Genomic DNA, 56,859 nt, shown 5'->3' on the forward strand with positions numbered 1-56,859 from the left:
ACTATACCGTCCAGTTCAGAATTGTAGAAGCCTTGTCTTTCCGTCGCGTTTGATGACCAACGTCACGTTGTAACCGACGCGGCCGATGCTGCGTCGGATGAAACCCCGATGCGTTGATCCGTACCCGGCCGAATTGACGGTGGCGATGTAAACGGGACCCAACCCGAATCACCTTATTCCGTCCTGCAGCAAGGTATTTCTGTGCGGTAGGCCTACAATTTCATTTTCCCAACTGAGCAACACGCACCGCTCCGTCATGAAACCGCAGAAACCAGCAGCCAAGACCGTGAAAAACAAATCCAAACCAGCCGATACGCAGACTGTTTCGCCAGTGGGCTTCTCGCTGGAGCCGGTGTACACGGCCTTGCGCAAGCGCTACCCGTCGGCCGGGCAGGCCGAGGCAGTGGCTTTTGCCGCCGACTTCTACAAGCGCATGGAGGCGGACGAGTTCCCGCACCACAGCGCCGAGGAGTGGGCTGCACTGGCAGCGGACACGCTGGAATTTGCGCGCGTGCGCAAGTCCGGCAAGGCCAACGTCCGCGTGTTCAACCCGACGCTGAAGAGCAACGGGTGGGAGTCGCCGCACACGGTGCTGCAGATCGTCAACGACGATATGCCGTTCCTGGTCGACACCGTCACGATGTCGCTGGCCGAGCATGGCGTCGGCGTGCACGTGCTGGGTCACCCGGTGATCCGTTTCGCGCGTGACAAGGCCGGCAAGCTGACCGGTGTCAGCGACGGCACCGCCGAATCGGTGATGCTGCTGGAGATCGACCGCCAGCCGGCCGAGGCGATGGCCGACGTCGAGAAGGCGATCATCAAGGCGCTGGATGAGGTGCGTGCCATCGTCCGCGATTGGGACGCGATGCGTGCCAAGGCGCAGAGCCTGGCCGACGACCTCGGCAGCCGCCAGCTGCCCGTCGATGCCGCCTCGCGCGCTGAAGCGCAGGAGTTCCTGCGCTGGGCCGCCGACAACCACTTCACCTTCTTCGGTTACCGCGAATACCGCGTCGAGAAGCAGGGCAAGGAAGACGTGCTGGCGCCGTTGAACGACACCGGCCTGGGCCTGATGCGCGGGCAGGACAAGTCCGCTGCACGTCCGGTCAAGACCCTCGCCGCGCAGGGCCTCAATGCCACCACCGGGTTGAAGGACGCGCTGATCCTGACCAAGACCAATGCCCGCTCGCGCGTGCATCGCGCCGGTTACATGGATTACATCGGCGTGCTCGAGTTCGACGCCAAGGGCAAGATCATCGGCGAGCAGCGCTTCCTGGGTCTGTTCACCTCCAGCGCGTACAACCGCCGCCCGTGGGAGATCCCGCTGGTGCGCCAGCGCCACGAATACGTGATGAGCAAGTCCGGCCTGGCACCGAGCAGCCACAGCGGCAAGGCCCTGCGCCACATCCTGGAAACCCTGCCGCGCGAAGAGCTGTTCCAGTCCAGCGAGGACGAACTGTTCCGCACCGCCATGGGCGTGCTGGGCCTGCAGGAGCGCGTGCGCAGCCGTCTGTTCCTGCGCCGTGACAAGTACAGCCGTTTCATCTCCGCGCTGGTGTACCTGCCGCGCGAACGCTTCAACACCGATGTGCGCCTGCGCATCGAAGCCATGCTCAAGGACGCCCTGCAGGGCGAGTACGTGGACAGCTCGGTCGTGCTCGGTGAGTCGCCGCTGGCCCAGGTGCACCTGATCGTGCGCCCGAAGGCTGGCCAGACCCTGGAAGTGGATACCAGCGCACTGGAGCAGAAGCTTGCCCAGGTGCTGCGCAATTGGCAGGACGATCTGCGCGAAGCGCTGGTGGCCCGTCACGGTGAGGGCGAAGGCCTGCGCATCGCGGCGCGTATCGGCAAGGCGTTGCCGGCCGGCTACATCGAAGACTCCAGCACCGAGATCGCCGCCAATGACGTCAGCCAGCTGGATGCGCTGACCGGCCCGGACGATCTGCGCCTGAGCCTGCAGGCCGTGCAGCGCGAAGGCGGCGATGGCCTGCGCCTGAAGCTGTATCGCCAGTTGGACGATATTCCGCTGTCCGATGCGCTGCCGATGATGGAAAACATGGGCCTGCGTGTCATCGCCGAGCGTCCGTACCGTCTGACGGTCGATAACGCCCCGGTGTATGTGCAGGACTTCGAAGTGGAATCGGTGGCCGGTGCGATCGATGCGCCGAGCGTTGATGCCGCCTTCGGTGAAACCTTCGCCCGCGTGTGGCACGGCGATGCCGAGAACGACGGCTTCAACCGCCTCGTGCTCGCCGCCGGCCTGCACTGGCGCCAGGTGGCGATGCTGCGTGGCTACTGCAAGTACCTGCTGCAGACCGGCGTGCCGTTCTCGCAGGCCTATGTGGAAGGCACCTTCACCCGTTACCCGCTGCTAGCCCGTCTGCTGGTCGAACTGTTCGAAGCCCGCTTCGATCCGGCCACCGGCCACGAAAGCAAGGACGCGATCGCCGAGGGCCAGGCCCAGCTGCGCGCGCACCTGACCGTGCTCGCCGGCGGTGACGAAGCCACCCTGAAAGTGCTCAAGACCGTGGTCGATGCGCGCAAGGGCGACCGCACCGTGCAGATGGACGCCGCGCGCGATGCGCTGCTCAAGCTGATGGACCGCGTCTCCAGCCTCGATGAAGACCGCATCCTGCGCAGCTTCATGGGCGTGATCGATGCGACCCTGCGCACCAGCTACTACCAGACCGATGCCGAGGGCCGCCCGGGCCACGTCATCAGCTTCAAGTTCGATTCGGCGCTGGTGCCGGACCTGCCCAAGCCGCGCCCGTACCGCGAAATCTTCGTGTACGGCCCGCGCGTGGAAGGTACCCACCTGCGTTTCGGTGCCGTTGCCCGTGGCGGCCTGCGCTGGTCGGACCGTCGCGAAGATTTCCGTACCGAGGTGCTGGGCCTGGTCAAGGCACAGATGGTCAAGAACACCGTGATCGTGCCGGTCGGCGCGAAGGGCGGCTTCTTCGCCAAGATGCCGCCGGTCAACGGTGACCGTGATGCGGTGTTCGCCAACGGCGTGGCCTGCTACAAGCTGTTCATCCAGGGCCTGCTGGACATCACCGACAACATCGTCAACAACAAGATCGTGCCGCCGGTGGACGTGGTCCGCCACGACATGGACGACCCGTACCTGGTGGTGGCCGCCGACAAGGGCACCGCGACCTTCTCCGACATCGCCAACGGCCTGGCCGTGGCGCACGGCTTCTGGATGGGCGATGCGTTCGCCTCCGGTGGCTCGGTCGGTTACGACCACAAGGGCATGGGCATCACCGCACGTGGCGCGTGGGAGTCGGTCAAGCGCCACTTCCGTGCGCTGGGCCGTGACAGCCAGAGCCAGGACTTCACCGCGGTCGGCGTGGGCGACATGTCCGGCGACGTGTTCGGCAACGGAATGCTGTTGTCGCGCCACATCCGCCTGGTGGCTGCATTCGATCACCGCCACATCTTCCTGGACCCGAACCCGGATGCGGCCACGACCTTCGTCGAGCGCGAGCGTCTGTTCACCGTGCCGCGCTCCAGCTGGGCCGATTACGATGCCAAGCTGATCAGCAAGGGCGGCGGCGTGTACCCGCGTACGCTGAAGTCGATCGAGATCACCCCGCAGGTGCGTGAGGTGCTCGGCCTGGACGAGGGCATCAAGTCGATGACCCCGAACGATCTGATGAGCGCGATCCTCAAGGCGCCGGTCGATCTGTTGTGGAACGGCGGCATCGGTACCTACGTCAAGGCGGCCAGCGAGCAGCACAGCGATGTCGGCGACCGCGCCAACAACGCGCTGCGCGTCAATGGCGGCGAGCTGCGCTGCAAGGTGGTGGGCGAGGGCGGCAACCTGGGCATGACCCAGCTGGGCCGTATCGAAGCCGCCCAGGCCGGCGTGCTGCTCAACACCGACTTCATCGACAACTCGGCCGGTGTGGACACCTCCGATCACGAAGTCAACATCAAGATCCTGCTCAACGATGTGGTGCGTGCCAAAAAGTTGACCGTCGAACAGCGCAACAAGCTGCTGGCCTCGATGACCGACGAAGTGGCCGCGCTGGTGCTGATGGACAACTACCGTCAGAACCAGGCGCTGAGCCTGATGGAACGCATGGCGGTCAAGCGCCTGGGTTCCAAGCAGCACTTCATCCGCACCCTGGAACAGCAGGGCCTGCTGGATCGCCAGATCGAGTACCTGCCCTCGGATGCGGAACTGTCCGCACGCAAGGCGCGTGGCCAGGGCCTGACCCGTCCGGAACTGTCGGTGCTGTTGTCCTACTCCAAGCTGGTGGCCTTCCAGCAGCTGCTGGAGTCGGACATTCCGGAAGATCCGTACCTGTCCAAGGAGCTGCAGCGCTACTTCCCGACGCCGCTGCAGAAGAAGTACGCCGATGCGATGGAGCGTCACCGCCTGAAGCGCGAAATCATCGCCACGGCCGTGACCAACCAGACCATCAACCGCATGGGCGCCACCTTCCTGATGCGCATGCAGGAAGACACCGGCCGCACCGTGGCCGAGGTCGCCAAGGCGTACACGATCAGCCGTGAAACGCTGGATGCACGCGCCCTGTGGGCACAGATCGACGCCCTCGACGGCACGTTGCCGGAGTCGGTGCAGATCGACGCGCTGGAAGTGATCTGGAAGCTGCAGCGTTCGTTCGTGCGCTGGCTGCTCTCGCGCCCGGGCGCCATGCCGGGCATCACCGAAGCGGTCAACCGCTACCAGGCTGCCTTCAACGACATCCGCGATGCCTCGGGCGTGCTGCCCGATTCGCAGCGCCCGGCCTACGAGGCCAGCGTGCAGGAGTGGAAGGACAAGGGCCTGCCGCCGGCGTTGTCGCAGCAGCTCTCGGAACTGCAGTTCCTGGAGCCGGCGTTCGACATCATCGAGCTGGCCCGCACCCGCAAGCTCAAGCCGGTGGACGTCTCCAAGGTCCACTTCCGCCTGGGCGACGCCCTGCAGCTGCCGTGGCTGTTCGAACAGATCGACGCGCTGGAGGTCAACGGCCGCTGGCACGCCGTGGCCCGTGGCGTGCTGCGCGACGAGCTGGCCGCCCACCATCGCAACCTGGCTGCCCAGGTCCTGTCGATGAAGGGCAGCAGCGCCGAAGCCAAGGTCGCCGCCTGGATGGGGCGCGATGACAGCAGCCTGCGCTTCACCCTGGCGATGCTGGCCGAGCTGGCCGAGCAGAAGACCTTGGACTACCCGACCGTGTCGGTCGCGGTGCAGCGCCTGGGTCAGCTGGCCTCGCATGGTGCATAAGCGCATTCGCGCTGACGCCCCACGGTTTGCTTTGCAAACCGTGGGGCCCATGCAAACGATGCTTCCAGACCCCCGCGCCTTCGGCGCGCCCCCCTGACTCAGGGGGGGCTCTGCTCCAGAGGGATGGGCGGGGGCCGGTAACGGCATTGCATGAGAAACACACGGCTCCGCTTCGGCGGGGCCGTTTTCGTTTCCGTTCGTGCCGGCCCGCGACCGGCACGAACGGTTATGCTCTTGCCGGCATACCCCACCCGGATTCACCGATGAGCGACACCCCCCGTATCGCCTTCCTGGCCAGCTCCACCGAAGCGGCGCAGCTCGCCCTGGCGCAGATGCGGGCCCGCTACGGCGACTACGCGCCCGAGCAGGCCGAGGTGCTGTGCCCGTTGGGCGGTGATGGCTTCCTGCTGCAGACCCTGCATCGCTACGGCGCGCTGGATCGGCCCGTGTTCGGCATGAAGCTGGGCAAGGTCGGGTTCCTGATGAACCAGTTCCGCGATGACGACCTGCCGGCGCGCCTGGCGGCCGCCGAGCCGGCCAACCTGCGGCCGCTGGAGATGCTGGCCCTGACCGAGTCCGGCACCACCACCGGCTCGCTGGCCTACAACGACGTCTCGCTGCTCCGCCAGACCCGCCAGGCCGCGCATATCGGCATCGACCTCAATGGCCAGGAACGCGTGGCCGAGCTGATCGGCGACGGGGTGCTGGTCGCCACGCCTGCCGGCAGCACGGCGTACAACTATTCCGCGCATGGCCCGATCCTTCCGCTGGGCTCGCACACGATCGCGCTGACCCCGTTGGCGCCGTACCGTCCGCGCCGCTGGCGCGGGGCGATCCTCAAGGCCGACACCGAAGTGCGGTTCCGCGTTCTCGACCCCTACAAGCGCCCGGTCAGCGTCACCGCCGATTCGCATGAAACCCGCGATGTGGTGGAAGTGACCATCCGTGAATCGCGCGAACGCCGCGTCACCATGCTGTTCGACCCGGAGCACAATCTGGAAGACCGGATCCTGAGCGAGCAGTTCATGTTCTGACGGCGCACGGCCGTGGCGGCCATGCTCTGTGGGAGAATGGCTGGCCGGCCGCTGCGGCCGCATTGGATTGCTGATTGCCATGGGCGACAACACCCCCCGTTTGCTGACCGTTGCCGTGACGTCGCGGGCCCTGTTCGATCTGGAAGAGGGGCACGCGCTGTTCGAGGCCGAAGGCGTCGATGCCTACGCCGAGTACCAGCGCAAGCACGAAGATGATGTGCTGCGCCCCGGCGTGGCCTTCCCGGTGGTGCGCAAGCTGCTCGCGCTCAACCAGGGCCAGTCGCCGGAACAGCCGCGGGTGGAAGTGATCCTGCTGTCGCGCAACTCGGCCGATACCGGCCTGCGCATCTTCAATTCGATCCAGCACTACGACCTTGGCATCATCCGCGCGACCTTCACCGCGGGCGAGCCGACCTGGCCGTATGTGAAGCCGTTCGGCACCGATCTGTTCCTGTCGGCCAACCCCGAATCGGTGCGGCGCGCGCTGCTGCACGGGATCGCTGCCGCGACCATCCTGCCCAAGCCGCCGGGCGAGACCATCGCCGCGGCCGAACAGGTCGATCTGGGCCGTCCGCTGGGCCAGCTGCGCATCGCCTTCGATGGTGATGCGGTGATCTTTGGCGATGAGAGCGAACGCATCTCGCGCGAGCAGGGCGTGGAAGCCTTCGGCCGCCATGAGCGTGAGAACGCCCGTGAGCCGCTCAGCGGTGGCCCGTTCCGCAACTTCCTCTCGGCGCTGCATACGCTGCAGGCCGTGTTCCCCTCGGGCGAAGATGCGCCGATCCGCACTGCACTGGTGACGGCGCGCTCGGCGCCGGCGCACGAGCGGGTGATCCGCACGCTGCGCGAGTGGGGCGTGCGTCTGGACGAAGCGCTGTTCCTCGGCGGGCGCCACAAGGGCCCGTTCCTGGAAGCCTTCGGCGCGGACATCTTCTTCGACGATTCGCAGCACAACATCGACAGCGCGCTGCAGCACCAGAGCGTGGCCGCCGGGCACGTGCCGCACGGGGTCGCCAACGACGGTTGATGCAGCGCCGGGCCCATGTACCCACCAAGGGTGCGTACCTACGGGATCGGCAGGACCGACGGCGCGGTGGTGTCAGGATTCAACGGTAGACGGATGTCGACCAGCCGCCAGCGCAGGCCCGAGCGCTGCAGGATGAACACCACCGGCGCGCCCTGCGGCGTGTAGGTGGTGGCGGTGAACCGCGACAGCGACTCGAAATGGTGGGTGGCGCCCTTCAGGGGCCGCGCCGGCCGCGGCGCCGCATAGGCGTCATTGCTGGGGCTGTCCAGATCGTTGCTGGCGCGCTTCCACAGGGTGTGGCCCTCCAGCAGCGCACCGATGCCGGTGGGGGTGACCAGCGCGTCCACGGCGGTCGCGCTGAGCCGGTCGCCGGCCGAGAGCAACAACGCGCCGAACAGGCTGGACTGCAGGTCCGGACCCGCGCGGCGGACCACGTAATCGCTCAGCTGGGCGCGCAGGTTGGCGCGCAGCATCGGGAAATCCACGTAACGGTCGAGTTTGGCGGTATCGCGCTGTTCGATCGCGCGGCTGAGGCCATGCACGGTCACGTAGGGGCCGCTGAACACGATGCCGGCCAGCACCAGCAGCACGCTGACCAGCAACCAGAGCAGCTTCTTCATCGGGTCTGCCTTGTCGTCATGGTGCCCAGCTTGACCCAGCGGGCGTCAGTGCACGTGAAGCTCAGAACTCCAGGTCCAGCGCCGCGCACAGGTAATCCACGAAGGGGGCGAGCGTGACCAGGTCGGCCGCGATGGTCTGGCGCAGCCGCGGGCCGGTCATCGTGGCGTCGTCCAGCGAGCGCCAGAACACCCAGTTGCGGTGCTTGAGATCGTCGATGAACTCGAACTCCGGCTCGAACCCGCGCGGGGCGCGGACCAGCTTCTCGCTTTCCTCGAAATCGAATTTCTTGCGCAGCACCGGCGAATGCGCGGCGGCCTTCCAGCTGCCGGGGTTGTCGACGATGAAGTGCCGCACCTTGCGCTGCGTGGCCGGTTCGGGATGCCACAGCCCCGCACCGACGAAGCTCTCGCCCGGCTGCAGGTGGATATAGAACGATGGGGCCGGCACCTGCTTGCGGCACTCATGGAACAGGCGCGCGCCCTGCCAGCTCTTGTAGGGCGACTTGTCGTTGGAGAAGCGCGCATCGCGGTAGATGCGGAACAGCGAGCCACCCACGGTGCGCGGGTCGGCGCGGAAGTGCTCGCTGACCGCGGCCAGGTCCGGCTGCAGATCGGTGATCAGGCGCAGGAACGGCTGGCGGACATGCTCTTCGTACTTCGGCTTGTGCTCGTTGAACCAGGTCTTGTCGTTGTTGCGGGCCAGACCACGCAGGAAGGTGAAGGTGGCCGGGCTGAAATACGTGCTCATAGGCTGCTCTGCAGGTGGGTGCCCCAGTCGCGCAGCTGCTGCAGCAGGGCGAGCTTGCCGGCATCGTTGGCATGCTCTGCGGCCAGTGCATCCAGCTGCGCGGTGAACTGCGGCAGGGTCTGTTCGCCCAGCGATGCATCGCCGAGCAGGCGCTGGCGACGATAGTCGTTCCAGCGTGAGCGCTCGGTGGTGTCCAGGGTGTCCGGGTAGTTGCGGGCGCGGTACCGGAACAGCAGCTCGGGCATGCGCGGATCGCGCAGGCGCTCGGCGAAGCTGGCCAGTTCGGCCGGTGGGCTGGTGCGGATGCGCGACATCAGGGATTTGTCGCCGTCGGCGAGGAAACCGTCGTACAACGAGGCGTCCACATCGCTTGGCGCCAGGGTGCGCTCGCCGGAGTACACCTGGCGGACCTTCTCGGCCAGTGCGGGACCGATCTGGCGCAGCCGCTCGGCCTTGGCTTCGATTGCGGCCGGGTCGATGCCCAGGCGCGCATGGTCGGCCGGGCGCAGATGGTTCCAGGCGACCAGCGCCGGGACCTTGTTGAGGTGCACTTCCTTGAGCGGCACGCGCTGCTCACCCTCGGCCATGTCGGCGGCGCGGGTGTACAGGCGGGCGGCGATGGTTTCCGGCGGCAGATCGAGCAGCGGCTCGATATCGCCGTCCAGATCGAGCGCGATGATGCGGTTGTTGATGAAGGGATGGCGCGCCACTGGCAGTACCGGTGCGGCGCACATGCGTTGGGCGGGGTAGCGCATCGAGATGTGCAGCACCGGCTGCATTGCATCCACATCCAGCAGGCTACCCACGAAGCGCTTGTCGCGCAGCTTCAGCGCGTAGTCCCACAGCCGTGGCTGGGCCTGCTTGAACAGCTTCGCCAGGCCGATTGTCGCGTACACATCGGACAGCGCTTCATGCGCATCGCCCTGACGGACGTTGTTGGCCGTGGCCAGGTGCTCGAGCTTGAACGAGGTGGCGCCGTCTTCGCGCTGCGGCCAGACAATCCCGTCCGGGCGCAGCGCATGCAGCAGCCGCATCATGTCCAGCAGATCCCAGCGCGAATTGCCGTTGCGCCACTCGCGCTCGTAGGGGTCGTAGAAGTTGCGGAACAGCCCGTGGCGGACGAATTCATCGTCGAAGCGCAGCGTGTTGTAACCCAGCGAGCAGGTGCCTGGCTGCGCCATCAGGTCGTTGATCCGCGCGAACGCCTCGGCCTCGGTGACGCCGGCGCTGAGTGCGTGCTGCGGGGTGATGCCGGTGATCAGGGTCGCGATCGGCGAGGGCAGCAGATCATCGGCCGGTTTGACGTAGAAGCTGACGGGTTCTTCGAGGATGTTCAGATCGGCATCGGTGCGGATACCGGCGAACTGCGCGATGCGCGTGCGGCGCGGGTCCTGACCGAAGGTTTCCAGGTCATAGAACAGGAAGCTGTCGGCCATCAGTGCGCACCCTCCAGGACGGGCAGTTGCTCGTGGACCAGCCGCTCCAGTGCGGCCCAGTCGATATGCGCCAGGCTGTCGTGCCCGGCAGTAGCTTGCTCCAGCATGCGCCGCTGCAGCTCGGTGCGCGCCAGCGCAACGGCGTACGGGGTCCGCAGGAAGGTGACCATCGTGTAATGCGGCACGAAGCGGGTCGGCCAGCGCGCCTGCAGCGCCTGTTCCAGTTCGCGCTGCAGCAGGAACTGCGGATCGGCCACGCGGTCGCGCATCTCCAGGTAGTTCTCCAGCGCCATCTGCTGGATCGCCTCGGCGTTCGGCTTGCGGTCCACTTCGAATGCAGCGAAGGCCTTGCCCAGCGAATCCTGCTCCAGCAGATGCCCGGCCAGGGCGATGCAATCCTCGAAGGCGCAGTTCATGCCTTGGCCGTGGAACGGGACCATCGCGTGGGCGGCATCGCCGATCAGTACCGCGCGGCCCTTCATGTGCCAGTGCTTGAGGTGCAGCGTGCCCAGCAGGCCCGGCGGATGCTGCTCCCAGTCGCGGCGCAGGTTCGGGATCAGCGGCAGCGCATCGGGGAAGTCGCGCGCGAACAGCGCCTCGGCCTCGGCCCCGCTGTTGGTGGTGGCAAAGCTCGGATCGCCCTCGTTGGGCAGGAACAGTGTGACCGTGAACGTGCCTTCGTCGTTCGGCAACGCGATGCACATGTAGTGCCCGCGCGGCCAGATATGCAGCGCATTGGCCTCGATCCGGAACCCGCCATCGTCGGTCGGCGGGATTTCCAGCTCCTTGTAGGAGTGATCCAGGAAGTCGATGCGCTCGTCCAGCGGCTGCTTCCGGTTCATCGCCGCGCGCAGTGCCGAGCCGGCACCATCGGCACCGATCAGCGTGTCGAAGCGGATGTCGTGCGGCTGGTCGTCGCGGTCATCGATGAAGCGCGCGTAGCCGGCATCGAAATCCACCGTGTGCAGGCGGCGGTGGAAGTGCACGGTGGCACCGGCATCCTCGGCCAGCTGTAGAAGGGTGGTGTTGAGGTCCTTGCGGTGGATCGACCAGATCACTTCGCTGTCGTCGCGCCCATAGCGTTGCAGCTGCGGTTCGCCCTCGCGCGGGTGAATCATGCGCCCACGCATCATCACCGCCTTGGCCATGACCGCGTCTTCGACCCCGGCCTGGCGCAGCGCGTGCCGGCCACGTTCAGCGAGTGCCAGGTTGATCGAGCGACCGGACTCGTAATCGCTCACGCGCGGATCGCCGCGGCGCTCATACAAGGTGATCTGCCAGCCCTGGCGGGACAGCAGGATGGCCAGCAAGGAACCGGCCAGGCCAGCGCCGATGATGCTCAGCGAGCGGGAGGGGGTAGCGATCAAGGCGATGTCCGTGGGGGCGGGGAGGGCGGTCGGGTCAAAGACCGGCCCAGGCTTCCACTTCCTCGACGAAGTGGTGCAGGTCGAGATAGCGGTTGTACAGCGGTGTCGGCGAGATGCGGATCACGTCGGGCTCGCGCCAGTCGCCGAGCACGCCCACGGTCTGCAGGTACTCGAACAGGCTGCGGCCGCGCTCGCGGCCACCGGCCACGCGCAGCGAGAGCTGGCAGCCGCGGCGATCCGGCTCCGAAGGCGTCAGTACTTCCAGCACGCCGGACAGGCGCGCACGCACCAGCGCATCCAGCATGCCGGTCAGGCGCAGCGATTTGGTCCGCAGCGCGTCGATGCCACCGGCCTTGTCGACGACATCGAGGGCAGCGCGCAGCGGGGCCAGACCCAGCACCGGCGGATTGCTGAGCTGCCAGCCTTCGGCACCGACCGCGGGCACGAACTGCGGCGCCATCTTGAAGCGGGTGGCTTCTTCATGGCCCCACCAGCCGGCGAAGCGCGGCAGCGTGGCATCGCGGTGATGGCGTTCGTGCACGAAGCAGCCGGCCACGGCGCCCGGGCCGGCGTTGAGGTACTTGTAATGGCACCACACGGCGAAATCCGGCGCGATGTCGTGCAGCTGCAGCGGCACATTGCCGACCGAATGGGCCAGATCGAAACCGACGCGGGCGCCCTGCAGGCGCGCCATGCGGGTGATGGCGTCCAGATCGAACACCTGGCCACTGCGGTACTGCACGCCGGGCCACAGCACCAGCGCCAGGCGCGGGCCATGTTCGGTGATGGCGCGTTCGATCGCCTGCAGCGAGATCGTGCCGTTGGGTTCGTCGGGCTGCACCTCGATCAGATCGGTATCGGGGTTGAAGCCATGGAAGCGGATCTGCGATTCCACTGCATGCCGATCCGTCGGGAAGGCGCCGGCCTCCATGAGGATGACGGGGCGCTCGGCGGTGGGCCGGTAGAAGCTGACCATCATCAGGTGCAGGTTGACGCTGAGGGTGTTCATCGCCACGACTTCGCTGGGCAGGGCGCCCACCACGCGAGCGAGCTGTTCGCTCACCAGGCGGTGGTAGTGCAGCCACTGGGTGTCGCCGGTGAAGTGGCCTTCGACCGCCAGCGAGGCCCATTTATCCATGACTTCCTGGACGGCGGCACGTGCGCCGCGCGGCTGCAGACCCAGCGAGTTGCCGACGAAGTAGGTCTGGTCGCGGTGGTTGTGCTGGGGGAAGACGAATTCGTTGCGCAGGGCGCGCAGCGGGTCGGCGGCGTCCAGGGCAACGGCATGGGTGCGGCTGAGGAGTTCGGACATGGTGCAACCGGCGGTGTCAGTGAGCCGACAGTTTATCCGGGTGGTGGGGGTGTGGGCTGAATCTGGCTTGCGGTGCTGTTTTGGCGTGGGCTGGTGGTTGGCGCTCTAGCTGGAGGCCGGAGCCAACGCCAACGCAAAGCCAAAGCCAAAGCCAAAGCCAATGCGTACGGGGTGACGTTCCAGTGTACGGGCCGGTGTGGGTGGGTCTGCTGGACCCGCCGCAAGTACGTCCGTGTAGGCTCGTAGTGCGGCATCCATGCCGCACACGGTCCTGCAGACCCACCCACACCGACCCGCTGACAATTGGTCGGTGCGTACGGGAAAAGGCGGGCGCCTGCGCCTTGGACTGTTCACTGGTGCAGTTTGAGCGCGGAGGCCGGGTGAGCCAACAGCGGTGGACGATGCATCCACTTGCCGACGCTTGGCACTGTCCGCCGTGATCGGACACAACGGTATTGCTCGCTCACCCAATTTGCCGGTCTTCGCTCAACTTTCGGAGCTGGTCCAGACTTAATCGCAGTCGCAGTCGCAGTCGCAGTCGCAGTCGCAGTCGTTCATGCCTGCGCCGAGGTTGGCGGCGCTGGGACCAGCGCAGCTTGGTTTTGCTTGTGAGGCTGCGGCGCAGTATCAGCAGAAGCAGTCACGGCAGCAGAAGCAGCAGAAGCAGCAGAAGCAGCAGAAGCAGCAGAAGCAGCAGAAGCAGCAGAAGCAGCAGAAGCAGCAGAGGCCGCGCTAGCTCCAGCGTTGCTCTTTTCCATGCGCACCGCGAAGTGTGGATGGGTCGGTGGGGGTGGGTTTCCGGGACCGTGTGCGGCATGGATGCCGCACTACGAGCCTACATGGACGTACTTGCGGCGGGTCCAGGAAACCCGCCCCCGCCGGCCCACTCCCAGTCCACTCAACGGCTGGCTTTCAAGCTTTCAAGCTTTCAAGCTTCCAAGCTTCCAAGCTTCCAAGCCATCACCCCTCAACAGCGACCTTCGCAGGCAACGGATCCACGTGTCCGCACGCATCGCACGTGCGCAACTCCAGCGAAGAGTGATAGCGATCGAACACCTTCGGCAGATCCGTCTCGATGTTTTCCAGTGCGAAAAACTCCTCGTACAACTTGTGATTGCACCGCTCGCAGAACCACATCAGCCCATCGCGCTCATGCGCCAGCCGCTTGCGCTCCACCACCAGGCCCACACCGCCCGGCGGGCGGCGCGGCGAATGTGGCACACCGCCCGGCAACAGGAAGATCTCGCCCGCGCGGATCGGAATGTCGCGCACCGCGCCATCCTCCTGCACCTTCAGCGTCATCTCCCCTTCAAGCTGATAGAACCACTCCGGGCCCTCGTCGTAATGGAAATCCGTGCGGCTGTTCGGGCCGCCGACCACCATCACGATGAAATCGCCGTTCTCGATCATCTTGTTGCCGACCGGCGGCTTCAACAGATGCCGGTGTTCTTCGATCCAGCCGAGCAGATTGATGGGCGAGGCAAGCATGGGCGATGTCCGTAAAAGGAAGAATCAGTCGCGCCGACCGTGGCGCGGCACGTAGGACAGCGCCTTCTCGTAGGCTGGCTGCAGGTCTTCCGGTGCGCCCACGTCGATGCCCATCTCGCGCACCCGGCCATCCTTCAGGCTGTATACCCAGCCGTGCACCATCAGCTTCTGGCCGCGTGCCCACGCGTCCTGCACGATCGTCGAGCGGCAGGCGTTGACCACCTGCTCGATCACGTTCAACTCGCACAGGCGCGCATGCTTCAGCGCAGGATCCTCGATCGCGTCCATGATGGCCGAGTGTTTCTGCGCCACATCGCCGACATGGCGCAGCCAGTTGTCGGCCAGGCCCACGCGCGTGTTGTTCAAGCTGGCGTGCACGCCGCCGCAGCCGTAATGGCCCACGATCAGGATGTGCTTCACCTTCAGCTGATCCACGGCGTACTGGATCACGCTCAGGCAGTTCAGATCCGTATGCACCACCACGTTGGCCACGTTGCGGTGCACGAAGACTTCGCCCGGTGCCATGCCGATGATCTGGTTGGCCGGCACGCGCGAATCGGAACAGCCGATCCACAGGTATTCCGGGTGCTGCTGCTTGGCCAGCTGGTGGAAGAACTCCGGGTCTTCTTTTTCGATCCGGTCCGCCCATTCGCGGTTGTTCTGCAGCAGCTTGTGGATGTCTTTCATCGTGCGGGGTCCCTGACGTCGGGTGGGGGCAAGGCGCGGCCAGGGTGGCCGCGTCGTCGCAGGAGTGGGGAAGGTCAGTCGGCGGCAGTGCCGCCCTCGCGGCGCCAGCGCATCCACTGCGCCAGCTCGCGTGATGCCGGGGCGTCCAGCGCCGACAGTGCATCGATCACGCTGGACTGGTTGGCCTCGGGGTGGTTCTGGCTGAGCTTGAGTTTGATCTGCACTTGGGCCGGGCGGAAGCGGAAACCGACGATGCCGGCGAGCATGCGCCGTTGGCGCGGCTCGATCGGCAGCAGGTCCCAGTGGCCGCCGACCTGTGCTTCATAGTGCGCGCTCAGGCCGTCCAGCATGGCGATCAATGTGTCCGGATCGGTGGTCGGTTCCAGCACCCCGCGCAGTTCCGCAGCGGCGTAGTTCCAGGTCGGGACGCGTGCCTGTGCTTCCTTGTCCGGGTACCACCCCGGCGATACATACGCATGCGGGCCGTGCACCAGCATCAACGCGGGGCCTGCATGGCCCGCCTGCGGGTTGGGCTTGGCCCAGTGGCCTTCGATCAGGATGCCGTCAGCATCGCGCCGGTACAGCACCGGCATCCGCGTGGCCTGCGGCAGGCCGTCGGCCCCGGTCGTGACGAGGGTGACGAACGCATCGCGCGCCAGCAGCCGGTCCAGCCAGATCAGGTCGGTCTCGACGAAGGCGGACGGGATGAACATCGTCGGTTACGCGCGGGCGCCCAGGCTCTGGACCATGCGGCCGTGCAATGCGTCATCGCTGTCGGCCTGTGGCGGCTGCACTTCATGCAGCGAGAAGCCGCGCACCAGGGCGTCTTCTTCATCCAGACCGTCGTAGGCGACGAACTCGGCGTCGAACAGCTGCGAGCGCGCGGTGTCTTCGCTGTCATAGCTCAGCGTGTTGCCGTCGCTGTCCAGCACTTCGGCGGTGCCGGCCGGGCGCACGCGCAGGCGGGCCCAGATCAGGGTGTTGCCCAGGCTGGCCAGGAACCACTCGTCGTGGTGGGAGGTGTCGTCGTTCATGTGATTACCATCGAAAGCAGCCAGAGCAGGGCAGCCATGCCCAGTCCAGCAAGCAGCGTAAGCAGGGAAAGCCAGGCCGGCGCGGCCAGGCCGGTCAGCGAGCGGTCGGTGCTCTGGCGATAGTCGCGGCCGAGCAGCCAGCGCAGCGCATCCGGGCGCAGAAATGCGCCCGTGCCGAAACGATCCGCCAGCGCCGGGTGGCGGTCGCGGATGTGGACCAGGGTCAGCGGCCAGAAGATCACGAAGGCACTGAACCCGGCGATCGCCACGCCGACGAAGCACAGCGCGAAGAACAGGGTCATGGTTCAGTGCCTCCGTAGGTCGATCAGAATTCGGCGCTGCCCGGTGCGCGCGGGTAGGGGATCGCATCGCGGATGTTGCTCAGCCCGCAGACGTAGACCACCAGGCGCTCGAAGCCCAGGCCGAAGCCGGCGTGCGGCACCGAACCGTAGCGGCGGAAATCGCGGTACCAGCCGTAATGCGCCGGATCCAGGCCGAACTGCGCCATGCGCGCATCTAGCACATCCAGGCGCTCTTCACGCTGGCTGCCGCCGATGATCTCGCCGATGCCCGGGGCCAGCACGTCCATCGCCGCAACGGTCTTGCCGTCGTCGTTCAGGCGCATGTAGAACGCCTTGATGTGCTCGGGGTAGTTGGTCACCACCACCGGGCGGCCGATGTGTTCTTCGGTCAGCCAGCGCTCGTGCTCGGTCTGCAGGTCCAGGCCCCATTCGACCGGGAAGTCGAACTTCTTGCCCGAGTTCTGCAGCAGCTTCACCGCTTCGGTGTAGTCGATCTGCTCGAACGGGGCGTTGATGAAGCCTTCCAGCTTGGTGATCGCGTTCTTGTCCACGCGCTCGGCCAGGAAGGCCAGGTCATCGCCACGCTCATCGAGCACCGCGCGGAACAGGTACTTCAGGAACTGCTCGGCCAGGCGCGCGTCTTCGGCCAGATCGGCGAAGGCGATTTCCGGCTCGATCATCCAGAACTCGGCCAGATGGCGGGTGGTGTTGGAGTTCTCGGCACGGAAGGTCGGGCCGAAGGTGTAGACCTTGCTCAGCGCCAGGCAGTAGGCCTCGACGTTCAGCTGGCCGGACACGGTCAGGAAGGTTTCCTTGCCGAAGAAATCGCGGCTGAAATCCACCTCGCCCTTTTCGTTGCGCGGCAGGTTGGCCATGTCCAGGGTCGAGACCCGGAACATTTGGCCGGCACCTTCGGCATCGGACGTGGTCACGATCGGGGTGCTGATCCAGTTGAAGCCGTTCTGGTGGAAGAACCGGTGCACGGCCTGGGCCAGGCAGTTGCGGATGCGGGTGACCGCACCGAACAGGTTCGTGCGCGGGCGCAGGTGCGCCACTTCCCGCAGGAACTCCGGGCTCATCGGCTTGGGCTGGATCGGGTAGGTCAGCGGGTCTTCGACCAGGCCGACGATCTCGATGTCGCTGGCCTGGATCTCGAAGGACTGGCCCTTGCCCTGGGATTTGACCAGGGTACCGCGGGCGATCACCGAGCAGCCCGGGGTCAGGCTCTTGATGTCGTCGAAATTGGCCAGGGTGTCATTGGCCACCACCTGGATGGGGGCGAAGCAGGAGCCATCGGTGACATTGACGAAGGCAAGCGCCGCAGAGCCGCGCACCGTGCGGACCCATCCGCGTACTGTTGCCTCGCCGCCTTCCGGGATCTTCCCGGCAAGCGCATGTTCAACGCTGACCACCGTCATGACTTGAATCCTCTGTTGATCGACTCGATCTCTGAACACGGAGTTTAACGGGTGCGGTGTTCGGCTTGCGAGGCATTTCTCGCGTCCCCCGGGGCTGCGCGCCGTGTGAACCGCAGCTGCGGCCGCCGAGGCCGGGCCGCGCCATACCCTCTATAATGATCACGATCCGCTGGAGTTGCCTGTCATGGCCGTAAGCCTTACCCCTGTTGCCTTTGCCCGTGTGCAGAAGTTCGTCGAGCAGACCCCCGGTGCGCTGGGCCTGCGTTTCGGCGTGACCCGCACCGGCTGTTCCGGCTGGGGGCACATCACCGATCTGGCCCGCGATGAGCGCGAAGGCGACACCGTTTTCGAGCAGGACGGGGTCCGCATCTATGTGGATGCCACCAGCCTGGAGCTGGTGGACGGCACCGAGATCGACTTCGGCAAGCACGGCCTGAGCGAGACCTTCACGTTCAGGAACCCGAACGCGACCGCGGAATGCGGCTGCGGCGAGAGCTTCACGACCGAGGCCGACAAGGCCTGATCGCCTGCGCGCCGGGCCTGTTCCGCCCGCCCGGCTTGCCTGCAACCCCTTCTGCTGCCACAATGCGCGGCTTCCTGCCTGATTCCGGGCAGGACCCTTGCCCCACCGCGTTCACCTGCGGGGGGCTGTCCGGCCCTCAAAGGGCCACATCCGAAAGGTAAAAACACATGAGTCGTCATTACGAAGTCGTGTTCCTGGTCCATCCGGACCAGAGCGAACAGGTCCCGGCCATGATCGAGCGCTACAAGGCGCTGGTCGAGAACGGCAACGGCACCATCCATCGTCTGGAAGATTGGGGCCGTCGTCAGCTGGCTTACCCGATCCAGAACCTGGTGAAGGCCCACTACGTCATGCTCAACATCGAGTGCGACCAGGCCGTGCTGAGCGAGCTGGTGGAAAGCTTCCGCTTCAACGACGCCGTGCTGCGCAACCTCGTCATCAAGCGTGACGAAGCTGACACCGAGCAGTCGCTGATCATGAAGAGCAAGGACGAGAAGGGTGACAAGCCCGAGCGTGGCGAGCGTCGTCGTCGTGATGACGAAGAAGGTGAAACCACCCCCGCCGCCGCTGACACCGATGCCGGCGAAGACGCCGCTTCGGCCGCTTAAGGAGCACTGACATGTCCAAGTTCTTCCGTCGTCGCAAGTTCTGCAAGTTCACGGCCGAAGGTGTCAAGGAGATCGATTACAAGGATCTCAACACCCTGCGCCAGTACCTCACCGAGAACGGCAAGATCGTGCCGAGCCGCGTGACCGGTACCAAGTCGAAGTACCAGCGCCAGCTGGCAACGGCCGTCAAGCGCGCCCGTTTCCTGGCCCTGATTCCGTACACCGACAACCACGACGTCTGATGAAGGCTGGCGACTTCGAGTCGCCGCTTTCGCGGATCCGGCCGCCCGCGCTGTAAAGCGTCGGGCGGTTTAAGGATTCGCCGTTCGGATATTCGGACAGCCATCCGCTGCGGGGCCTGAGCCTCGCTAACGAATACATATTTGGAGCTACACCATGAAGCTGATTCTTCTTCAGAAGGTCACCAACCTCGGCGGTCTGGGCGATCTGGTCGACGTGAAGCCGGGCTACGGCCGCAACTTCCTCGTCCCGACCGGCAAGGCCGTTCCGGCCACCGCGACCAACGTGGCTGAGTTCGAAGCCAAGCGCGCTGATTACGAAGCCAAGGCCCAGTCGATCCACGCTGACGCCGAAGCCCGCAAGGCGAAGCTGGAAGGCAAGAGCGTCACGATCGCTGCGAACGCGTCGACCGAAGGCAAGCTGTACGGTTCGGTTGGCCCGCGCGATATCGCCGAAGCCTTCACCGCTGTCGGCCTGCCGCTGGAAAAGAGCGAAGTGATCCTGGGCGAAGGCGCGTTCCGCAACGTGGGCGAGTACGAGGTGACTGTTCACCTGCACGCCGACGTGGAAACCACCGTCAAGGTGGTTGTGGAAGCCGAAAAGGCCTGATCCCTGCCGAAAGGCGGGAGTCACTGAAACGGGCGCCCGCGAGGGTGCCCGTTTTTGTTTTGGGGCGACTGCAGCAGCAACGGCAAGGCCGCTTGCGACTGTGGCGCCAACGCCAACGCCAACGGCATGGCGCCTTCAGGGTACGGGTGGGAGGGCGCCGGGTAGCCCGGCCCGGGACCCGCCGTGAACCCATCCATGGGGGCTCGTAATGCGCCATCCATGGCGCCTTACGGTCCCGGGCCGGGCTACCCGGCACCCTCCAGCGTGGTTTCCGGTGTGGCGGTTGGGAGGGCAGGGCAACCTCAGCGTTCCAGGGCAGGCGGGCTCTGCGCCATTGGATAGACGGCCGGCTTGGGTAGATCCACGCCATGCGTGGATGCTTTGGGTTCCAGGTACGGCCCCAGCCACGCATGGCGTGGCTCTACCCCCGTTCCGGCGCGTCGGCGATGGAGGGTCAGCTCGCCCAGCTCGCCCAGCTCGACCAGCTTGGCCAACTCGGCCAGCTTGGGTCCGGTCCCAGCTGTTCCGGGCTGTTGCGCCTTGGCTGTTGCGCCTTGGTTGTTCTGCCTTGGCTGTTCCCCCGCACACCAGCCCTCTGTCTACGGGATGGCGTGGGTGGGGTGGCGGGACCGTAAGGCGCCATGGATGGCGCATTACGAGCCCCCATGGACGGGTTCACGGCGGGTCCCGCGACCCCACCCACGCCGCCCCGCCTCGGGTTACCCGAAAATGTGGCTTCGGCTTCGGCTTCGGCTTCGGCTTCCGCTTCCGCTTCGGCGTTGGCCCCAGCTCCAGCTGCCACCAGGTCCAACCCCCGCAGCCCGCCGAACACCCGCCCCGTTATACTCAGGCTATCGCGTCGCCCCCGGGGCCATTGAAACCCTGCAACATCAATGGTTTGAAGGGTAAATCCGCTCCGTAATCCACCATGGTGGGGGTCGCTTCAGGCCTTCGCCCGGAAAACCATCACGCCATGCGTCTGTCCACGATCAAGCTGTCCGGATTCAAATCCTTCGTCGATCCGACCACGCTGCACCTGCCGACCAACATGACCGGCGTGGTGGGGCCCAATGGCTGTGGCAAATCCAACATCATCGACGCCGTGCGCTGGGTCATGGGCGAAAGCTCCGCCAGCCGCCTGCGCGGCGACTCGCTCACCGACGTCATCTTCTCCGGCTCCTCCGCCCGCAAGCCCGTTTCGCAGGCTGTCGTCGAACTGATCTTCGACAACACCGACCACACCATCACCGGCGAGTACGCCTCGTTCAACGAGATCTCGGTGAAGCGTACCGTCAGCCGCGATGGCAGCAGCAACTACTACCTCAACGGCACCAAGTGCCGCCGCCGCGACATCACCGATCTGTTCCTCGGCACCGGCCTGGGGCCGCGCAGCTACTCGATCATCGAGCAGGGCATGATCAGCAAGATCATCGAGGCCCGGCCCGAAGACCTGCGGGTGTATCTGGAAGAAGCCGCCGGCATCTCCAAGTACAAGGAGCGCCGCAAGGAAACTGAAACCCGCATCCGGCATACCCGCGAAAACCTGGATCGCCTGGGCGACCTGCGCGAGGAAATCGGCAAGCAGCTCGAACACCTCAAGCGCCAGGCGCGCCAGGCCGAGCAGTACCAGGCGTTGCAGGAAGAGCGCAAGGTCAAGGATGCCGAGTGGAAGGCGCTGGAGTACCGCGGCCTGGATGGGCGCCTCGGGGGCCTGCGCGAAGCGCTGTCGCGCGAGGAAACGCGCCTGCAGCAGTTGATCGCCGAACAGCGTGACGCCGAAGCCCGCATTGAAACCAGCCGCCTGCGCCGCGAAGAAGCCTCCGATGCGCTCAACACCGCGCAGGCCGAGGTGTACCAGGTCGGCAGTACGCTGGCGCGCCTTGAGCAGCAGATCCAGCATCAGCGCGAGATGTCGCAGCGACTCAACAAGGCGCGCGATGAAGCCCAGCAGGCACTGGCCGATCTGGGCCAGCACATCAGTGGCGATGAGGCCAAGCTGATGGTGCTGCGCGAGGCGGTCGATGACGCCGAGCCGCGCCTGGAGCAGCTGCAGGAAGAGAACGAAATCAAGCAGGAAGCCCTGCGCGACGCCGAGGCCCGTCTGGCCGATTGGCAGCAGCGCTGGGAAGCCCATACCCGCAATACCTCGGAAGCCTCGCGCGCCGGTGAAGTTGAACGTACCCGCGTGGACTATCTGGACCGCCAGGTGCTGGAAGCCGACCGCCGCCGCGAGTCGCTGCAGGCCGAGCGCACCGGGCTGGATCTGGACGCATTGGCCGAGGTGTTCGAGGAGCTGCACATCCAGCACGAGACCCAGAAGGCCTCGCTGGACACGCTCAACGAACAGGTGGAAGAACGCAAACTTGTCGTGGCCGGGCTGCAGGATCGCCAGCGTACCGGCCAGACCGAGCTGGCCGAGATCCGCAAGCAGGCCCAGGCCGCACGCGGCCGTTTGTCCTCGCTGGAAACCCTGCAGCAGGCCGCGCTGGGCCAGGAGCAGGGCGCTGCGGTGGCATGGCTGAAGGCACGTGGGCTGGATTCCGGCGCGCGCGTCGGTGAGCGCCTGACCGTGGAGAGTGGCTGGGAAAACGCCGTGGAAAGCGCGCTCGGCCAGCTGATCGAAGGCGTGCTGGTCGATGCACCGGAATCGCTGGTGGACGCACTGGGCGAACTCGGCGAAGGCCGCATCGCGCTGGTCTCGGCCGAGCAGGCCGCGCTGGACGTCGCGCCGACCTCCTTGGCCGCGAAAGTGCAGGGCCCGACCGCGATCCGTCGCCTGCTGGCGCGCCTGCATGCCGCCGAGGATCTCGAGGCCGCGCGTGCACTGCAGGCGACGCTGGGTGAGGGCGATTCGGTCATTACCCGCGGTGGCGAGCGCTTGGGCGAAGGTTGGGTGCGCGTGTCGCGCTCCGGCGCGGCCAAGCAGGGCGCGCTGCTGCGTGAGCGCGAGATCGTCACCCTGCGCGAGCAGATTGAAACCCTGCAGGACCGCGAAGCGGCCCTGGAACAGCAGTTGTCCGGTTTCCGTGACCAGTTGCTGGCGGGTGAGCAGCAGCGCGAAGACGCGCAGCGCCAGCTGTACCTGGCGCATCGCAGCGTGTCCGAACTCGGCGGTCAGCTGCAGAGCCAGCAGGGCAAAGTGGAGGCCGCACGCACCCGCATCGATCGCATCGAAGGCGAGCTGGTGCAACTGCTGGAAACGCTGGATGCCGGCCGCGAGCAGGTGCGCGAAGCGCGCGCGCGGCTGGACGATGCGGTCACCAGCATGGGCGATCTGGAATCGGTCCGCGCCGCGCTGGAGGGCGAGCGCCGCCAGCTCACCGATGCGCGCGATCAGGCGCGCGACCAGGCGCGCAACGTACGCGAGGCGGCGCACTCGCTGGCACTGACCCTGGAATCACAACGGGCGCAGATCGCCTCGCTGAGCCAGGCACTGGAGCGCATGAGCACGCAGCGCGGGCAGCTGGATACCCGCTTGGGCGAACTGCACTCGCAGCTCGACGAAGGCGATTCGCCGGTCAAGACGCTCGAAGCCGAACACCAGAACGCGCTCGGCGAGCGCGTGCGTGCAGACCGCGTGCTCGGTGAGGCCCGTACGCTGCTGGATGGCATCGATGCCGAGCTGCGCACCTTCGAACAGACCCGCCATCAGCGCGACGAACAGGCGCTGGCGCAGCGCGAGCGGATTTCCCAGCGCAAGCTGGATCAGCAGGCGCTGGTGCTCAGCGCCGACCAGCTGTCGGCCTCGGTGGAGAAGGCCGGGTTCGTGCTGCAGGACGTGATCAACGGCCTGCCCGAGGATGCGCGCATCACCGACTGGGAGCAGACGGTCCATCAGATCGACGGCCGCATGCGCCGCCTGGAGCCGGTGAACCTGGCCGCCATCCAGGAATACGGCGAGGCCTCGCAGCGTTCGGAATACCTGGACGCCCAGAACACCGACCTCACCACCGCGCTGGAAACCCTGGAAGACGCGATCCGCAAGATCGACCGCGAGACCCGCGGCCGCTTCAAGGACACCTTCGACCGGGTCAATGCCGGCGTGCAGCAGCTGTATCCGCGCCTGTTCGGTGGTGGCCACGCGTATCTGGAATTGACAGGTGAAGACCTGCTCGACACCGGTGTTGCGATCATGGCGCGGCCGCCGGGCAAGCGGGTATCGAGCATCTCGCTGCTGTCCGGTGGCGAGAAGGCGATGACCGCGGTGGCGCTGGTGTTTGCGATCTTCCAGCTCAACCCGGCGCCGTTCTGCCTGCTGGACGAGGTGGACGCGCCACTGGACGAAGCCAACGTCGGCCGCCTGGCCAACATGGTCAAGGAAATGAGCGAGAAGGTTCAGTTCCTGTTTGTGAGCCACAACAAGGCCACGATGGAGGCGGCGCACCAGCTTTCCGGCGTGACCATGCGCGAACCGGGCGTCAGCCGACTGGTCAGTGTCGACCTGGAGGAAGCCGCACGATTGGCGGGCGCGGCGTGACGTGCCATCCTTAAGTACCTGAATGATTTAGCCGGAGAACCTCCCGAATGTCCGACATGGCACTGCTCCGCATCGGCATCCTGGCCGCCGGCCTGCTGTTGATCGCTGCGATCTTCCTGTTTGGCCGTCCGAAAAAGAAAATGCAGGGCCGCCGCGTCGAGGGTGCCGAAGGCACCAACGGCCAGCGCCGCGAGCCCGTACTGGGCGAGGGCGAGATCCCGGCCGACGGCGCTGCGCCCGTGGTGGGCGAAGACGGCGTGACCCAGCCCGAACTCGGCCTGCCCGAGGTGGATGCCGGTCCGGCCAGTGACCTTGGCAAGCGCACCACCCAGGATTTCGACAAGATCGTCTCGCTGTTCGTGGCCGCCCGTGCCGGTGAGCAGCTGCGTGGCGAAGACATCGTCGTCGCTGCGGAAAAGACCGGCCTGGTGTTCGGCCACATGAATGTTTTCCACCGTCTGGTCGAAGGCCACCCCGAGCGTGGCCCGATCTTCTCGATGGCCAGCATCATGAAGCCGGGCAGTTTCGACATGGCCAACATCCGCGAGATGGAAACGCCGGCGATCGCCTTCTTCCTGACCCTGCCGGCCCCGCTGACCGCGCTGGACGCCTGGGAAAAGATGCTGCCGACCGTGCAGCGCATGGGCGAACTGCTCGATGGCGTGGTGCTCGATGACAGCCGCAACGCCCTGGGTCGCCAGCGCATCGCGCACATCCGCGACGAACTGCGTGCCTACGACCGCCAGCACCAGGCCCCGCCGCTGACCAAAGCACCGCGTTGGTGATCATGTAGAGCCGACCAACGGTCGGCGCTACATTTACCCGTTGCGGCTGACCACCGCCTCGAACGCCTCACGGAACCGGGCCATCTCGGCCTCGGTGCCGACCGTTACCCGCACCCGCTGCGGCCAGATCGACCAGCTGCGGCCGATGACCACGCCGCGCTCGGCCATCGCCGCGGAAAATGCTGCGCCGTCGCGCTGCACATCGACCACGAAACAGTTCGCTTCGGAAGGCACGCAGGTAAAACCGCGCTTGCCCAGCCAGCCGATGGTCTCCTGCCGCACCACGGCATTCTCTGCGTTGCGCTGTGCAATCAACCCGGGATCGCGCAGGCTCGCCAGCCCGGCGGCCACCGCCGTAACCGGCAACGGGTTGTCGCCCAGGCTGGCCAGTTCCTTCAGCCGATCCGGATGCGCAGCCGCCACACCCAGGCGCAGGCCGGCCATGCCGTAGAGCTTGGAGAAGGTGCGCAGCACGATCACGTCATCGCGCTGCATCACCTGGGCGATCACCGAGCGTTGTTCGCTGTACTGCAGGTAGGCCTCATCGACCAGCACCCGGGTCTGCGCAGGCTTGTTGGCCAGCAGCCAGGCGATGTCGGCCGCCGGGGTGATCGAGCCGGTGGGATTGTTGGGGTTGCATAGGTACAGCAAGCCGGCATTGACCGTCGCGGCAGCCGCCGCCATCGCACGCACGTCGTGTGCCCCGTCCGCGCGCAGCGGTACCTTGGCCACCGCGGCCCCACGCGCAGCGGCAAGATCGCCCAGCGCCTCGAAGGTGGGATCAGCGACCACCAGCCCCGCGCCAGGCGAGGTCCAGAGCACTGCCGCCCGGTTCAGTGGCTCGCTGGAGCCCGGATACAGCCGCACGTGATCCTTGCCGATGCCTTCCTGCTGGGCGAACAGGTCGCGCAGCTCGCCGGCCAGCGCAAACAGATACCGCCCGCTGCCGGCGACGATGTCGCGCGCCGCGGCCTGCGCGGCGGGCGCTGGCCCATACGGGCATTCGTTGAAGTTCAGCAGCACCGGTCCTGCGCTGGCGGGGAGTGCGCGCGACGGCGCGGCCGATGCAGGCAGTGCGCCCAGGCCGGACAACGCCAGGCCGGTACCGGCCAGTTGCAGGAACGAGCGACGGGAAGCGACGAGGGCAGGGGTCACGGGGCACCGGAAACAAGGGGTTTGGCGCACGCTAGCGCCACGGCGGATCGGCGGCAAGCGTTCTTCACTGCGCGCAGGAGCGGGGGGAGGGGTAAAATTGAATGCCCCACCAGGATCGCCTTCCGCATGACCCCCAGCCCCGCCGCACGTGCCGACGTCCTGCGCCGCCAGATCGGGGAGGCCGGCAAGGCCTACCACGAGCGCGATGAGCAGCTGATTCCCGACGTCGAGTACGACCGGCTGGTGCGCGAGCTGGAAGCGATCGAGCAGGCGCACCCGGAGCTGGCCGTGGCCGACTCGCCGACCCGGCAGGTCGGTGGCAAGGCCTCCTCGCGTTTCGCCGAGGTCCGCCATGCGGTGCCGATGCTGTCGCTGGGCAATGCCTTCAGCGATGAAGAAGTCCAGGATTTCGTGCGCCGCATCAGCGAGCGCCTGCGCCGGAGCACGCTTTACTTCTCCGCCGAACCCAAGCTCGACGGCCTGGCGATCAGCCTGCGCTACGAGAATGGCCGCTTCGTCCAGGGCGCAACCCGGGGTGATGGCGCCACCGGTGAGGATGTCAGTGCCAACCTGCGCCAGATCAGCGTGATCCCGCAGGTGCTCAAAGGCGAGGGCTGGCCCGGGGTGTTGGAAGTACGCGGCGAGGTCTATATGGCCCGCGCTGATTTCGAGGCCTACAACGCCGATGCCCGGCTGCATGACGGCAAGGTGCTGGCCAATCCGCGCAACGCCGCGGCCGGCTCGCTGCGCCAGCTGGATCCGAAGATGAGCGCCAGGCGCAAGCTCAGTTTCTACGCCTATGGCATCGGCCAGGTCGACGGCGGTGAACTGCCGCCCACCCACTCGGCCACGCTGGCCCAGCTGCGTGCATGGGGCTTCCCGGTCAGCGACCTGTGCCAGGTGGTGGAAGGTGCGGACGGGCTGCTGGCCTATTACCGTGACATTGGCGAGCGCCGCGATGGCCTGGCCTTCGATATCGACGGGGTGGTCTACAAGCTCGATGACCGCGCCGGCCAGGAACAGATGGGGTTCGTCGCGCGTGCCCCGCGCTGGGCGATCGCGCACAAGTTCCCGGCACAGGAGCAGACCACCACGGTGGAGGCGATCGAGATCCAGATCGGCCGCACCGGCGCGGCGACCCCGGTGGCGCGCCTGGCACCGGTGGCCGTGGCCGGCGTGATCGTGTCCAACGCGACGCTGCACAACGCCGACCAGATCGCGCGTCTGGATGTCCGCGTGGGCGATACGGTGATCGTGCGCCGCGCCGGCGATGTGATCCCGGAAGTGGTCAGTGTGATCGCTGATCGCCGCCCCGCCGGTACCACGCCGTGGCAGATGCCCTCGCAGTGCCCGGTGTGCGGTTCGGAGATCGTCCGCGAAGAGGGCGAGGCCGCCTGGCGCTGCTCGGGTGAGTTGAGCTGCCCGGCGCAGCGCAAGGAAGCCATCGCGCACTTCGCCTCGCGCCGTGCGATGGATATCGACGGATTGGGCGGCAAGTACATCGAGACGCTGGTCGATGCCGGCATCGTGCGCGGCGTGTCGGATCTGTACCGTCTGCAGCGCGATCAACTGCTGCAGCTCAAGCTGGTGCTGGATGCCGAATCGCCCGAGGCGCTGGCCAGCCAGATCGGCCTGCATCTGCCGCCGGAAGGCAGTGGCGACTATCTCCGCGGGCTGCTCAAGCTGGATGGCAGCGATGCGGGATGGCGCGCGCAGGCGCTGGCGATGCCGGCCACGTTCACCTGGAACACGAAGAAGATCGCCACCAAGTGGGCCGACAATCTGATCGGCGCCATCGACGCCAGCCGTACCACCACGCTGGAGCGCCTGTTGTTCGCGCTGGGCATCGAGCATGTCGGTGAAAGCACCGCCAAGGCCCTGGCGACCTGGTTCGGCGATCTGCAGCTGATCCGCCACCTGCCGTGGCCGCTGTTCAAGCGCGTGCCCGATATCGGCGGCGAAGTCGCGCGCTCGCTCGGCCACTTCTTCGAACAGGCCGGCAACCAGGAGGCGATCGATGCCCTGCTGCAGGTCGGTCAGGTGCGCATCAGCGATGTGCACCCGCCGATCGCCAAGCTGCGCGAGGGTCTGGATTTCGCGCAGTTGTTGGTCGAGGCGGAGATTCCGGGCATCACCCGCCTGCGCGCCGAGAAGCTGGTCGCCGTGCTGCCGGACGCTGCCGCGCTGCTGGATGCCGAGCCGGTACGCTTCGTGGCCGCCGGCCTGCCCAACGAGGTGGCCATGGGCCTGGCCGACTGGCTGGACAGCGAGGGCCACGGCCCGATGCTGCTCAAGGCCGAGGAGTACCGCCAGAGGCTGCTGGCGCTGGCGCCGGAACAGGCCGAGCAGGCAGCAGGTCCGCTGGAGGGCCAGACCGCCGTGCTGACCGGAACGTTGTCGCAGATGAATCGCGATGAGGCCAAGGCGCGCCTGGAAGCGTTGGGCGCCAAGGTGGCCGGCAGTGTGTCCAAGAAGACCTCGTTCGTGGTGGCGGGCGCCGAGGCCGGCTCCAAGCTGACCAAGGCGCAGGAGCTGGGCGTGCCGGTCTGGGACGAAGACCAGCTGGTCGCTTTCCTCGCGCAGCATTGAACAAGAGAGATCGCATGCAGACCATTCCCCTTGATTTCCGCCTGGCCACCGTGGCTGACACCGCGCTGTTGATCGGGCTGATGCGTGATTTCTACGCCGAAGATAAACTCGATTTCGACGACACCCGGGTCCGCAATGCCTTGGCCGCACTGCTGGAAGATCCGCGCAATGGCGAAGTGTTGTTGTGGCTGGACGAGGCGGGCGCTGTGGTGGGTTATGGGGCGCTGGCGATGGGCTTCAGCCTGGAGCAGGGCGGTCATTTCGCGCTGCTGGACGAGCTCTACCTGGCCCATGCCGCGCGCGGCAGAGGGCGCGGCAAGCAGGCGCTGGCGATTCTGGAGCAGCGTGCCAATGCGCGGGGCGTGGAACGCATGCGCCTGGAGGTAAACCACCACAACGAACTGGCGCGCCGGTTGTACCTGGCCACCGGCTATGTGGATGACACCCGCGATCTGCTCACCCTGCCGTTGGCCCAGCGCCTGAAGGACGCGCGCGCATGATCGCCGCGCTGCGCCAGCGTGCCGCGCTCAACGCGCTGATCCGCAGCTTCTTCGCCGCGCGCGATGTGCTGGAGGTGGAAACGCCGATCCTCTCCGCCGCCGGCAATACCGAGCCGAACATCGACAGCTTCCACACCCGCTTCAGCGGGCACGTGGATGCAGGCACGCCGCAACGCTGGCTACGCACCTCGCCGGAGTTTCCGCTCAAGCGGCTGCTCGCCGCCGGGGTGGGGGACTGTTACGAACTCGGCCGCGTGTTCCGTAATGGCGAGGCCGGTGGCCGCCACAACCCCGAGTTCACCATGCTGGAGTGGTATCGGGTCGGCTGGGATCAACGCCGCTTGATGGGCGAGACCGCCGAGCTGGTGCGCGCCGCGCTGCAGCTGGTCCAGCGCGAGGCCACGTTGGAGGTGATCGATTACCGCGGTCTCTACCAGCGGCACATCGGGCTGGACCCGTTCCAGGCCAACCTGGAACAGCTGCAGGCGCCGCTGGCCGAGATCCGCATCGATGCCGATGGGCTCACCCGCGACGATTGGCTCGATCTGCTGATGACCCACTGCATCCAGCCGCACTTCCGTGACGACACCATGACGGTCGTGCATGACTGGCCCGCGACCCAGGCGGCACTGGCCCGGATCCGTCCCGGTACACCGCCCCTGGCCGAGCGTTTCGAGCTGTACCTGGGCAGTGTCGAACTGGCCAATGGCTATCACGAGCTGAACGACGCGGTTGAGCAACGCGCGCGTTTCGAGCGCGACCATGCGATACGCACCGCACGTGGCGACGTGCTGCCGCCGCTGGATGAACACCTGCTCGCAGCGCTGCCGGACCTGCCCGATTGCGCGGGTGTCGCGGTCGGTGTGGACCGCTTGTTGATGGCGATGAACGGCACCGGCCGGATCGCCGATGTGCTGGCTCTGGATTTCGCCCACGCCTGAGGCGTTTTGACGCATTCGCGTCTTGCGCGGCCTGCATGATGATGCTCTGATCACACCGGATGTCCGAAGGTGGTCAGGTGATCGTTCAGGCGTGGCAGGGATCGAGTTGATGAAGCTGTTGGTAGGCGCGGGCATGCCCTTGTGGCCGGTGTTGCTGTGGACTGCGCTGATGCCGGAGACGGCCCTCGCGCAGGCGGGCGGCTATGCCGGCGAAGTGGTGCGCTGCGAATCGCGCGATATGGGATGGGTGCACTGCGATATTCCCACCGAGCGCGGCGTGGATCTGATCCGCCAGCTGTCCGACAACAGTTGTGTGCGTGGCTCGGAGTGGGGCACCGATCGCTCCGGCGTCTGGGTCACCTTGGGCTGCCGCGCTGAGTTCCGCGCGCGCACGGCCGTTGCCGCCACCCGCGCCGATGGAGAGCGTCGCACGCGCCGCGTCGTGCGCTGTGAATCCAATGGCCGCCCGCAGAGCTGTCCGGTGGTGTTGCAGGGTGCGCCGGTGCGCCTGCTTCGCCAGCTCACCTCGCTGCCGTGTCGCGAAGGTCACAGCTGGGGCTACCGCCGCAACGAGATCTGGGTGACCCGCGGTTGCCAGGGCGAGTTCGAGGTCGGTGCCGCCGATGGCAGCGGCTTCCTCAACGTGCCACGCATTCTCGTCTGCGAATCCAAATCCCGTCAGCGCCGCTTCTGTGGCGCCGGGATCACCCACGGTGCCACGCTCAACAAGCAGCTCTCCGGCACGCCCTGCGAGCAGGGCAGCAGTTGGGGCTGGGACAGCCGCGGGGTGTGGGTGGACAAGGGCTGCCGCGCCGAGTTCGCGGTCAACTGAGCACGCGATTCCGCCCGCATCGGCGCGCCGCTACAATGGGCCGATGAACGCATCCACCGATATCGATTACGCCCGTTACGACCATATCCGCCCGATCCTGTGGACCGGCGAGAGCCTGCAGCTGCTCGACCAGCGCAAACTGCCGTTCATTGTCGAGCACGTGGAGTGCCGCGACAGCGATGCAGTCGCCGAGGCCATCCACGCGCTGACCGTGCGCGGCGCGCCGGCCATCGGCATTGCGGCCGCCTGGGGTGTGGTACTGGCGGCCAACGAGGTGCAGGCCGATGATGGCGCCCAGGCGCTGCTGAAGCTGGAACCGGCGCTGCAGCGCCTCAATGCCTCCCGCCCGACCGCCGTGAATCTGGCCTGGGCGCTGGCCCGGATGCGCCGCGCGCTGGCCCCGGCTGGTGCCGACTGGCAGCAGGTGCTGGCTGCCGAGGCGCAGGCGATCGCCGAGGAGGACCTGGCTGCCAACCGTCACATGGGCGCGCTGGGCGCTTGCTTGATCGAGGCGGGCAGCGGCGTGCTGACCCACTGCAACACCGGCTCGCTGGCCACCGCCGGCTTCGGTACCGCGTTGGGCGTGATCCGTGCCGGCATGGCCCAGCACCGCATCGCCCGCGTGTTCGCCGGTGAGACCCGGCCGTGGCTGCAGGGCGCGCGCCTGACCGTGTGGGAGCTGCAGCAGGACGGCATCGACGCCACCCTGATCGCCGATTCGGCGGCCTCGCACCTGATGAAGACCGGTGCGGTGCAGTGGGTCATCGTGGGTGCGGACCGCATCTGCGCCAACGGGGATACCGCCAACAAGATCGGCACCTACCAGCTGGCCATCGCCGCCCGCCACCACGGCGTGAAGTTCATGGTGGTGGCGCCTTCCTCCACAGTGGACATGGACACCGCCGACGGCGAGCAGATCGAGATCGAGCAGCGCGACCCGGGCGAGCTGTACGGCGTGGGCGGCACCCGCACCGTGGCCGAGGGCATCGCCGCCTGGAACCCGGTGTTCGATGTCACCCCGGGCAGCCTGATCGATGCCATCGTGACCGAACGCGGGGTGATCCTGAGCCCGACAGTGGCCAACATGCAGGCCGCCTTCGGCTGAGGCCTGCTGCGGCCCGCGCCACGACCAAGGGTCGTGGCCTGCCCGGTAGCGGCCAACCGTTGGTCGGTACCGCCGATGAGCATGGGTCGGTACCCACCCCAGCGTCCGGCAACGCCCTCGTAAGTTCCTGATTCTTGCCGGTAAAACCCCCGTAAAAGCAGGCGGAGAACGGCCTGCTGTGGTAGAATCCAACGGTTAATCGAGATTCCGGCGCAACTGCCCCGAAAGGGCGGTCGTGACGGACTGGACCGCTACCAGACAACGGAACCCGAATGGCAGAAACCGCCAAGGAAATCATCCAGGTCAACCTGGAAGACGAGATGCGCAAGAGTTACCTCGATTACGCGATGAGCGTGATCGTGGGGCGCGCACTCCCGGATGCGCGCGATGGCCTCAAGCCGGTGCATCGCCGCGTGCTGTTCGCGATGAGTGAACTCAACGCGCACGCCAACAAGCCTTACTTCAAGTCGGCGCGTATCGTCGGTGACGTCATCGGTAAGTACCACCCGCATGGCGATCAGTCGGTGTACGACACGCTGGTGCGTCTGGCGCAGCCGTTCTCGCTGCGTTACATGCTGGTCGATGGCCAGGGTAACTTCGGCTCGGTCGACGGCGACTCCGCCGCTGCGATGCGATACACCGAAGCCCGCATGTCCAAGCTCACCCATGAGCTGATGGCGGACATCGAGAAGGAAACGGTCGATTTCCAGCCCAACTACGACGAGAAGGAACTGGAGCCGACGGTCATGCCGACCCGGTTCCCGAACCTGCTGGTCAATGGTTCGGCCGGTATCGCGGTGGGCATGGCGACCAACATCCCGCCGCACAACCTGACCGAATCGATCAACGCCTGCATCGCGCTGATCGACAATCCCGAGATCGACGTCGACGGCCTGATGGAGTTCATCCCGGGCCCGGACTTCCCGACCGCAGGCATCATCAACGGCACCGCCGGCATCGTTGCCGGGTACCGGACCGGTCGTGGCCGTGTGCGCATCCGCGCCAAGGCCGAGGTCGAAGTGGCTGACAACGGCCGCGAATCGATCATCGTGACCGAGATCCCGTACCAGGTGAACAAGGCCCGGTTGATCGAGAAGATCGCCGAGCTGGTCAAGGAAAAGAAGCTCGAAGGCATCAGTGAACTGCGCGATGAGTCCGACAAGGACGGCATGCGCATCTTCATCGAGATCAAGCGTGGCGAGTCGGCGGAAGTGGTGTTGAACAACCTCTACCAGCAGACCCAGATGGAGTCGGTGTTCGGCATCAACATGGTGGCGCTGGTGGATGGCCGCCCGCAGTTGATGAACCTCAAGCAGATGCTCGAGGCCTTCGTGCGTCACCGCCGCGAAGTGGTCACCCGCCGCACCGTGTTCGAGCTGCGCAAGGCGCGTGCCCGTGCGCACGTGCTGGAAGGCCTGACCGTCGCGCTGGCCAACATCGACGAGATGATCGAACTGATCAAGACCTCGCCGAACCCCACCGAAGCGCGCGAACGCATGCTCGCCCGCCTGTGGGAGCCGGGCCTGGTCGGCTCGATGCTGGGCGCCGCCGGTGCCGAAGCGTCGCGTCCGGATGATCTGCCCAAGGGTGTGGGCCTGCTCGAGGGCGGCTACCAGCTGACCGAGATCCAGGCGACCCAGATCCTGGAAATGCGCCTGCATCGCCTGACCGGGCTGGAGCAGGACCGCCTGACCGACGAGTACAAGCAGCTGCTGGAAGTGATCGCCGGGCTGATCGAAATCCTGGAAGATCCCGACCGTCTGCTGCAGGTCATCCGCGAAGAACTGATCAACGTGCGTACCGAGTTCGGTGACGAACGCCGCACCGAGATCCGCCACAGCGAAGAAGACCTGGACATCCTCGACCTGATCGCCCCGGAAGACGTGGTGGTCACCCTGTCGCACGCCGGCTATGCCAAGCGCCAGCCGGTCAGCGCCTACCGGGCCCAGCGCCGCGGTGGCCGTGGCCGCAGCGCCGCGTCGACCAAGGAAGAGGATTTCATCGAACAGCTGTGGCTGGTCAACACGCACGATACGTTGCTGACCTTCACCAGTGCGGGCAAGGTATTCTGGCTGCCGGTGCATCAGCTGCCGGAAGCCGGTTCCAACGCCCGTGGCCGCCCGATCATCAACTGGATTCCGCTGGAAGCCGGTGAGCGGGTGCAGGCCGTGCTGCCGGTCCGCGAGTATGCCGAAGGCCAGTTCGTGTTCTTCGCCACCCGCAACGGCACCGTCAAGAAGACCCCGCTCAGCGAGTTCGCCTTCCGTCTGGCACGCGGCAAGATCGCGATCAACCTCGATGAGGGTGACGCGCTGGTCGGCGTCGGCCTGACCGACGGTGAGCGCGACATCCTGCTGTTCGCCTCCAACGGCAAGACCGTGCGCTTTGGTGAGGACAAGGTCCGCTCGATGGGCCGTACCGCTACCGGCGTGCGCGGCATCAAGATGCCCAAGGGCGAGGAAGTGGTCAGTCTGATCGTGGCCGAGAGTGCGGGCGGCAGTGAAGACGAGAACGAGGATGAGAGCCAGGTCGACGAGACCGTGATCGACAGCGGTGATGCCGTGATCGAGAACGGGGCTGACGATGACAACGCGCTGTACATCCTGACCGCGACCGAGAACGGCTACGGCAAGCGCACCCCGCTGCCGGATTACCCACGCAAGGGCCGTGGCACGCAGGGCGTGATCGGCATCCAGACCACCGAGCGCAACGGCAAGCTGGTGCGTGCGGTGCTGATGGGGCCGCGCGACGAAGTGCTGCTGATTTCCGATGGTGGCACCCTGGTGCGCACCCGTGGTTCGGAAATCTCGCGCGTCGGCCGCAACACGCAGGGCGTGACCCTGATCCGTCTGTCCAAGGAAGAGAAACTCCAGGCGGTGGAACGCATGGACGCCTCGCTGGACGAGGGTGTGGAAGAAGAGACACCGGCAGCCATCGAGGCCAGCCCGGCAGTGACACCCCCGGAGGCGTAAGCCCTGCCAGTGGGAGTCACACGGAGAACGCCGGCACACGCCGGCGTTTTTCGTTGTGGGGCAGGGGCTTGCCGGGTTTCATCGTCGGCTGTGCCGACGTTGGCGACCGCTGCAAAGAACGCGCAACGTTCACGACCCCGGTGGGATAAGAGCCGCGGGGCCGGCAGCAATGTCGGCGATCTTCGCGCTCCAGGAGAGACCGATGTCCACCACGACGCAGACCCGCCGCCCCCGCCATTGGCTGGTGGCTGTGCTGGCCATTGTCATTCTGTTGCTGGGGGTTGTATTCACCGCAGGGGGCGCTTGGCTCGCCAGCCTCGGTGGTTCCTGGTACTACGTGCTGGCCGGTGTCGGCCTGTTGATCTCTGGCGTACAGCTGTGGCGGGGCCGTTACAGCGGCGCGCTGTGGTTTGCGCTGGTGTTCGTCGGCACGCTGCTGTGGACATGGTGGGAGTCGGGCAGCAACTACTGGCGCTGGGTACCGCGCCTGGGCCTGATCGTGGCCATCGGCTTCGTGCTGTCGCTGCTGTTGCCCACGCTGGATCGCCCGGTCTCACGCAAGGTCTCGCGTGGCATCGCCGGCGTGCTCGCGCTCGTGTTCGTCGCGGCCTTCACCCTGGCCTTCGTGCCGCACGGCGTTACCGCCGCCGAGGGCGCGTTCCCCGAACCGATGACCAGCACCGGCCTGGCACCGACCGCCGATGCGCCCCTGCAGCCGGCCGACCGCCCGGTGGATGGCGACTGGGCCGCCTATGGCCGCAACAATGCCGCCACGCGCTTCTCGCCGCTGCAGCAGATCACCCCGGATAACGTGGCCAAGCTGGAGCAGGCCTGGTTGTTCCGCACCGGTGATCTGCCGGAGAAGCGCTGGGGCGCGGAAACCACGCCGCTGAAAGTCGGCGATAGCCTCTACCTGTGCACCGCGCGCAATCAGCTGGTCGCGCTTAACGCGGCCGATGGCACCGAGCGCTGGCGCTACGACCCGAAGATCAAGGACACGTCCATTCCGTACACCGCGGCCTGCCGTGGCGTCTCCTATTACGAAGTGCCGGCCACCGCGCAGGACACCGCGCTGAACGATGTCGCCGCCGATCTTGCCGTCCCCAGTGGCGTGCCGGTGCTGACCCAGGTGCCGCGCGGCGCCTGTGCCGCCCGCATCATTGAAGGCACCCTGGATGGCCGCCTGATCGCGGTCGATGCCGCCACCGGCAAGCTGTGCACAGGCTTCGGCAACAACGGTCAGGTGGACATCACCGTTGGCATGGGCGACAGCCCCGCCGGCTATGTCTCCATCACCTCGCCGCCGGCGATCGTGCAGGGCGTGATCGTGACCGGCCACCAGGTGCTGGATGGCCAGCGCCGCGACGCCCCCTCGGGCGTGATCCAGGCCTACGATGCCGTGACCGGCAAGCTGCGCTGGGCGTGGGATATGGTCCGCCCGGAACGCAACGGCGCACCGCCGGCCGGCGAGACCTATACCCGCGGCACCCCGAACATGTGGACCACCGCGACCGGTGACGACGAACTCGGCCTGGTCTACCTGCCGATGGGCAACTCGGCCGGCGATTACTGGAGTGGCTCGCGCACCGAGAACGAAAACAGATACGCCACGTCGCTGGTCGCCATCGACGTCAACACCGGCAAGCCGGCCTGGCACTTCCAGGCCGTGCGCAAGGACGTCTGGGATTACGACATGGGTTCGCAGGCGACCCTGATCGACTACCCGACCGCCGCCGGCAAAGTCCCGGCGCTGCTGCTGCCGACCAAGCAGGGCGACATGTACATCCTCGACCGCCGCACCGGCAAGCTGCTGACCCCGGCCGAAGAGCGCAAAGTGCCCACCGGCGGCGTCGAGCCGGAGCAGCGTTCCCCGACCCAGCTGTTCTCGCTGTATCACACGCTGCGCAAGCCGGACCTCACCGAGCGCGACATGTGGGGCATGACCCCGATCGATCAGCTGGTGTGCCGCATCCAGTTCCGCGAGGCCAGCTACGAAGGTTTCTACACCCCGCCGACCGCGGACCGTCACTCCATCGAATATCCCGGCTACAACGGTGGCTCGGACTGGGGCAGCGTGGCCGTGGATCCGCGCCGCGGCGTGATCGTGGCCAACTACAACGACATGCCCAACTACAACCGGCTGGTGCCGCGCGAAAAGGCGGACAAGCTGGGTTGGGTGCCGCGCGAGGAGATCACCGCCGACAAGGGCGGTGCCGAAGGCGCAGGCGATCCGCAGGTGGGCACGCCGTACGCCATCGACGTCAACGCTGGCTGGCGCCTGCCGTTCACCAAGCTGCTGTGCAAGGAGCCGCCGTACGGTGGCATCCGCGCGGTCGACCTGCGTACCGGCAAGACCCTGTGGGACCGCCCGTTCGGCAGCGCCCGTGGCAATGGCCCGTTCGGCATCCGCTCCGGCCTGCCGATCGAGATCGGCACGCCGAACAACGGTGGCTCGGTGGTCACCGCCAGCGGACTGATCTTCATTGCGGCCGCGACCGACGATCTGCTGCGCGCGATCGACCTGAAGACCGGCAAGGAACTCTGGCACGCCAAACTGCCGGCCGGTGGGCAGGCCAACCCGATGATCTATGAATTTGGCGGGCGCCAGTACGTGGTCATCATGGCCGGTGGCCACCACTTCATGGAGACCCCGGCCGGCGATTACGTGATCGCTTACGCGCTGCCCAAAGGGTGAGGGCAGCACCCGGCGCTACACCGGTACCCGCACCATCTTCCGCATCAGATGTTCCACCACACCTGATGGATCCACGGTGCGGCCCACATGCGTGCTCGACATCTGCACCACCGAGCTGCGTTTGGCGGTCAAGAAATGGAAACGTGCACGCGCCGGCAACTGCGCGATGGGGCCTGCGTTCGCATCGCCGCGGCAGATTGCCACGATGGCATCCAGCCACGGCTGCAGCCCTTCAATATCCAGGGCGGGCGCGAAGGCGCGCAGCCGTTCCAGATCCAGTTCGATCGCCGCTTCCAGGTGCTTGGCGCCCGGGCAGGACACGATGACCCCGACGTTGATGAACTCTTCGCGTTCCACGCGGGGCACCACGCGGATCACCGCATAGTCATACGTGTGCAGTGTGGGCACGGACGGCCTCCTGTACAAAGGCCGCGCGAACGCGAAGGCGGTGTTGCAGGTAATCGACATAGGCCTGGCGGTAGGCGGCCGGGCTGTCGAACACGGGTTCATCCACCAGCCAGCTGTCCGGCACCAGGCCGACGATGCGTTCGATCTCCGCATCGGGCAGCATCACCGCAAGACCGGCATCGACCTCGGCAATCTGCGTGGCGAAGGGCAGCAGTACATGATCGCGGATCAGCACGAAGGGCTTCTTGCAGGCCTCGCCCGCACTGGCCCAATCGTGATGGAAGTACATCGCTGCACCATGGTCGATCAGGTACAGCTTGCGATGCCACACCATCAGGTTGGGATTGCGCGCGGTGCGGTCCACGTTGCTGGTGAACGCATCGAACCACACGATCTTCGAGGCGAGTTCCGCATCGGGCTGCATCGCGGCCGGGTCGTAGTTGATCGCGCCGGGCAGGTAATCACTGCCCAGGTTCAGGCCTTCGCTGGCGCGGATCAGGTCCTGGATCTCCGGGTCCGGCTCGGTCCGCGCGAACTCGCGGTCGAGCTCGACGAACACGATCTCGGGGATCGGCAGGCCCAGCGTCCGCGCGATCTCGCCGGCGATCAGCTCGGCGATCAGGGCCTTCGGCCCTTGGCCAGCGCCGCGGAATTTGAGCACCACCATGCCGTCGTCGTCGGTCTCGACCACGGCGGGCAGGGAGCCGCCTTCGCGCAGCGGGGTGACATAACGAAGGGCGTGCACGGTTCGCACAGCGGCACCCGGAAGCAATGGAACGACAAGGGTACCGCACCGCGATACCGGTCTCGATGGCCGCCTGCGGCAGGCTTTGCCGGATCAGGTGAAAAGCCGCCGGCCATTTCTTCTGGCCCATCCTCGGGAAGGACGGCAGTGCTAGATTCGAGACGTGCCGACCGACGACCCTGCCGCGCCGGCTCCCACCATATCCAAGGGGACACGCATGCTTGCTCGTACGTTCTGGTCCACGGCGTTCACCGTGACAGCCTTCGCCACGCTGGGCACGATGCCGGCCCATGCCAGTGGCTACGCCACACCACCGGAGCGCCTGCTCAAGGTGCTCAAGGCACCGCCGCCGCCGATACCCAGTGTCGACCCGACCGGCCAGCGCCTGCTGCTGACGACCACGCAGACCTATCCCTCGATCACCCGCGTTGCCCAGCCGTACCTGAAGCTGGCCGGTGTGCGCCTGGAGCCCAAAAACCGCAGCCGCCACGACACGCCCGGCGGCTATGGCATTCCGCCGTGCGTGGGCGACTTCACCGTGGTGGAGACCGCCACCGGCCGCTCCACCAAGGTCGCCTTGCCCAGCGGTTGCGCCGGCATGGCGCTGTGGTCGGCTGACGGCCAGCGCTTCGCGTTCCAGAACGTGGCCGATGACAGCGTGCAGCTGTGGGTCGGCGATGCGGCCACCGGTCAGGTCCGCCAGGTGCCGAAGGTGGCGCTCAATCCGATTTTTGGCAGCACCGTGCAGTGGCTCGGTGGCAGCCAGCAGCTGCTGGTCAAGCTGGTACCCGCAAAGCAAGGTCCGGCGCCAAGCGCCGAAGGGGCGATCGGCCCGGACATCCAGGAATCGCTGGGGACGGCGGGCGAAAGCAGTACCTACGAAGCCCGCGATACGCTGACCAGTGCGTACGACGAGGCGCTGTTCGCCTATTACGGCCAGTCGCAGCTGGCGGTCGTGGATACCACCTCCAACACCGTGCGCACCGTGGGTGCCCCGGCGTTGCTGGACAGCGTCGGGGCCGCACCGGATGGCGTGCATGTGCTCACCAGCACGCTCAAGGCACCGTTCTCGCACGCGGTGACCTACCAGCGTTTCGCCAATGACGTGACGGTGCTGGATATTGCCCGCGGCCGCAGCACGCCGATTGCCAGCCTGCCGCTGGCCGACCGCGTACCCGTGCACGGCGTGCCGGAAGGCCCGCGCGATTTCGATTGGCGCGCGACCGATCCGGCCACGCTGGTGTATGCCGAAGCCTTGGACAAGGGCGATTGGAAAGTCACCGTGCCGCATCGTGACCGCGTGCTGATGCTCAAGGCCCCGTTCACCGCCAAGCCTACCGAGATCGCCCGTACCGCGCAGCGTTTCGAAGGCCTGGCCTGGACCGCGCAGCCTGACGTTGCTTTCCTGGATGAGAACGACGAGAACCGCCACTGGCGCCAGACCCGCATCGTCAACGTGGACAACCCAAAGCAGGAAGGTCGCCTGCTGTGGGATCTCTCCAGTGATGAGCTGTACGAGGACCCGGGCAATTTCGTGTACCAGCGCCTGCCCACCGGTGCCTACGTGGTGCGCCAGGAAGGCAACAGCGTGTTCCTGCGCGGGCAGGGTGCTTCGCCGCAGGGGGATCGTCCCTTCCTGGATGCACTCAACCTCGGCAGCCTGAAAACCGAGCGCCTGTTCCGCAGCGATGCCGATGCCTATGAGCAGTTCATCGGCTTCAGCGCGATGCCTGGCCACCTCCTCACGTGGCACCAGTCGGTGACCGATGCACCGAATGCGTTCGTGCGCCTGTTGGGCGAGCGGGTCGCCGCCGCCACGCCGGGCGAAGCGCAGTTCGCGTCGAAGCCGGACGCACTGACCCACCTGGTGGACCCGACCCCCGAAGTGCGTCAGATCAAGAAGCGCCTGGTGACCTACAAGCGCGCCGATGGCGTGGACCTGTCGTTCACCCTGTACACGCCGCCGGGGTACAAGGAAGGCCAGCGCGTCCCAGCGATTCTCTACGCGTACCCGGCCGACTTTGCCAACGCGGCGCAGGCGGGGCAGGTGTCCGGTTCGCAGCAGACCTTCACCCGTCTGGCGCCGTACCGGCTGATGCTGCTGGCCGGCTACGCGATCATCGACAACGCCTCGTTCCCGATCGTCGGCGACCCGAAAACCGCCTACAACACGTATCTGGAACAGCTTGAAGCCGATGCGAAGGCCGCGGTGGACAAGGCCGTGGACCTGGGCGTGGTCGATCGCAACCGGATTGGTGTCACCGGGCACAGCCATGGGGGTCTGATGACCGCCAATCTGATCGCGCATACGGATCTGTTCAAGGCCGGGGTCGCCACTAGTGGGTCGTACAATAAGACGTTCACCCCGTTCGGCTTCCAGAACGAGCGTCGCTCGGTGTGGCAGGCACAGGACGTGTACCTGAAGGCCTCGCCGTTCTTCTACGCCGACAAGATCAAGCTGCCGCTGCTGCTGGTCCACGGCGAGGATGACGCCAACCCGGGCACTGAGCCATTCCAGTCGCGCAAGCTGTTCCAGGCGATCCGCGGCAATGGCGGCACCACCCGCCTGGTGATGCTGCCGCACGAACCGCATTGGTACACCGCGCTGGAATCCAATGAGCAGCTGGTGTCGGAAATGCTGACCTGGTTCGACACCTATGTGAAGAATGCGCCGCCGGCCAAGCGCTGAGGCGAGACATTGGTAGCGCCGCTCATCAGTGAGCCGCGATACGCATCAGAACCACGGCCGCCCTAAATGGGCGGCCGTTCTGCATTCCTCGGCGGGGGATGGAATTACACTCGGGTCAGACCACAAGGACGCAGGCATGGATATCCAGTCTTGGGGACCGGCGGGCAGCGGGATCGTTGGCGGCATCATCGCCACATGGCTCGTCGCGTACTGGGCGAGGGGACTGCAGACGCACTACCGTGGCTGGTCCCGGGCCGCGCTGCGGCGCCGTCACCGCACCACGATCCGGGTCGCCAACATCCTGTTTTTCGTGGGGCTGTTCAGTGGCTTGGCCCTGTACCCGCTGGGCGGATTCGCCAGCAACGATCACCGGCCGGCATTGCTCGGCTTCGGGCTCGCGTCGCTGTTGCCCCTGCTGGCACTGGTCGTCATTCCGTTCCTGACCGGTCGAAGCATACGGGAAGCGTTCGTTGCCTTCGCGATCGGCCAAGGGGCGCCGGTATGGGCCACCTATCTGCCGCTGGCTGGCGGCCTGGTCTGCCTGGTCGTGGCACTGGTGGGCTTTCTTCCCATCGGCCGTTGAGATGGCGGACCGACGCGCGACGGGTGGACCTCGCCCGGCCCGGCAGGCAAAGTGCGCTTCAAGGGGATGACGGGTGCCGGGGAATGAGGGATCGAATGCAACAGGCACAAGCACACGCCACCGGCAGAGCCACGCGGCGTGTTGGCAGCCGCTGGCTGTTCGTCCTGGCAGCGCTGGCGTGCGCCCCGCTCATGGCGGTGGCGCAGACCGCTACCGCGCCCGTTGATTCCGCAACGCGGGATCCCGACCGCCCCCGCACCTGCCTGGTCCTCGGCGGTGGCGGTGCCCGCGGCGCGGCCCACATCGGCGTGCTCAAGGTGCTCGAGCGCGAGCGCGTACCGATCGACTGCATCGTCGGCACCTCGATGGGCGCGGTGGTCGGCGGTCTGTATGCCTCCGGCTACACCGCCGACGAGATCGAGGCGGTGCTGGACCGGATCGACTGGGCCGAGGTGCTGCGCGACAAACCGCCACGGGATGAGCGCAGCATGCGCCGCAAGGAAGATGACCTGCGCCTGCTCGGCGGCGTCGAAGTCGGCCTGAGCAACGGCAAGATCGCGTTCCCGCAGGGGCTGATCCAGGGCCAGAAGCTGGAGATGCTGCTGCGCCGCCTGCTGCTGCCGACCTGGCAGGTGCGCGACTTCGATCATCTGCCGATTCCGTTCCGGGCCATCGCCACCGATATCGTCAGCGGCGAGAAGGTGGTGTTCGCACAGGGCGATCTGGCCTTGGCCATCCGCGCGAGCATGTCGGTGCCGGGCGTGTTCGCGCCGGTGCGCTATGAGGACCATCTGCTGGTCGATGGTGGGGTGGTCGACAACGTGCCGATCGATGAGGCGCGGCGGCTGGGCGCGCAGCGGCTGATCGTGTCGCGGGTCGGCTCGCCGCTGATGACCGAAGCGCAGCTGGATTCACCCTTGGCGATCAGTCACCAGATGGCCAGCGTGCTGATGCAGCGCGAAGTACTGGCGCAGTTGGCCACGCTCGGCCCCCAGGATCTGCTGATCACACCGCCGCTGGGGGATATGGGCAGCCAGGATTTCAACCGCTCACCACAGGCGGTCGGCGTCGGTGAGCAGGCCACGCAGGCCGAGGTCGCGGCAGTTCGTCGCTTCCAGGTGGATCACACCCGCTACGCCGCCTTCCACCGCCAGCATCGGCCGCCGGCATATGAAGCGCCGATCGTGGCCTTCATCGATGTGCTGCGCGATAAGACACGTACCGCGCGCTATATCGAGCAGCGCCTGACGCCGGAGGTCGGCCAGCCGCTGGCGCCGGACCGCGTGGAGCAGAACGTGGCCACGGCCTACGGCGAAGGCCGCTACCAGCAGGTGCAGTGGCGGCTGGAAGAGCGCGACGGGCAACAGGGCCTGGTGCTTGCACCGCAGGACAAACGTTGGGGTCCGGATTTCCTGCATTTCGCGCTGCGCCTGTCCGATGATTTCGACGGCAGCAGCAACTACCAGCTCATCACCGAGCTGACCCGTACCGGCCTCAGCGAGCAGGGCGCGGAGCTGAAACTGCGCGTGGGGCTGGGCGAAGTCGAAGAGGCCTTCGCCGAGTACTACCGGCCGTTCGGCAGCAGTGGCCGGCATGCGCTGTCCACCTATGCCAAGTACCGCGCCACCGATCTGGACCTGGCCCTGATGCGCGGCGGCGCACTCGCCGAGTTCCGCTACAGCCAGTGGCTGGGCGGGCTACGCTGGGCATATTCGCCACATCCGGATTGGGAAATCGCGCTGTTCGGCGAGCGTGGCCGTGAGCGCCTGCGCCTGGACGTCGGCAACCCGACCGAGCTGGGCAATTACCGCGCGGACATGGGCAGCCTCGGTTGGCAGCTTCGGCACGATTCGATCGACAGTTCGGCTTTCCCGAGTCGCGGCCAGCGCGTGTCAGTGACGCGCCAGCACTATCTCGACGCGCTCGGCACCGACAATTCGGCGGCGGTGACGCGGGTGCAGTGGGATGGGGCATGGGCACACGGCCAGAACCGCTGGCTGGGGGGCCTGCGCGCCTCCTCCGCACACGGTGGCGATGACCTGCTGGCCACCTACGGCTTCCTGGGTGGGCTGGGCAATCTGTCCGGCTATCCGGAAGAATCCATCTTCGCGCCGCAGACCGCGCTGGCCCGGGTGGTGTATTACCGTCGCGTCGCGCACGCCGATTCGCTGCTGACCATCCCGCTGTACGTCGGTGGGAGCGTGGAGTGGGGCGGATTCTGGCAGCGCCGCGAGGATGTCAGCCTGGATGGCATGCAGACCGCAGGCAGCCTGTTCGTCGGTGCCGATACGTTCCTGGGACCGGTGTTCCTCGGCTACGGCCGCGCGCAGGGTGGGCACACTTCGTTCTATCTGACCTTTGGCTCACTGCTGCGGACGCTGGATGGGTTCTGATGGGTTCTGCGCTTTATCCTGTGCAGCCATGTTGTTGGTGTGATGCCGATGAAATCGATGTTCCTGGCCGTGGTGCTCCTGCTGTCTGCCGGCCACGTGCATGCCGCTGATGCACCGTCGCTGCCCGCAGCGTGGACGCAGATCGGCATCACCGTCGGCATGCCATACGCGCAGGCCAAGGCGCTGCTCATCAAGGCCGGATGGCTTGTATCCGCGCCCGACAACGAGGGCACGCCCGTCTTTGCCGCGCATCCCGAAGTGGATTGCGGGCAGGGCTGGGACGCGATCTGTTCGGCAGGCTTCCATCGCGGAAACGAGGCTTACGGGTTGGTGCTCACACCGACCGATGATGACAAACTGCTGGTGCAAGGCGTCTTCTGAAAGGAGTGACACGGATGTCCAAACCTGACGTGGTGGTATTCGATTTCGACTTGACGCTGACCGGATGGGAGACCGCAAGCCGGTTCTTCAAAACGCTGCTGCGACGCCAGCCGTGGCGGATCGCCGGTGTGGTGCTGGCGCTGCCGGTGCTGGTTCCGCTTTGGGCGCTGCCGCACACGCGGCGGCTGCCCGTCCGCTTCGCGGTCTGGATGGCCACGTTCGGACGTAGCGGTGAGGCGCTGGCTGCGCTTGCGGTCGCGCATGCCGACGAGGTGTTTGGCGGACCGGAGCCGGTGTTCCTGACGCAGGGCGTGGAACGGCTGCGCGACCATCTCGCGCAGGGCGACCAGGTGGTCATCGCCACGGGGTGTTGGGAGCCGCTGGCGCAGGCGCTGCTCGAACGCGAGGGTCTGCAGGACGTCCCATTGGTCGCCTCCACCCTGCGCTCCTGCCTGGGAGGGTGGGTCAGCGAGCGTCATTGCCTGGGTGAGAACAAGATTCCGATGCTGGCCGAGCGCGGGTATCCGCCGCCGTGGCGCGTCGCCTACACCGATCACCGCGCCGATCTGCCGCTGCTGCGCAACAGCGCGCAGTGGTATCTGGTCAGCCCGGGGGAGAAGTGCCTGCGCCTGATCGAACAGACGATGATGACCAAGGCGCAGATCCTTCCCTGGCGCGACGCCTGAGCGCTCCTGACACTGCGCGACCAGCGCGAGCCTCAGTCCTCTTTCATCGCCACTTCCGCCGCAAGCAACGCCTGCGCGGCCCTGCTCAGTTCCGGCGAAGGCACGATGGGCGCGCCGATGGCCTCCATCATCTGATCGGTGGAGACGAACCGGCGATGCCGGCGGTCGTAGATGCCGGTGATCAGCAGTGCACGCGTGGCCACTTTCTCCTCCTCGCCGATCAGCACCCGCTGCTCCATGATGATGCGCGTGCCGACCCAGCCGGCCAGCCGCGTCTCCAGCACGAAGCGCTGGAACGGCTTGAGCTCGCGCCGGAACTGGATGCTGCCGCCACTGACGATCGGGGCCCACTTCGAGCGCCATGCCACCCGGCCCAGGCCCATGCGGAATACCAGATCGAGCCGGCCCAGGTCGAAGATCGTCCAATAGCGGCCGTTGGTCATGTGCAGGTTGCTGTCGATGTCGTTGGGCAGCACCCGGAAGGTCAATCGCGACACGGCCAGCGGGGCGGTGAGTTTGGCTCGGAACGGCGAGGACAGCAGCAGGAACAGCAGGCGGAACCAGAGATTCATGGGCGTGGGTGCTCATCTATAACAGTCGTCATAATTCAAATACGCTAATCTATGACACTCGTCTTAGCAAGGAGTCCGGCCCATGAGCGCACGTCATTCCGATGCACCGCAGCGCGTTGTGGCTGCAGCCGCGGAAATGCTGGCCACCTACGGACTCAATGCCTCCAGCGTCCGCGAGGTTGCCAAGCGCGCGCAGGCGCCGTTCGGTTCTACGTATCACCACTTTCCGGGCGGCAAGCAGCAGGTGCTGGCCGAAGCCACGACATTGGCGGGTGCCAAGGTGGATGCGCTGCTCGATACCTGCCTGCAGGGAGCGGCCCCCGAGGGGCTGCACCTGTTCCTGGCCGCGTGGCGCGAGCGCTTGATCCGTTCGGATTTCCACGTGGGCTGCCCGGTGCTCGCGGCGGCGGTCGAAGAGCCGATCGACGATGCCCCCGACGATGCACGGCGGGCCGCGGCCGAGGTATTCGCGCGCTGGGAAGCCCGGCTGACCGAAGCGCTGGCCCGCGGTGGCCGCTCGCCCGAGCAGGCCAATGGCATTGCCACCATGATCATCGCCAGCATCGAGGGCGCGGTGGCGATGAGCCGGGCCACGCGCGACATCGGCCCGTTCGATCGCGTCGCAGCGCAGCTTGTTTCCCTGGTCGCCGATCGCTGAGACTGTCGGCCTGCCGCAACCGGAGTGCCGCGCTTTGACCGCCTTGATCCGTTCCACCGTGTTTGCCGCGACGCTTGCCGCATGCGCCCTGCATCCGAGTGCGCACGCGCAGGAATCGCCTGCGACCAACCCGTTGTATCGGGTGCCTGCCGACCAGGCGACGCCCGCGCAGGTCACGGAGATGCAGCAGCGCCTGCTGGACTGGCCGCAACTGCAGCGCTACCGGGCCGAGAATGCGGCGTTGGCGCCGGTCGCGCCGGGGACCAAGCGCGTGGTGTTCTACGGTGACTCGATCACCGAAGGCTGGGGGCCAACCGGCAGTGAGCGTTTCTTCCCGGGCAAGCCCTACGTCAACCGCGGTATTTCCGGGCAGACCACAGCGCAGATGCTGGTGCGCTTCCAGCAGGACGTCATCGCGCTGAAACCGGCGCTGGTGGTGATCCTCGCCGGCACCAACGATATCGCCGGCAATACCGGGCCAACCACGCAGGCGATGATCGAAGACAACCTGCACGCGATGGTGGAACTGGCACAGGCCCACAATATCCGCATCGTGCTGGCCTCGGTGTTGCCGGTCAGCGATTACCCGTGGCAACCCGGCGCGCAGCCCGCGGGCAAAGTGACGGCGCTCAATCGGGCACTGCGCGCGTATGCGGAGCAGCAGGGGCTGGTCTATCTGGATTACCACACCGCCATGACCAACAAAGACGGCGGCCTCGACCCGGAACTGGCCGCCGATGGCGTGCATCCCACGCCGGCAGGTTATGCGCGGATGGTACCGTTGGCCGAAGCGGCGATCGCGCGGGCGCAGGCGCGTTGACGATGAACAATCCCTACTCGGTGGCGGTACGAGCCTCGCTCCCGCCTGCCGCGCGCGGCTACGGCCTGCTGGCGGTGGGCGTGCTGAGCAGTGGCTTGACCGCGATCGTGATGACCGCCATCGGGTTCTTTGTGGTGCCGCAGTTCCAGGAGGTGTTCACCAGCTTCGGCGTGGCGCTGCCGTGGCTCACGCGCGCGCTGATCCACGGGTATGGCTGGGCCTGGATCGCGCCGGTGCTGGTGCTGCTGCAGTGGTTTCGCGGCCCGGGCGGCCTGTATCGCCCCCATCTGGCGGCCGTGCTGGGCGTGCTGGCGATGCTGGGCGGTGCGCTGGTGACGGTGTTCGGGCTGTATCTGCCGATGTTCCAGATCGGCGCGGTGGTGTGAGGCACCGCGCCGTCCGCAGCGCTCAATCGAAGCGCCAACGCACCCCGGCGTACACACCACGCCCATCACCGGGCGTCGAGCGCGCGACATCCTTGCCCGCGTCGTCGTAGCCCGGCGTGACCGTGGCGGCGTAGTGGCGGTCGGTGAGATTGCGCAGCTCCGCCCAGGCCTGCCAGCGGCCGCCGGGGGCGTCGTAACCGATGCGGGTGCCGAAGATGACGTGACTATCAGCGGCCATGCTGTTGGCATAGTCGACGAACATTTTCGACGCGTACTCGGTGTTCAGCCCGGCGTAGAAGCCGGCCGGGTGGTCGTAGCGCAGTTCGGCCTGGTAGTAGTGGCGCGGCAGGCCGGGCAGGCGATTGCTGCCGAAGCGCGCATCATCGCGGTAGCGGAAGTCGCTGAAGGTGTAAGCCTGGCGCAACGACAGCCGCCCGCCGACGCCTTGCCACAGCGCACTGTCCAGACCAGCTTCGATGCCGCGGTGCACGGTCGGGCTGGCGTTGGATTCGGCGATGAACAGGTTCGGCACCGTCCGCACTTCCACGGTGAGCAGTTCGTGGTTGAGGCGAGCGTAATAGCTGGTCAGCTCCCAGCGGCCGAGTGCGCTGTCGCCGCGCGCGCCGAGTTCCAGCGTGGTCGCGGTCTGGTTGTCCAGGTTCACCGGCGCGCGCTGGCGGCCGGTGGAGGCACCGTTGCCGGCGGTGAAGTACTGGTTCGAGCCCCAGATCATCGACCAAGGATGCGCAGGTTCCACCGAGCGGCTCAGGTTGCCGAACCACTGTGTCTGCGGCGTCTGCTGCCAGGTGAAGCCCAGCCGCGGTGCATAGTCCCATTGCCGCTCGGACAGCCGTTCCGGCGTGGCCGGCCAGGTGACCTGCACATCGCGGCGGGTGTGGATCAACGCCATGCCGGTCTGCAGGCGCAGCGTGTCGCTCAGCGCCAGATCATTGCCGATGTGCAGCACGCTGTCGGTGCCGTAATGCTCAACGTCGCGGGTGTGCGTGCCGGCCGCATACCCGTTGCTGGAAAAGCGCAGGGTCTCGCGCACGTTGGCATCCAGATCGTGGGTGACGCGCAGGCCGATCGTGGTCACGCTGTCATGCCCGAACAGCGCGTGCCGGCGTCGGTAGTCGAGCGTGCCGTTGAGGTTGGCGTAGTCCAGCTGCTGGCGGTACAGGCTCTCGTTCAAGTCCATCGGGTACTTGTGGTACACGAGGCCGGCCTGCAGCGACGAATCTGCATCGATGGTGTAGGTGGTGGTATTGCCGACCCACGTGCTGCCCGGCTGCGGGCGGCGTGCGTCGATGGCCACGTTGGCCGGGTTGGCGGCGCGGGGATCGTTGCGGATCTGCGCGCGGGTCAGGCGTCCCGGAGTTTCGTGATCGGTCTCGCGGTAGCGCAGGAAGAAGCGCGTTTCCAGATCCGGGGTGAGCTGCCAGCCGAGGTTGGCCACCGCACCCTTGCCCTTGCCGGCGGCGTGCTGCTGATAGCCGTCGTACTCGGTGTCGGTGTAGGCGATGAAGTAATCGACAGCGTCCCGCACGCCACCCAGGCTAATCCCGCGCTTCTGGTAGCCGCGTGCGCCAGCTTCGTAGTGCAGCTCCAGCCCGGGCGTATCGCGGCCACTGCGGGTGATGTAGTTGATCGCACCGCCCAATGCCAGCGCGCCGCGCTCGAACCCGTTGGCGCCGCGCAGGACCTCGACGCGGCTCAGCCACAGCGGCTCCAGCAGCTCGTAAGGCGTGCCACCCGGGCCGGTCAGCGGCAGGCCATCCAGCGAGACCGACAGGCCGGAGGCATGCGCACCCGGCGCCCGGTTGAGGCCCGAGCCGCGGATGGAGACCTTGACGCCTTCATTGCCGGCACTCTGCGCGCTGATACCGGGCTGATAGGCCAGCACATCGGCCGTGCTGGCGACGCGGCCCTGGCCGACCTCCGCCAGATCCACCACGTTGCCCGCACCGGCGACCCGGTCCAGCGCGCGGCGCGCCGCCTCGGTGGCGTCGGCGGCGGTGACGTTCACCGCATCCAGGGTGACCGCCTGACCGGCGGGCGCGGCATGGGCGGTGTCGGTGGCGGCAAGGCTGGCCAGCAAGGCAGCCGCGAGCAGGGACAGGGCAGGGGCGGTGTAGCGATTCGGGAGGGTGGTCATTCGTTCGCGGTATCAGTGCGGACACGGCCCACGTCGCCGCGGCACCCTGTCAACTTCATGTGGGGCGCGCAAGTTAACAGGATGTTGCGGGTTCGTCACCCTTGTGGGGCGTGTGGGTGACGAACGCCGACGGCGGGATGTCCGTAGTGCCGGCCGCTGGCCGGCTCGCCAGGATCTACGCGATCCCGTCGCGTGAGAACCATCATTGCGTTGTTGCCGGCCAGCCGCCGGCACTACGTGTTATTTCGGTGGCTGCCGGCCAGCGGCCGGCACTACCTTGAGTGTTATTTCGGTGGCTGCCGGCCAGCGGCCGGCACTACCTTGAGGTGTGGGCCGCGGCCGTGAGCCGGGGCCTACCCGCATCAGCCCAGAATCCCAGGCAGATCCAGCCCCTTTTCCTTCGCGCAGTCCACCGCGATCTCATAGCCCGCGTCGGCATGCCGCATCACGCCCGTGGCCGGGTCGTTCCACAACACGCGGGCGATGCGCTTGGCCGCCGCCTCGGTGCCATCGCAGACGATGACCATGCCCGAATGCTGCGAGAAGCCCATGCCGACGCCGCCGCCATGGTGCAGCGAGACCCAGGTGGCGCCACTGGCGGTGTTGAGCAGGGCGTTGAGCAGCGGCCAGTCGGAGACGGCATCCGAGCCGTCCTGCATGGCCTCGGTTTCGCGGTTGGGTGAGGCGACACTGCCCGAATCCAGGTGATCGCGGCCGATCACCACCGGTGCCTTCAGCTCGCCATTGGCGACCATCTCGTTGAAGGCAAGGCCCAGTCGATCACGATCGCCCAGGCCGACCCAGCAGATGCGCGCGGGCAGGCCCTGGAACTTGATCTTCTCGGCGGCCATGTCGAGCCAGCGGTGCAGGTGCGGGTTGTCCGGGATCAGCTCCTTGACCTTCGCATCGGTCTTGGCGATGTCTTCCGGATCGCCGCTCAGCGCGGCCCAGCGGAACGGGCCGATGCCGCGGCAGAACAGCGGGCGGATGTAGGCGGGCACGAAGCCGGGGAAGTCGAAGGCATCTTCCACGCCTTCTTCCAGCGCCATCTGGCGCAGGTTGTTGCCGTAATCCACGGTCGGTACGCCGAGCGAGTGGAAGCCGAGCATGGCGCGGATGTGGTTGGCCATCGATTCGCGCGCGGCGGCTTCCACTTCCTTCGGCGCGGAGACGCGCTTGTCGTCCCATTCTTCCACCGTCCAGCCCTGCGGCAGGTAACCGTTGACCGGATCGTGCGCGGAGGTCTGGTCGGTCAGCAGGTCCGGCTTCACGCCGCGGATCAGCAGCTCGTCCAGCACGTCGGCGACGTTGCCGAGCAGGCCGACCGAGAGCGGCTTCTTGGCGGTGCACGACGCTTCGATCAGGCGCAGCGCTTCGTCGAGGTCGTCGGTCCAGGTGTCCAGATAGCCGGTACGCAGGCGCATCTCGATGCTGCTCTTGCGGCATTCCACCGCCAGGCACGAGGCGCCGGCCATCACCGCAGCCAGCGGCTGTGCGCCGCCCATGCCGCCCAGCCCACCGGTGAACAGCCACTTGCCGGCCAGGCTGCCGTTGTAGTGCTGGCGGCCCATCTCCACGAAGGTCTCGTAAGTGCCCTGCACGATGCCCTGGGCGCCGATGTAGATCCAGCTGCCGGCGGTCATCTGGCCGTACATGGCCAGGCCCTTCTTATCGAGCTCGTTGAAGTGGTCCCAGTTGGCCCAGCGCGGCACCAGGTTGGAGTTGGCGATCAGCACGCGCGGGGCGTCCACATGGGTGCGGAACACGCCGACCGGCTTGCCCGACTGCACCAGCAGGGTCTGGTCATCTTCGAGCCGCTGCAGGGTCTCGATGATCTTGTCGTAGCTCTCCCAGTCGCGCGCGGCGCGGCCGATGCCGCCGTAGACCACCAGCTCCTGCGGGCGCTCGGCCACGTCCGGGTGCAGGTTGTTCATCAGCATGCGCAGCGGGGCTTCGGTCAGCCAGCTCTTGCAGGTCAGCGTGGTGCCGGTCGGGGCGAGGATGGTGCGGGTGGAATCGAGACGGGTCATGCAGCACTCCGGGACGTAGCGAAGTCGAGACAGGCATCGAGCACCTGCTGCAGCGTGGCGCGCAGCGGGGTGGCGTGATCGGGATCCAGCGGCGTGGGCCAGCTGTGCTCATCCACGGCCTCGGGCTCGTGCATGTAGCCGCGGCAGGCCAGCTCCATCTGCAACGTGTGCACGCCGCCGGGGATGTCGCTGTAATGGCGGGTGATGTAGCCGCCCTTGAAGCGGCCGTTGCGCACATGGCTCATGCCGCTCATCGCGCACAGATTGTCGACCACGTCGGTCAACGCGTTGTCGCAGGTGGTATCGCCGTTGGTGCCGAGGTTGAACTGCGGCAGCTGGCCATCGAACAGGTGCGGGATGTGCGAGCGGATCGAGTGCGCGTCATACACCACCACGGTGCCGTGCCGGGCACGCAGGCGCGCGATCTCCGCGGCGAGGGCGTCGTGGTAGGGCGCGAACCAGGTATCGCGGCGGCGCGCGATCTCCGCCTCGTCCGGGCCGTGGCCATCGCGGTACAGCGGCTGGTTGTCGAAGGTGGTCAGCGGGCACAGGCCGGTGGTGTTCTGGCCCGGGTACAGCGAGGTGCCGCTGGGGTCGCGGTTGACGTCGATGACCGATCGCGACACCGCGGTGCGTACGGTGGTGGCGCCCATCTGCTGCGCGAAGGCGTACAGCTCATGCACCCACCAGTCGGCGTCGCGGCGGGCCAGCCACGGCGAGACGAACTGCGCGGCCAGTGCATCGGGCAGCTCGGTGCCCGTGTGCGGGAAGCTGACGATCAACGGCACATCGCCGCGGTGGATCTGCAGCCAATCCGGTTGGGAAGTCATGCCAGCGGCTCCAGTGGCGGCAGGATGTCGTCCAGCCCGGCAGCCAGCACGCCACTGCGCACCAGGTCGGTCGCGGCCACCATGTCCGGGTGGAAGTAACGGTCGTCTTCCAGCGTCGGCACCTGCGCGCGCAGGCGCTGGCGTACGGCTTCAAGTGCATCGCTGGAGCGCAGCGGGGCATGGAAATCGCAGCCCTGTGCAGCGGCCAGCAGCTCGATGCCGATCACGTTGGCGGCGTTCTCGGCCATCGCTATCAGGCGGCGCGCACCGTGTGCGGCCATCGAGACGTGGTCTTCCTGGTTGGCCGAGGTCGGGATCGAGTCGACGCTGGCCGGATAGGCGCGCTGCTTGTTTTCCGAGACCAGCGCCGCGGCGGTGACCTGCGGAATCATGAAGCCGGAATTCAAGCCGGGCTTCGGGGTGAGGAAGGCGGGCAGGCCGGACAGGGCCGGGTCGACCAGCATCGCGGTGCGGCGCTCGCTGATCGAGCCGATCTCGCACACGGCCATCGCCAGCATGTCCGCCGCGAAAGCGACCGGCTCGGCGTGGAAGTTGCCACCGCTCAGCGCCTCGTTGGTATCGGTGAATACCAGCGGATTGTCGGACACACCGTTGGCTTCGATCGCCAGCGTGGTGGCGGCCTGGCGCATCACGTCGAACGCGGCGCCCATGACCTGCGGCTGGCAGCGCAGGCAGTACGGATCCTGCACGCGCACGTCGTTGTCGCGGTGCGATTCGCGGATCGCCGAGCCCTGCATCAGGGTACGCAGCGCGGCGGCGGTGGCGATCTGTCCGCGCTGGCCGCGGATGCTGTGGATGCGCGGGTCGAACGGGGTGTCAGAGCCCTTGGCCGCTTCCACCGAGAGCGCGCCGGTGACCAGCGCCGCGCGGAATACGGTGTCGATCGCGAACAGACCGGCCAGTGCATAGGCGGTGGAGTACTGGGTGCCGTTGAGCAGGGCCAGGCCTTCCTTCGCGCCCAGCACCAGCGGGGCCAGGCCGACCTTGGCCAGCGCCTCGGCCGCCGGCAGGCGCTCGCCCGCCACGAAGGCTTCGCCGACGCCGATCATCACGCTCGCCAAGTGCGAGAGCGGGGCCAGATCGCCGGAGGCGCCGACCGAGCCCTGGCACGGAATCACCGGAATGAAGTCGTGCTGCAGGAAGGCTTCCAGCAGGGCCAGCGTCTGCGGGCGGATACCGGAGGCGCCCTGCGCCAGGCTGGCCAGCTTCAACGCCATCATCAGGCGCACCACGGGGGCCGGCATGGGCTCGCCGACGCCGGCCGCATGCGAGAGCACGATATTGCGCTGCAGGGTTTCCAGGTCGTCGCGCTCGATGCGCACGCTGGCCAGCTTGCCGAAGCCGGTATTGATGCCATACACCGGCGCGCCCTTGGCGACGATGTCGGCCACGGTCTGCGCGCTGCGCAGCACGGCCGCGGCCGAGGCCGGGTCCAGCCGCACCCGCGCGCCGTCATGGATCGCGCGCCATTGCGCCAGCGTGACGGCGCCGGGGTGCAGGGTCAGGGTAGTGCTCATGAAATCTCCAGACATCACTAGATTCAGACGGGTTGGCCGCGCATCACGCGGCCGTGCAGGGGGTTGAAACCCATGCGGTAGACGAGGTCGGCAGGCGCCTCGATGTCCCACAGGGCGAGGTTGCAGTCCAGGCCGACGGCGAGCCGGCCGATCCGGTCCTGCCGGCCAAGGGCGCGCGCCGCTTCACGGGTGAAGCCGGCGATGCACTCCGCCACGGTCATGCGGAACAGGGTGGCGGCCATGTTCATCGCCAGCAGCGGGCTGGTCAGCGGCGAGGTACCGGGGTTGGAATCGGTGGCCAGCGCCAGCGGTACGCCGGCGGCGCGCAGTGCGGCGGTCGGGGGCAGGGTGGTATCGCGGGTGAAATAGAACGCGCCCGGCAGCAGCACGGCCACGGTACCGGCGCTGCGCATGGCGTCGATGCCGTCGGCGTCGAGGTGTTCGATATGGTCGGCCGACAGTGCGCCGTGACGTGCCGCCAGGGCAGCACCGTGCTGGTTGCTGAGCTGCTCGGCGTGGATCTTGATCGCCAGCCCGTGTTGCTGCGCGGCGAGGAAGACCTGCTCGGCCTGCGCGGCGCTGAAGGCGATGTTCTCGCAGAACACGTCCACCGCCTCGGCCAGCCCGGCCGCCGCGACGGCCGGAATCATGACGTTGCAGACCTCGTCGATGTACTCCTGCGCCTGTCGGCCGGGCGGGATCGCATGCGCGCCGAGGAAGGTCGGCACGATCTCGACCGCGCGTTGGCGGCCCAGTTCGCGCGCGACGGTCAGCTGCTTGGTCTCATCGGCCAGGGTCAGCCCGTAACCGGATTTGATCTCGAGCGTGGTGATGCCTTCGGCCAGCATGGCATCCAGCCGCGGCAGGCTGGCGGCCAGCAGGTCGGCCTCGCTCGCGGCGCGGGTGGCGCGCACGGTGGTGACGATGCCGCCGCCGGCGCGGGCGATGTCGGCATAGCTCACGCCCTGCAGGCGCTGTTCGAACTCGCCAGCGCGGTTGCCGGCATAGACCAGGTGGGTGTGGCAGTCGATCAGGCCGGGGCTGATCCAGCGCCCGGCGCAGTCGATGCGCTGGGCCGGCTGCAGGTGATCGGCAGAACCGGCCGCACCGACATGCACGATGCGCCCATCGGTCGCGGCGATGACGCCGTCCTCGATCACGCCCAGGCCCGGGCCGTCGACGGTGATCAGGTTGGCGTGGTACCAGAGGGTGTCACAGTGCATGGCAGCAACCACATCGGTGTATATGTCTATACAATATAGACGCCTCTTCCGGGATGTCCAGTGATGCCAGCCACCCCCGCACCGATCCTTCGTTTCCACGCTGCCCACGCGCTGCTGCCACACGGCTGGGCGCGCGATGTGCGCATCCTCAGCCAGGGTGGCACGCTCCTCGAGGTGACCGAAGGTGTGTCGGCCGCGCCGGGCGATACCGCGCTGGCGATCGCGGTGCCGGGCCTGGGCAACCTGCACAGCCACGCCTTCCAGCGCGGGATGGCCGGGCTGACCGAGATCGGCGGCAACAGCGGCGACAGCTTCTGGAGCTGGCGCGAGCTGATGTACCGCTTCCTGGCGCATCTGCAGCCCGAGGCGATGCAGGCGATCGCCGAGCAGGCCTATGTGGAGATGCTGGAATCCGGCTTCACCCGGGTCGGCGAGTTCCACTATCTGCACCACGGCCCGGACGGCGCGCCGTATGCCAACCGTGCCGAAATGGCCGAGCGCATCGCCGCCGCCGCCCACTCCAGCGGGATCGGCCTGACCCTGTTGCCGGTGTTCTACGCGCATGCCGATTTCGGCGGCGCCGCGCCGAATCCGGCCCAGCGCCGTTTGATCCACGACGTGGACGGCTTTGCCGCGCTGCTGCAGGGCTGCACGCGCGCGCTGCAGAACCAGGACGATGCGGTGCTCGGTTTCGCCCCGCACAGCCTGCGCGCGGTGACCGGCGAGGAACTGTCCGCGCTGCTGCCGCTCAACACCGGACCCGTCCACATCCACATCGCCGAACAGACCCGCGAGGTCGATGCCTGCGTCGCCTGGAGCGGCATGCGGCCGGTGCAGTGGCTGTACGAACACGCGCCAGTGGATGCGCGCTGGTGCCTGGTGCATGCCACCCACATCACCGAGGCGGAGATGCAGCAGATCGTCGCGAGCCGTGCGGTGGCCGGGCTGTGCCCGATCACCGAGGCGAACCTGGGCGACGGTCTGTTCCCGATGCAGGCCTTCGCGCGTGCCGGCGGCCGGTTCGG

45 protein-coding genes and 1 pseudogene are annotated in these 56,859 nt (G+C 66.8%); 26 read left to right on the plus strand and 20 right to left on the minus strand.

Going from position 1 to position 56,859, the window contains the following annotated elements:
* Positions 1–337: 337 nt before the first annotated feature.
* From ACW6W5_RS15475 to ACW6W5_RS15485, 3 genes and pseudogenes are all read left to right on the plus strand, one after another.
* A pseudogene (locus ACW6W5_RS15475) lies at positions 338–5,233 on the plus strand (NAD-glutamate dehydrogenase); the annotation flags it as partial.
* Between the two features lie 263 nt (positions 5,234–5,496).
* Positions 5,497–6,267, plus strand: a complete 771-nt coding sequence (locus ACW6W5_RS15480) for an NAD kinase (protein ID WP_152153371.1) — start codon at positions 5,497–5,499, stop codon at positions 6,265–6,267.
* Positions 6,268–6,346: 79 nt separating this feature from the next.
* On the plus strand, positions 6,347–7,294 hold the full coding sequence (locus tag ACW6W5_RS15485) for a 5'-nucleotidase (protein ID WP_088434636.1): 948 nt from the start codon (positions 6,347–6,349) through the stop codon (positions 7,292–7,294).
* A 38-nt stretch (positions 7,295–7,332) separates the two neighbouring features.
* Here the strand turns inward: ACW6W5_RS15485 and ACW6W5_RS15490 are convergent, their stop codons facing one another.
* The 5 genes from ACW6W5_RS15490 to kynU all read right to left on the minus strand — a co-directional run bounded on the left by ACW6W5_RS15490 (position 7,333) and on the right by kynU (position 12,777).
* On the minus strand, positions 7,333–7,914 hold the full coding sequence (locus tag ACW6W5_RS15490; protein ID WP_152153369.1) for a DUF2939 domain-containing protein: 582 nt from the start codon (positions 7,912–7,914) through the stop codon (positions 7,333–7,335).
* Positions 7,915–7,975: 61 nt separating this feature from the next.
* On the minus strand, positions 7,976–8,662 hold the full coding sequence (locus ACW6W5_RS15495; RefSeq protein WP_152153367.1) for a DUF2461 domain-containing protein: 687 nt from the start codon (positions 8,660–8,662) through the stop codon (positions 7,976–7,978).
* The gene (sbcB, locus tag ACW6W5_RS15500; protein ID WP_152153365.1) at positions 8,659–10,098 is read right to left on the minus strand and encodes an exodeoxyribonuclease I; all 1,440 of its coding nucleotides are present in this window, start codon (positions 10,096–10,098) and stop codon (positions 8,659–8,661) included. The genes ACW6W5_RS15495 and sbcB overlap by 4 nt, the downstream gene beginning before the upstream one ends.
* Complete coding sequence (locus tag ACW6W5_RS15505; RefSeq protein WP_193222831.1) at positions 10,098–11,465, minus strand: FAD-dependent oxidoreductase; 1,368 nt, start codon at positions 11,463–11,465, stop codon at positions 10,098–10,100. Before ACW6W5_RS15505 ends, sbcB begins: the two co-directional genes overlap by 1 nt.
* A gap of 34 nt (positions 11,466–11,499) precedes the next feature.
* Complete coding sequence (kynU, locus tag ACW6W5_RS15510; RefSeq protein ID WP_152153361.1) at positions 11,500–12,777, minus strand: kynureninase; 1,278 nt, start codon at positions 12,775–12,777, stop codon at positions 11,500–11,502.
* Between the two features lie 556 nt (positions 12,778–13,333).
* Here kynU and ACW6W5_RS15515 point away from each other — a divergent pair.
* Positions 13,334–13,513 (plus strand): hypothetical protein, encoded by a 180-nt coding sequence (locus ACW6W5_RS15515; RefSeq protein ID WP_152153359.1) that lies wholly within the window; start codon positions 13,334–13,336, stop codon positions 13,511–13,513.
* Between the two features lie 224 nt (positions 13,514–13,737).
* Here the strand turns inward: ACW6W5_RS15515 and ACW6W5_RS15520 are convergent, their stop codons facing one another.
* The 6 genes from ACW6W5_RS15520 to asnS all read right to left on the minus strand — a co-directional run bounded on the left by ACW6W5_RS15520 (position 13,738) and on the right by asnS (position 17,706).
* On the minus strand, positions 13,738–14,265 hold the full coding sequence (locus ACW6W5_RS15520) for a 3-hydroxyanthranilate 3,4-dioxygenase (RefSeq protein WP_121037860.1): 528 nt from the start codon (positions 14,263–14,265) through the stop codon (positions 13,738–13,740).
* Between the two features lie 24 nt (positions 14,266–14,289).
* Positions 14,290–14,952, minus strand: a complete 663-nt coding sequence (gene can / locus ACW6W5_RS15525) for a carbonate dehydratase (RefSeq protein WP_121037857.1) — start codon at positions 14,950–14,952, stop codon at positions 14,290–14,292.
* A 74-nt stretch (positions 14,953–15,026) separates the two neighbouring features.
* Positions 15,027–15,665, minus strand: coding sequence for an FMN-binding negative transcriptional regulator (locus ACW6W5_RS15530; protein WP_152153357.1), 639 nt, complete (start codon positions 15,663–15,665; stop codon positions 15,027–15,029).
* A gap of 6 nt (positions 15,666–15,671) precedes the next feature.
* On the minus strand, positions 15,672–15,986 hold the full coding sequence (locus ACW6W5_RS15535; RefSeq protein WP_121037851.1) for a hypothetical protein: 315 nt from the start codon (positions 15,984–15,986) through the stop codon (positions 15,672–15,674).
* Positions 15,983–16,288 carry a hypothetical protein gene (locus tag ACW6W5_RS15540; RefSeq protein ID WP_102787980.1) on the minus strand — a complete coding sequence of 102 codons (306 nt, stop codon included), beginning with the start codon at positions 16,286–16,288 and terminating at the stop codon, positions 15,983–15,985. The genes ACW6W5_RS15535 and ACW6W5_RS15540 overlap by 4 nt, the downstream gene beginning before the upstream one ends.
* 23 nt (positions 16,289–16,311) lie before the next feature.
* Positions 16,312–17,706 (minus strand): asparagine--tRNA ligase, encoded by a 1,395-nt coding sequence (gene asnS, locus ACW6W5_RS15545; RefSeq protein WP_019184350.1) that lies wholly within the window; start codon positions 17,704–17,706, stop codon positions 16,312–16,314.
* Positions 17,707–17,890: 184 nt separating this feature from the next.
* Here asnS and ACW6W5_RS15550 point away from each other — a divergent pair, with 184 nt between their 5' ends.
* From ACW6W5_RS15550 to zipA, 6 genes are all read left to right on the plus strand, one after another.
* Positions 17,891–18,229 (plus strand): HesB/IscA family protein, encoded by a 339-nt coding sequence (locus ACW6W5_RS15550; RefSeq protein WP_019184349.1) that lies wholly within the window; start codon positions 17,891–17,893, stop codon positions 18,227–18,229.
* Positions 18,230–18,396: 167 nt separating this feature from the next.
* Complete coding sequence (rpsF, locus tag ACW6W5_RS15555; protein WP_019184348.1) at positions 18,397–18,837, plus strand: 30S ribosomal protein S6; 441 nt, start codon at positions 18,397–18,399, stop codon at positions 18,835–18,837.
* Between the two features lie 11 nt (positions 18,838–18,848).
* Entirely contained in the window at positions 18,849–19,079 is a 231-nt protein-coding gene (rpsR, locus tag ACW6W5_RS15560) for a 30S ribosomal protein S18 (RefSeq protein WP_002804494.1), read from the plus strand.
* 154 nt (positions 19,080–19,233) lie between these two features.
* Entirely contained in the window at positions 19,234–19,686 is a 453-nt protein-coding gene (rplI, locus tag ACW6W5_RS15565; RefSeq protein WP_121037848.1) for a 50S ribosomal protein L9, read from the plus strand.
* Positions 19,687–20,659: 973 nt separating this feature from the next.
* Positions 20,660–24,163 carry a chromosome segregation protein SMC gene (gene smc / locus ACW6W5_RS15570; protein ID WP_152153353.1) on the plus strand — a complete coding sequence of 1,168 codons (3,504 nt, stop codon included), beginning with the start codon at positions 20,660–20,662 and terminating at the stop codon, positions 24,161–24,163.
* A gap of 47 nt (positions 24,164–24,210) precedes the next feature.
* On the plus strand, positions 24,211–24,948 hold the full coding sequence (gene zipA, locus ACW6W5_RS15575; protein ID WP_121037842.1) for a cell division protein ZipA: 738 nt from the start codon (positions 24,211–24,213) through the stop codon (positions 24,946–24,948).
* Positions 24,949–24,981: 33 nt separating this feature from the next.
* Here zipA and ACW6W5_RS15580 read toward each other — a convergent pair whose 3' ends face one another.
* The gene (locus ACW6W5_RS15580; RefSeq protein ID WP_152153351.1) at positions 24,982–26,103 is read right to left on the minus strand and encodes a pyridoxal phosphate-dependent aminotransferase; all 1,122 of its coding nucleotides are present in this window, start codon (positions 26,101–26,103) and stop codon (positions 24,982–24,984) included.
* Positions 26,104–26,229: 126 nt separating this feature from the next.
* Here ACW6W5_RS15580 and ligA point away from each other — a divergent pair, with 126 nt between their 5' ends.
* The 7 genes from ligA to ACW6W5_RS15615 all read left to right on the plus strand — a co-directional run bounded on the left by ligA (position 26,230) and on the right by ACW6W5_RS15615 (position 37,737).
* The gene (ligA, locus tag ACW6W5_RS15585; protein ID WP_152153350.1) at positions 26,230–28,692 is read left to right on the plus strand and encodes an NAD-dependent DNA ligase LigA; all 2,463 of its coding nucleotides are present in this window, start codon (positions 26,230–26,232) and stop codon (positions 28,690–28,692) included.
* Positions 28,693–28,706: 14 nt separating this feature from the next.
* Positions 28,707–29,192, plus strand: coding sequence for a GNAT family N-acetyltransferase (locus ACW6W5_RS15590; RefSeq protein WP_121037835.1), 486 nt, complete (start codon positions 28,707–28,709; stop codon positions 29,190–29,192).
* The gene (gene epmA, locus ACW6W5_RS15595) at positions 29,189–30,133 is read left to right on the plus strand and encodes an EF-P lysine aminoacylase EpmA (protein WP_121037832.1); all 945 of its coding nucleotides are present in this window, start codon (positions 29,189–29,191) and stop codon (positions 30,131–30,133) included. The genes ACW6W5_RS15590 and epmA overlap by 4 nt, the downstream gene beginning before the upstream one ends.
* 109 nt (positions 30,134–30,242) lie before the next feature.
* Complete coding sequence (locus tag ACW6W5_RS15600) at positions 30,243–30,965, plus strand: DUF3011 domain-containing protein (protein WP_121037829.1); 723 nt, start codon at positions 30,243–30,245, stop codon at positions 30,963–30,965.
* A 43-nt stretch (positions 30,966–31,008) separates the two neighbouring features.
* Positions 31,009–32,070: an S-methyl-5-thioribose-1-phosphate isomerase gene (gene mtnA, locus ACW6W5_RS15605; protein ID WP_121037826.1), complete on the plus strand. Its 1,062-nt coding sequence runs from the start codon at positions 31,009–31,011 to the stop codon at positions 32,068–32,070.
* Between the two features lie 272 nt (positions 32,071–32,342).
* Complete coding sequence (gene gyrA / locus ACW6W5_RS15610) at positions 32,343–35,042, plus strand: DNA gyrase subunit A (protein WP_121037823.1); 2,700 nt, start codon at positions 32,343–32,345, stop codon at positions 35,040–35,042.
* A gap of 202 nt (positions 35,043–35,244) precedes the next feature.
* Entirely contained in the window at positions 35,245–37,737 is a 2,493-nt protein-coding gene (locus tag ACW6W5_RS15615) for a membrane-bound PQQ-dependent dehydrogenase, glucose/quinate/shikimate family (RefSeq protein ID WP_152153348.1), read from the plus strand.
* A gap of 15 nt (positions 37,738–37,752) precedes the next feature.
* On the opposite strand, the gene ACW6W5_RS15620 is transcribed toward ACW6W5_RS15615, so the two are convergent.
* Both ACW6W5_RS15620 and ACW6W5_RS15625 read right to left on the minus strand, forming a co-directional pair.
* Positions 37,753–38,145 carry a DUF3037 domain-containing protein gene (locus tag ACW6W5_RS15620; RefSeq protein ID WP_152153346.1) on the minus strand — a complete coding sequence of 131 codons (393 nt, stop codon included), beginning with the start codon at positions 38,143–38,145 and terminating at the stop codon, positions 37,753–37,755.
* Positions 38,123–38,899, minus strand: a complete 777-nt coding sequence (locus tag ACW6W5_RS15625; RefSeq protein ID WP_121037814.1) for a HipA family kinase — start codon at positions 38,897–38,899, stop codon at positions 38,123–38,125. The genes ACW6W5_RS15620 and ACW6W5_RS15625 overlap by 23 nt, the downstream gene beginning before the upstream one ends.
* A 208-nt stretch (positions 38,900–39,107) precedes the next feature.
* On the opposite strand from ACW6W5_RS15625, the gene ACW6W5_RS15630 reads away from it, so the two are divergent.
* From ACW6W5_RS15630 to ACW6W5_RS15650, 5 genes are all read left to right on the plus strand, one after another.
* Complete coding sequence (locus ACW6W5_RS15630) at positions 39,108–41,579, plus strand: S9 family peptidase (protein ID WP_152153344.1); 2,472 nt, start codon at positions 39,108–39,110, stop codon at positions 41,577–41,579.
* Positions 41,580–41,715: 136 nt separating this feature from the next.
* Positions 41,716–42,162, plus strand: coding sequence for a hypothetical protein (locus tag ACW6W5_RS15635; RefSeq protein WP_193222830.1), 447 nt, complete (start codon positions 41,716–41,718; stop codon positions 42,160–42,162).
* 95 nt (positions 42,163–42,257) lie between these two features.
* Positions 42,258–44,555, plus strand: a complete 2,298-nt coding sequence (locus ACW6W5_RS15640) for a patatin-like phospholipase family protein (RefSeq protein WP_193222829.1) — start codon at positions 42,258–42,260, stop codon at positions 44,553–44,555.
* Positions 44,556–44,603: 48 nt separating this feature from the next.
* Positions 44,604–44,936 carry a hypothetical protein gene (locus tag ACW6W5_RS15645; RefSeq protein WP_152153340.1) on the plus strand — a complete coding sequence of 111 codons (333 nt, stop codon included), beginning with the start codon at positions 44,604–44,606 and terminating at the stop codon, positions 44,934–44,936.
* Positions 44,937–44,950: 14 nt separating this feature from the next.
* A complete protein-coding gene (locus ACW6W5_RS15650) occupies positions 44,951–45,622 on the plus strand; it encodes an HAD family hydrolase (RefSeq protein WP_152153338.1) in 672 nt (223 codons plus the stop codon).
* 32 nt (positions 45,623–45,654) lie between these two features.
* On the opposite strand, the gene ACW6W5_RS15655 is transcribed toward ACW6W5_RS15650, so the two are convergent.
* The gene (locus tag ACW6W5_RS15655; RefSeq protein WP_152153336.1) at positions 45,655–46,194 is read right to left on the minus strand and encodes an acyl-CoA thioesterase; all 540 of its coding nucleotides are present in this window, start codon (positions 46,192–46,194) and stop codon (positions 45,655–45,657) included.
* Between the two features lie 82 nt (positions 46,195–46,276).
* On the opposite strand from ACW6W5_RS15655, the gene ACW6W5_RS15660 reads away from it, so the two are divergent.
* Genes ACW6W5_RS15660 through ACW6W5_RS15670 form a run of 3 tightly spaced genes read left to right on the plus strand, consistent with a single transcriptional unit; the run spans position 46,277 to position 48,058 of the window.
* A complete protein-coding gene (locus tag ACW6W5_RS15660) occupies positions 46,277–46,852 on the plus strand; it encodes a TetR/AcrR family transcriptional regulator (protein WP_152153334.1) in 576 nt (191 codons plus the stop codon).
* A gap of 34 nt (positions 46,853–46,886) precedes the next feature.
* Positions 46,887–47,672 (plus strand): SGNH/GDSL hydrolase family protein, encoded by a 786-nt coding sequence (locus ACW6W5_RS15665; protein WP_428999841.1) that lies wholly within the window; start codon positions 46,887–46,889, stop codon positions 47,670–47,672.
* Positions 47,673–47,674: 2 nt separating this feature from the next.
* Positions 47,675–48,058 (plus strand): hypothetical protein, encoded by a 384-nt coding sequence (locus tag ACW6W5_RS15670; RefSeq protein ID WP_152153332.1) that lies wholly within the window; start codon positions 47,675–47,677, stop codon positions 48,056–48,058.
* Positions 48,059–48,080: 22 nt separating this feature from the next.
* Here ACW6W5_RS15670 and ACW6W5_RS15675 read toward each other — a convergent pair whose 3' ends face one another.
* From ACW6W5_RS15675 to hutI, 5 genes are all read right to left on the minus strand, one after another.
* On the minus strand, positions 48,081–50,213 hold the full coding sequence (locus ACW6W5_RS15675) for a TonB-dependent receptor family protein (protein WP_152153330.1): 2,133 nt from the start codon (positions 50,211–50,213) through the stop codon (positions 48,081–48,083).
* Between the two features lie 362 nt (positions 50,214–50,575).
* Positions 50,576–52,243 (minus strand): urocanate hydratase, encoded by a 1,668-nt coding sequence (hutU, locus tag ACW6W5_RS15680; protein WP_152153328.1) that lies wholly within the window; start codon positions 52,241–52,243, stop codon positions 50,576–50,578.
* Positions 52,240–53,073, minus strand: coding sequence for an N-formylglutamate deformylase (gene hutG / locus ACW6W5_RS15685; protein ID WP_152153326.1), 834 nt, complete (start codon positions 53,071–53,073; stop codon positions 52,240–52,242). Before hutG ends, hutU begins: the two co-directional genes overlap by 4 nt.
* Positions 53,070–54,611: a histidine ammonia-lyase gene (gene hutH, locus ACW6W5_RS15690; protein WP_152153325.1), complete on the minus strand. Its 1,542-nt coding sequence runs from the start codon at positions 54,609–54,611 to the stop codon at positions 53,070–53,072. The genes hutG and hutH overlap by 4 nt, the downstream gene beginning before the upstream one ends.
* Positions 54,612–54,634: 23 nt before the next feature.
* Positions 54,635–55,834, minus strand: coding sequence for an imidazolonepropionase (gene hutI, locus ACW6W5_RS15695; RefSeq protein WP_152153323.1), 1,200 nt, complete (start codon positions 55,832–55,834; stop codon positions 54,635–54,637).
* 63 nt (positions 55,835–55,897) lie between these two features.
* On the opposite strand from hutI, the gene hutF reads away from it, so the two are divergent.
* Positions 55,898–56,859, plus strand: a 962-nt coding sequence (gene hutF / locus ACW6W5_RS15700) for a formimidoylglutamate deiminase (protein WP_458233658.1), incomplete at its 3' end; no start/stop codon positions are given.

It is taken from the genome of Stenotrophomonas sp. IS26 (assembly GCF_054188265.1).

Excerpts from the sequence above, each read along its gene's own strand:
- ACW6W5_RS15615 (WP_152153348.1), top strand. The coding sequence starts at position 35,245 with ATGTCCACCACGACGCAGACCCGCCGCCCCCGCCATTGGCTGGTGGCT.
- ACW6W5_RS15600 (WP_121037829.1), top strand. The coding sequence starts at position 30,243 with ATGAAGCTGTTGGTAGGCGCGGGCATGCCCTTGTGGCCGGTGTTGCTG.
- rpsR (WP_002804494.1), top strand. The coding sequence starts at position 18,849 with ATGTCCAAGTTCTTCCGTCGTCGCAAGTTCTGCAAGTTCACGGCCGAA.
- mtnA (WP_121037826.1), top strand. The coding sequence starts at position 31,009 with ATGAACGCATCCACCGATATCGATTACGCCCGTTACGACCATATCCGC.
- ACW6W5_RS15660 (WP_152153334.1), top strand. The coding sequence starts at position 46,277 with ATGAGCGCACGTCATTCCGATGCACCGCAGCGCGTTGTGGCTGCAGCC.
- ACW6W5_RS15590 (WP_121037835.1), top strand. The coding sequence starts at position 28,707 with ATGCAGACCATTCCCCTTGATTTCCGCCTGGCCACCGTGGCTGACACC.
- asnS (WP_019184350.1), bottom strand. The coding sequence starts at position 17,706 with ATGACGGTGGTCAGCGTTGAACATGCGCTTGCCGGGAAGATCCCGGAA.
- ACW6W5_RS15520 (WP_121037860.1), bottom strand. The coding sequence starts at position 14,265 with ATGCTTGCCTCGCCCATCAATCTGCTCGGCTGGATCGAAGAACACCGG.
- hutI (WP_152153323.1), bottom strand. The coding sequence starts at position 55,834 with ATGCACTGTGACACCCTCTGGTACCACGCCAACCTGATCACCGTCGAC.
- ACW6W5_RS15550 (WP_019184349.1), top strand. The coding sequence starts at position 17,891 with ATGGCCGTAAGCCTTACCCCTGTTGCCTTTGCCCGTGTGCAGAAGTTC.
- smc (WP_152153353.1), top strand. The coding sequence starts at position 20,660 with ATGCGTCTGTCCACGATCAAGCTGTCCGGATTCAAATCCTTCGTCGAT.
- can (WP_121037857.1), bottom strand. The coding sequence starts at position 14,952 with ATGAAAGACATCCACAAGCTGCTGCAGAACAACCGCGAATGGGCGGAC.
- ACW6W5_RS15645 (WP_152153340.1), top strand. The coding sequence starts at position 44,604 with ATGAAATCGATGTTCCTGGCCGTGGTGCTCCTGCTGTCTGCCGGCCAC.
- ACW6W5_RS15515 (WP_152153359.1), top strand. The coding sequence starts at position 13,334 with ATGCCTGCGCCGAGGTTGGCGGCGCTGGGACCAGCGCAGCTTGGTTTT.
- ACW6W5_RS15640 (WP_193222829.1), top strand. The coding sequence starts at position 42,258 with ATGCAACAGGCACAAGCACACGCCACCGGCAGAGCCACGCGGCGTGTT.
- kynU (WP_152153361.1), bottom strand. The coding sequence starts at position 12,777 with ATGTCCGAACTCCTCAGCCGCACCCATGCCGTTGCCCTGGACGCCGCC.
- rplI (WP_121037848.1), top strand. The coding sequence starts at position 19,234 with ATGAAGCTGATTCTTCTTCAGAAGGTCACCAACCTCGGCGGTCTGGGC.
- ACW6W5_RS15635 (WP_193222830.1), top strand. The coding sequence starts at position 41,716 with ATGGATATCCAGTCTTGGGGACCGGCGGGCAGCGGGATCGTTGGCGGC.
- ligA (WP_152153350.1), top strand. The coding sequence starts at position 26,230 with ATGACCCCCAGCCCCGCCGCACGTGCCGACGTCCTGCGCCGCCAGATC.
- ACW6W5_RS15485 (WP_088434636.1), top strand. The coding sequence starts at position 6,347 with ATGGGCGACAACACCCCCCGTTTGCTGACCGTTGCCGTGACGTCGCGG.
- ACW6W5_RS15655 (WP_152153336.1), bottom strand. The coding sequence starts at position 46,194 with ATGAATCTCTGGTTCCGCCTGCTGTTCCTGCTGCTGTCCTCGCCGTTC.
- ACW6W5_RS15540 (WP_102787980.1), bottom strand. The coding sequence starts at position 16,288 with ATGACCCTGTTCTTCGCGCTGTGCTTCGTCGGCGTGGCGATCGCCGGG.
- epmA (WP_121037832.1), top strand. The coding sequence starts at position 29,189 with ATGATCGCCGCGCTGCGCCAGCGTGCCGCGCTCAACGCGCTGATCCGC.
- ACW6W5_RS15670 (WP_152153332.1), top strand. The coding sequence starts at position 47,675 with ATGAACAATCCCTACTCGGTGGCGGTACGAGCCTCGCTCCCGCCTGCC.
- ACW6W5_RS15530 (WP_152153357.1), bottom strand. The coding sequence starts at position 15,665 with ATGTTCATCCCGTCCGCCTTCGTCGAGACCGACCTGATCTGGCTGGAC.
- hutG (WP_152153326.1), bottom strand. The coding sequence starts at position 53,073 with ATGACTTCCCAACCGGATTGGCTGCAGATCCACCGCGGCGATGTGCCG.
- ACW6W5_RS15675 (WP_152153330.1), bottom strand. The coding sequence starts at position 50,213 with ATGACCACCCTCCCGAATCGCTACACCGCCCCTGCCCTGTCCCTGCTC.
- sbcB (WP_152153365.1), bottom strand. The coding sequence starts at position 10,098 with ATGGCCGACAGCTTCCTGTTCTATGACCTGGAAACCTTCGGTCAGGAC.
- ACW6W5_RS15495 (WP_152153367.1), bottom strand. The coding sequence starts at position 8,662 with ATGAGCACGTATTTCAGCCCGGCCACCTTCACCTTCCTGCGTGGTCTG.
- ACW6W5_RS15535 (WP_121037851.1), bottom strand. The coding sequence starts at position 15,986 with ATGAACGACGACACCTCCCACCACGACGAGTGGTTCCTGGCCAGCCTG.
- ACW6W5_RS15630 (WP_152153344.1), top strand. The coding sequence starts at position 39,108 with ATGCTTGCTCGTACGTTCTGGTCCACGGCGTTCACCGTGACAGCCTTC.
- zipA (WP_121037842.1), top strand. The coding sequence starts at position 24,211 with ATGTCCGACATGGCACTGCTCCGCATCGGCATCCTGGCCGCCGGCCTG.
- rpsF (WP_019184348.1), top strand. The coding sequence starts at position 18,397 with ATGAGTCGTCATTACGAAGTCGTGTTCCTGGTCCATCCGGACCAGAGC.
- hutU (WP_152153328.1), bottom strand. The coding sequence starts at position 52,243 with ATGACCCGTCTCGATTCCACCCGCACCATCCTCGCCCCGACCGGCACC.
- ACW6W5_RS15480 (WP_152153371.1), top strand. The coding sequence starts at position 5,497 with ATGAGCGACACCCCCCGTATCGCCTTCCTGGCCAGCTCCACCGAAGCG.
- hutH (WP_152153325.1), bottom strand. The coding sequence starts at position 54,611 with ATGAGCACTACCCTGACCCTGCACCCCGGCGCCGTCACGCTGGCGCAA.
- ACW6W5_RS15490 (WP_152153369.1), bottom strand. The coding sequence starts at position 7,914 with ATGAAGAAGCTGCTCTGGTTGCTGGTCAGCGTGCTGCTGGTGCTGGCC.
- gyrA (WP_121037823.1), top strand. The coding sequence starts at position 32,343 with ATGGCAGAAACCGCCAAGGAAATCATCCAGGTCAACCTGGAAGACGAG.
- ACW6W5_RS15650 (WP_152153338.1), top strand. The coding sequence starts at position 44,951 with ATGTCCAAACCTGACGTGGTGGTATTCGATTTCGACTTGACGCTGACC.